This is a genomic window from Bradyrhizobium sp. Ec3.3 (assembly GCF_000472925.1).
Lineage (GTDB): Bacteria > Pseudomonadota > Alphaproteobacteria > Rhizobiales > Xanthobacteraceae > Bradyrhizobium.
Genome location: NZ_AXAS01000053.1, coordinates 1 through 56,379, shown reverse-complemented (window position 1 = coordinate 56,379; position 56,379 = coordinate 1). Strand labels below are relative to the sequence as shown.

Below are 56,379 nucleotides of genomic sequence, written 5' to 3'. Positions count from 1 at the left end.
GAAGCACAGCGTGAACTGGGCGCCGCCGCCGGGGAGATTTTCGACGGTGATGCTCGCCGCGTGATCCTCCGCGACGCCGCGCACGATCGACAGCCCAAGGCCCGCGCCGTCGCTGCGCTGGCGGTCGGCGCGCCAGAACCGCTGGAAGATCAGCTCGCGCTCGGCCTCCGCGATGCCGGGGCCGCAATCGCGCACCCGCACCACACCGTCGCCGCTGACCTCGACATCGACAGCGGTATGCTTCGCGGTGAACTTGATGGCGTTCTCCGCAAGATTAAAGATCGCCCGTTGCAGCATCTCGGAATTGCCGTGGATCAGGACCGGTGCGTCGGTGCCCCTCAGCGCGATGTCCTTGTTCTGGGCCAGCGCAAGCGGCGCGATCGAGCCGATCACCTCGGCGCAGACGGCACGCAGGTCCGCGGTCTCGCCGGGATCGAGCACCAGCGTATCGAGCTCGGCGATCTCCAGCAGCTGCGCGACGATCCGGCTCATGCCCTCGATGTCGGCGTGCAGCGCCTTTCTGGCCGCGCCATCGCCCAATGTCTCGATCCGGGTGCGCAGGATCGCGAGCGGCGTGCGCAGCTGATGCGCGGCGTCCGCGGTAAACTGCCGTTGCACGCGAAAACCGTCCTCGAGCCGGTCGAGCGCCTGGTTGACGGCGGTGACCAGCGGCAGGATCTCGCGCGGGATCTGCTCGGTCGGAAGGCGGATATCGGTGCGCGCCGGACCGATATTGCTCGCCTCCTCCGAAGCCTTCAGCAGCGGCGAGATGGCGCGGCGGAAAATGATGATGTCGGTGGCGAGCAGGACCAGGAGGATCGGAATCGTGATCCAGCCGACGCGCCGGAAGAAATTGGCGACGATGTCGTCGATGATGACGTCGCGGTGCGCGAGATCCTCGGCGACCTGGATGCGCACGGTCCTGTCGTCGATGGTGCGCGTGACGCCCGCGCCGGAAATGGTCTCCGAGGCTGCCGCGCCGGTCTTCTTGTGCGAGGAGAACAGCACCCTGCCGTCGGCATCGCTGATGTCATATTGGTAGCGGCCATAAGCCTCCGAATAGAGGCCCCGGAGGCTGTCAGGCAGGTTGAACGTGATCCTGCCATCCGGCTGCACGGCGATGCGCTCGGCGAGAACCTCGGCCTGCGCCCGCATGGCCGCGCGATGTAACTCGCCGATCTCCGAGTTCAACAGCCAGAACAGGACCAGCGGCAGGAAGATCGCCACCACGGCGATCGCGACGATATGCAGGAAGACGATGCGCCAGATCAGCGATTTGAACGTCGGTGACCTCAGGCGCGGCACGCTATTTCTCCTCGGCCATCAGATAGCCGACACCGCGGATGGTGTGGATCACGACCCTGGCGCCGTGCTCGGCGAGCTGCTTGCGCAGCCGCGAGACGTAGACTTCCACGGCGTTGGACGCGACCTCGCCCTCGAGCCCGAAAATGTGGTCCTCGACATTCTTCTTCGGCACCACCCGTCCCTGCCGCCGCAGCAGGATCTCCAGCACCGACGTCTCGCGCGCAGAAATGATCCGCGGCTTGTCGTCGACGAAGATCTGCCGGCTCTCGGTGTCATAGACGAGGTTGGCAAGCCGCAGCGAGCGGCCGAGCAACTGGCCGGGACGGCGCAGGATCGCCTCCAGCCGCGCCACCAGCTCCTCCAGCGCGAACGGCTTTGCGAGATAATCGTCGGCGCCGCTGCGCAGGCCGTTGACCCGGTCCTGCAAGCCCCCCCGCGCGGTCAACACCAGCACGGGCAACGGGTCCATGTGGCGGCGCAGCTCGCGCAGCACGGCCAGACCGTCCCCGTCGGGCAGGCCGAGATCGAGGATCATCGCGGCATAGCTGACGTTGCGCACCGCCTCGCGCGCCTCGGCCGCGCTGCTGACGATGTCGCTCTCATAGCCCGCCACCGTCAGGCCGTTCGCAACCAGCCGCGACAGCTCGACATTGTCCTCGACGATCAGAAGACGCATTGTAGTCCCGCCGGAAACCCGCGGCTCGTACCGCTTCGCAGATTTCTTCCACTATCCGCCGGGTTTCGGCCAGCAAAAAGGCGAGCGCCATCCGCCTTTTCGTCTCCTGTAAGCTTCACGTAAGCTTTGCGAATGAGCGTCCGTCGCTTGAGCAGAAATCGCTCACGCCTGCTGGTGCCCCGACGGCGTTCCGCAATATCATCTTCGCCAGACGATCAACGCGGGGACGCCGACCGTGATCGCAAAATCGGCCAGCGGCGTCGAGAAATCGGCTAGCCGATTTCCGGATCGGGCAAGAGGGCCCTGGCAAGATCGGGCAGATTGTCAGGCAGAAGGCCCTCTCCAGCGAGCACGAGCCCGTCCATGTCTCGCTTGACCACCGCCCCCTCCGCGTTTGAACGGCTGCACGCCCTCGATGCGGTGAGGGGGTTTGCCCCGCTGCTCGGCATTGCCCTGCACGCGACATTGTCATTTGTCCCTGCCCCGACCGGGTTCTGGTTCATCCAGGACACCCATCAAAGCGCGGCCCTGGGCCTGTTGTTCTTCGCCATCCACGTCTTCCGGATGACGACCTTCTTCCTGATGGCGGGCTTCTTCGCCCGCATGAGCTTTCATCGCCGGGGAGCCTGGGGCTTTGTAAGGGACAGGTTGCAGAGGATCGGGCTACCGCTCGTGATCGGCTGGCCGATCGTGTTTACGCCTATGGCGATGGTCGTGATCTGGGCATCCAGCTTTCCGAATGGCGGTCCGGTCCACGGCGCGCGTGGCTGGCCGCCGGTGCTGCCGAATTTCCCCCCCGCCCATCTCTGGTTTCTCTATGTGTTGCTGGAGCTCTATGTCGCCATGCTTTTGCTGCGCGGCGTCATCGTCCGGCTCGATGCGTCCGGCGCTCTGCGAACGGCCCTCGACCGGCTCTTCGCATGGACCATACGAAATCCGCTGGCTCACCTGGTTCTGGCGATCCCAATCGGCATCGACCTCAGCCTCGACCAGAAATGGATCAGCGTGATGGGGATCAGGACGCCAGATCAATCGCTCATCACCAACCTGCCGTCTTGGATCGGTTTCGGCACCGCATTCCGCATCGGCTGGCTGTTGCATCGGCAGCGCGACCTGCTGCGGATTCTGGAGCGACGCTGGCTGTCGCACCTAGTGCTGGCGCTCGGCCTGATCCTGATCTGTTTCGTCCTCGCCGGCGTGGTGACGTCCGCGCCGGGTGCGCCAAAGCTGCCGATCCGCTCCGACACGCTCAGGCTTGTCTCCGCCGTTCTCTATGCACCGGCAATATGGACCTCAACGTTCGCGGTCATCGGACTCGCGCTCCGCTTCATGTCCACGTTCAGTCCGACGCGCCGCTATCTCGCAGACGCATCCTACTGGCTCTATCTGATCCAAATGCCGATCGTGATGGCGTTGCAGGTCGCGGTGTCGCAACTCGACTGGCCCTGGCCAATCAAGTTCGCGACCATTCTCGGCGTCGCGCTTCCCCTGATGCTGGCGAGCTATCGCCTGCTGGTGCGCTTCACCATGATCGGCGTGGTGCTCAATGGCCGCCGCGCGCCACGCGAAGCGGCCCCCGCCGCCGCGGTCACCGGCTCCGCCGCGTCATGATGCCAGGCGCGTATTTGATCACCGCATTGGGCAGAGACTTCACGGCACAAGCGCGGCAGGCATGGGGCCCGTTGGCAGCGGGACAAAATGATGCTGCTGCCCCCGTGCCATCGCCCAGAGCGCCAAGACAATTGCAAGGGCAGCCAGGCATCTGACCATCACGCGCACTGCGTTCGTGTACGGACGAGACTTCAAATCGGTACCTATCTGGAGACGATGCCTTCAACAGGGAGACGCAGTCTCGCTCTGAGAATACAATGTTGGCACGATCATGGTCAGTACATACATGCAGAGGAAATCAGCACCGTGAACATGTCGACGTCAAATTCACTCTCCAGGCTCGTTCCGAACCGCCGCAGCCATTTGTCTTGAGCCATGTAGGCCAACTTCTCTCGCGCCATCGGGCATTCAAACTTCAACTTCGCAAGATTTTGAAGGTGATGGACCATCTCGTGAACCAGGACCGACTGGTCCGCTGGTGATTTTCCAATCCAGTCGTCCGGTAGGAAGATGGTTTTCGAATTGTTGTCATAAAGCGCGACAACCGTGCGCAGCGCTAATCGATCGATGCCCTCATCCCGCGCGAGACCCTGCCAATGCGCACGATCCGAAGCGCGCATAGTCGCAAGTCTTGCTTTCGAGGTAAATTCGATGGCTGGGCGATCCTTGATCGCGGGCAGATCGAAATTCGATGAGAGCCAACCCGCAACTTCATCCAACAGGTCTTCCGCGACTCGGGTTGCATCGAGTCGGGGCTGACCCGACCCGGCGGCGACGCCAGGCTCCAGATCATCGCGACAATCGGCTTTGGATGAGCCAAGTAACGCTAGAGCAGAAATGGCTACGGCCAAAAGGAATTGCTTGAACATGAGAACCTCCAAAGAGGTTGCTTATTCAATCCTGGAATGGAGATTGTTCAAAAAAGTCCCGGCAACTATCGAAAACGTAGCATGTCATTTCTGGCGCTGCTGTGAACCCGTTCACAGTCCAACTATTGCACGCCGCGATATAGGAACGCCTGTTGCAGCACCCAGAAGGAGACGTGGCAGATACGGCAGCTGTTCGCGCAAATCCTAAGCGTAAGCTGGTGGGCCGCCTTCATCGTGCTCGAATCACGGTCGTAAGTCATCTTGGTTTCGATCCTCGAAGCGAGGACAGCAATGGAGTCTGCAAAACCCCGCAAATGGGCCGACGAGGAGACCAAGCTGCTGATAGAACTCGCACACCGGAAGGAAAGTGTGCGAACGATAGCAAGGGAGCTTGGACGTCACATCGCCTCCGTCAAACGTCGGGCCCGCGAATTGGGCGTGCTTCTGCCGCAAGGCGAGGTCCGCTCGGGGTCACAAGTGGTGGTCGAGGGCAGCCCGAGCCAAGTGCGATCTACCCGTGACGGCGGGCAAGCGTGATTTTTCGAGTTTCTTCAGCTCTGGGTCGGCGATTAGCGGAATCCTGCGCATCACCCGCACCGCGACGCCCCTGCTCTCCCGAGCGAATTTTACCGCCAATGTGAGTACGTTTCGGCTGCAGCAGGGCCAACAGGCCACATTCAGCAAATCGCCTGTATCTCCTGATTGCCGGCACCGAAAATCCCGTCCCGCAACTGAGCGATCTCGCCGGCACTATGATGCCGCTGTGCCACTGGCCCGTGGCGTTGATGTGGATCAATGCGCTTGGAAATGACTAGTCGCGCAGGCTTTGGCCTACAATGCGAGGTCACGAAAGCCGACGCCACACTCTGACCACGCTACATCGCTCTTCGACAGTGGCAGTCACGAACGGCATGTAGTCCACTTCCGTGCGCTCAGTGTGTGATGTATCTTGCCAGGAGAGCCGCTACCGCGATGTGCCGAAATCTCGGTGGTGATTGGCGGCGTTTATGCCTACGGCGGGCATTGCACTTGCGACAGTTTCATTCGGACGTGGACGACCGTGACGACTCACTCGGAACGGGACGATAATTATTGCCACATTCTTTTTAGGGAGGACATTCCATGCATTTCTGTCTGACAGGACAATATACGCCACGTGCTCTCAATGCCATTTTGGAAAACCCGACGACTGATCGCCAGGAAGCGGCGAGAAAGCTTATCGAAGCGGCCGGCGGAAAGCTGGTGTCAATGTATAGCTCTGCATCGGACGGCCCGGGCGTTCTGGTGATCTTCGACGTGCCTGATCCGAGTGCGGCTCCAGCCATTTCCGGCCTGACCGTCACGGCCGGCACTCTTCAGAATGTGAAATTGACACGCCTGTTCACGCAGGACGAGATCAAGCAGGTTCGGCAGAACGCGGCCAAGTTGCGCTCCTCGTATAGCGCACCGGGCAGCTAAATATCCGAAACGCTGGAATGCGAACGCACGTCACGAGTGAAGTCGTCCGCCGGCTCGGCTAACTCCGAGCCGGTCTTTTGCTTATTCCGCCGAAAACCAGGCGCTGCCGCATCTCGCCGCGCTTGGCCCACAGCGCGCCCTCGCCCGTGACGGGCGACAATCTGTCATTCAGCGGCGCGCCTCCATTCACCTCGACACGAAGCAGAACCCGGTGCAAAAGGCGGATGATCACCGCTCGGAAATGAGCGGACGTTCAGCAACCACAGGGATCGATGGACCATGGGCCAGACTGCTCCGACGGCTTTCAGGGAGATTGCCGAAACAGATTTCGATGACATGGCCGATGTGCTGATCGAGATGCAAGCTCATTATCGCGCCCGCTGTCCCACACGGGACTCGATCATCGACGGGTTGAAGTCGAGGCCCGCGGGATCGCGCGTTCTGCTTGCTTGCGAGAACGATGGGATCGCTGGTTTCGCATGCTTTAGCGCCATCTATCCTGGGCCCGGTTTGACGTCGGGCTTTTTCTTGAAGGAGCTCTACGTTCGTCACGATCGACGCAGGAGTGGATTAGGGAAAAGGCTTATGGCGCAACTGGCCGCACTGGCTCGGCACGAAGGCCACGATCGCATCGATTGGACTGTCGATGCAGATGATCCAGGGCTCCAAGAGTTCTACGAGATGCTCGGCGGGCGGGCGCTGCCCGAAAAACGGTTCTTCCGCATGGCCGGCGCAAAGCTGACAGAGCTGGCCGAGAAGTAACACATTCGGCTTACAGTCTCCTCGCCAGCCGCCAAGACGGCGACCCGACTTCTCGAGATCGAGCCTGATTTCCGGATATCGACTTTGATGGCGCGTGGTCAACGGAGCCGAATGATCATCGAGGGGCTGCGCAAGGCGGGACTTCCGGAGTGAACCCCTCAGCCGCTGCGTGTTCGGCAAGCAGGGCCTTCGTGCGCCGCAGATCCGGTATGATGGTCTTCCCGTCAAAGCTGGTGTTGAGCGGAGCCAACAAGGCGCGCACTTCCGGGATCTTGCCCTGCGCACACCATAGCCCGGCAAGGGCATTCGAGGCGCGCAATTGCCAAAGCCACGCTCCCTGCCGCGCGGCAACAGCTATCGCCTTTTCGTAGCAGATTTCTGCCGCTGCCGGAGAGCCGCATCCACCGACCAGCAAGTCCCCCTTTAGCCGATGAAGCTCGGCCTCGTACCAGCGCCCGGTCGTTCCAGCTACGGTCAGCAACGTCTGATCAACGAGCTTCATGGCATCGGCGACCTGTTCTGATTTCGCGAGGGCCTGGGCCAGGAGATAGCGGGCGAACTGCACCCAGATCAGCGCACCAGTCGCTTCCAGCGCCCTTACGCTCTTGCGAAGCTCGGGAAGGCCCTCTTCCGCGTTCCCGAGATGACAACTTGCCCAACCTCGCAGCATCCGGCCACCAGCCAGCCAAAGCGGAAAGGCATATTCGGAGGCCAGCTCCACCGTTCGTTCGGCGATCGGATAACCTGCCGCGGGGTCGCCACACAGCACGTGGGCTCCCGCCAGAAACGCGAGCGCATTACAGAGGCTATGCGGATGCCGCTGCTTTTCGGCGATGCGTACCGCGTTTTGGCCAAATGCCAGCCCGCGATCGATGTCCCCGAGCAGCGTAGATGCAAGCGTCAAATAGGTTTGCGAGACAATCGGGGTAAGCGGTGCGTGGTGCGTTTCATCGTACAATCTGAGCGAGTCGCTCAGATGGTCCCGCGCGGAGGCCAGTTCGCCGATCAGAAACAGCGCCTGGCCGAGAGCACGATGACCGATCAGCTTGGGCATCGGATTGTCCTGCTGCTGGGCTCTCGCCAACAACTCTTCTGCCAATGTCCGAGACTGCTCGAAGTCGCCTCGCGTGACATGGAAGGCAATTATCCCGTTGAGCACCGCAAATCTCTGATCAGAACTCTTGGCGGTGCTGCACAGGTCAAGCGCCCGTTTATAGGCTTCAACGGTCTCTGTCGCGGCAAACCCCTTTGACGCCGCAAAGGCATTCCCCAGCGACAGCTGCAACTGCAACTCGAGATTATCGCGCTCCATGTCCGATGGAAACTCGGCCAGTCGCTTGAGAGCCAATTGAAGGTGAGTACAGGCTTCGACAAAGGCAGATCGTGCACTGGCTTGCCGAGCAGCCCTTATCCAATAATCAATCGCCAGTTTGGCTCTGCCAGCTTCGGCATAGTGCTGTGCAACGATTTCAGGAGCCGTATGAGCATCCTTCGGGAAGTCTCGGCACAAAATGTCGGCGATCCTTCCGTGAAGCTTTCGGCGCTGGTCGTTGAGTATGCTCGCATAGGCTTCGTCTCGAAGGAGTGCGTGCTTGAAGGAGAAGCTCTGATCGCTCAGGTGACCGGTTCGGAACACCAGACCTGATGCCAGCAAGCGATCGACGGCTGCCTGAACATCGCTTTCCGAGAACGGGGCCGTCGCCTTCAACAGCTCAAGGGAAAAGTCGCGACCGATCACGGACGCGATCTGAGCGACAGTTTTCGCTGGCGCGAGCAAGTCCAAGCGAGCCATTAGCGAATCATGCAATGTTTCTGGCACCAGCAGCGTAGAGTGTGCGCCAGAGCGATCTTCGCGCGATCCAACGCCTCCGCTTTCGAGGACTGCCTTCGTGATTTCCTCGACAAAGAGTGGCACGCCATCCGTCTTGGCCAGAATTTGATCGATTGCAGTCCGCGGCAAGTCCCTGCCCTTGGTCAGGGACTGGAGCATCGAAGACACCTGCTGCCGATCTAATCGATTGACCGTCAACGAGGTCACGTGCTGTTGTTCGGCCCAAGGCAGAGTAAGATCCGGACGATGCAGCAGCACAACCAACATCCGCCAGTTCTTTACGTTGTCGCGGATGCGCTGAAGTAGCTCCAGGGAGGTCGGATCCGCCCAATGTATGTCTTCGAATACGAGGACAACCGGTTGCTGCTCGGCACCGGCCCGCAGCAAAGCGAGGAGAGCACTGAAGGTTTGGCCCTTTAGCTGCTCGGGCGTGAGCTCTCGTTGGGGGGCGCGATCTCCGATTGAAATCGACAGCAACGCGGCCAACGGCGGAACGATTGATCTGGCTTGTTCGGTCGTCCGGCGTACCAGGTCCTCCAACTTGTTCAATCGAACCGCAGGCGAGGTATCGCGCGTTATATCCGCGGCATGCTCCAAGTAATGAATGACTGGATGCAGCGCGCTGCTCGTATGATACGACGAGCACTGAAATTGCAGGAAACCGTATCTCTCTTCGGCCAGTCGGTGTCGCAGGGCCAGGATGAGTCGAGACTTGCCTATTCCAGGCTCGCCAGAGATCAGGACCATCTGGCCCTTGCCCTGCTTCGCCTTGCTGTACTGTTTGTGCAACAGGCGCACCTCATCCTGCCGACCGATCAGGGGCGTCAGGTGCGAAGAGGTGCGCGCCTCAAAGCGGCTCGATAGCGACCCCGGCGCGACGACTCGCCACACACGAACCGGCCGCTCAACTCCCTTTAAATCGCGATCACCAAGGTCGGCAAATTCAAACAGCCCGCCAAGCAGGAGCCGAGTGCGTGGAGCGATCAATATCTGGCTGGGCTCGGCCAAGGCCTGCAAGCGCGACGCCAGGTTTGGTGCATCGCCGACGAGCGCGAACTCGCGCGAAGGCCCCTCTCCGATCAGATCACCGACAACCACCAGGCCACTTGCAATACCGATCCGGACCTCGAGCTTTCCGGCGATCGGTATGGCTACGGCTGGAACTGATTCAACTATCTCCAAAGCCGCCTTCACCGCACGTTCGGCATCATCCTCATGGGCCGATGGAAAGCCGAAATAGGCGAGAACTCCATCTCCCATAAGACGCGCTATGTGCCCGTCATAGCGACGAATGGCGTCACCACAACAGCGCTGGAAGTCAAAAAGGATCTTACGCATCTCCTCGGGATCGAGCTGCGAAGACAAGAAAGTCGAACCTACGAGGTCACAAAAGAGCACAGTGAGGTGGCGCCTCTCAGCACTCTGGGCTGTCGCCGGCGTCGACCGGGCATCAGTCGACCGGTTGGACACTTGCAACGAGTCGCAACGAGCCCGTACCGCCTTAACCAGTTTTTTCCGGTGCCCCAGAGAAACGCCGAGTTTTTCCAACTCGCTCTCGGTCAGATCCGGCAGGATTTCCCAATCAATGTCATTCCTGGCAAATAACTCGGAATATTGAGCCAGTCCAATCTCTTCCAGCCAGTGCTGTAGATCGGTCATCTTGGCATACAACCCGAACGCTTCAGGCGGCCGCGCCAAGATCCGCCGACCGGGCACGGCGAGACTGCGCGATTATCCTGCGCATGGATGTTCCCGTAGGCAAGCTAAAACTTCTGTTGCGATCGCAGGTACCGACGTACAGATCGCTCAAGGTCTTCTCGACTAGGATATCACTGGTATGTCGAACCAATTCGGTGAGACACTCCTAACCCATTGTGTCTCGCTCAAATCCATCGCCTACGTTGCCGCAGCGTCGGCTGCAGATGACATTACCCCTCTCGTTCCGAACCTTCTCAGAGAGCAAATTGATGCGATCAACGACGCACGGCAAATCGTGCCTGGGTGCGCCGTCCAGCAGGCAGATCTGCGCATCAACAACGACCGTCCGCCGTGGCTCGAAGAGCGAAGGCGGAAGCGAAAGCCATCGCGCGGTCAGACCCAGACGACGCTGGTTGTCACGCCGCTCGCTCCCCCGGGAGGGATGAATGGATTTCGCCCTACCCGTCCTACAGTTTAAAAAGCGAACCAGGCTTTGGCGACGATCGTCGCACCACACCAGTTCGAGACCAGGCCAGCGGGGTTGGTAATGGGATCAACGCGGCCACCCGCCCGCGCATTTGGATCGCCAGTAAAGACGAAGCAGTTTTCTTTCGACAGATTGGTGTCGTAGTAGCGCAGATCGAAGTTGACGGCCTTGTAGGTAAAGGTCACGCCCGCTTGCCAGTTGAGATAGGCAGGTAACGGGAAGCTGCCGAGTTGCGGAGCCTGATTGCCGAACCAGGAATAGCCGACAGCCGTCGTGAACGACACGCCCAGGTTCTTCGGAAGCTGGCGGGTTGGCACATCATAACCCAGCCCGGCTGCCACATATTGACTCCAGGCACCGGTGTTCGAGACGTTCGGAGAATAGGCGTAACCGGCGGCGATGCGAAAGGACTCGCCGATGCTTCTGTCGCCGCGAACCGCCGCTTCCCAATAATTGATGCCGTTCGTCACGCCGGGAAACTTTTCTCCGGGATAGGCGAAATAGGTCGCGCCGAGATCGAAATTGATATCTGCGATCTTCGGGCGGATACCGCCTGCCACCGTAAACTCTCCGACTGGTTCGGTGGGCAGCCTGACGGTGGCCATCGTGGCGCCGGCGTATAGAGAGCCAAACCTTGCCTCAAAGGCGGCTCCGGCCGCGGGCTCGCGACCGGACAGCGTCGTCCCGCGATAGACATAGTCGGATGCAACCCCCGCGCGGGCGCTGAATTCGAGCTCATTGACAGACGTTGCGTGACTCGTTTCGGCTGCGGACCAGCCGCGATTGCCAAGGCCGATCGCGCCGCTAGCGCTGGTCTCGGCGGTCTCGGCGCGCGCCACGTTGCCGGCCACCGGTGCCAGCCACAATCCAACGAACGCTGCAATCGAGACGCCGCCCAACTGCCAATCCGTTGCTGCGCCTCTTCGCCGCACCGTTGCCTATCCTCCGAGAGCTACCGCCACACTGACCAGTACACCACCCATGGCCACCATCGAAAGGCCGGCCGCCCAAGGCCGAAGTCCGCTACGATATCCGAACGCGTAACCACAACAAAACAGCATCACGATGGCAACGGCGTAGGAAACCCGCAGCGCCATTTTGGCGTCGCTCAGGAATATGAAAGGGATTACGATCGGAAAGGTGGAAGCGAAGCTCAGCAAGCAAAGAGCAAGTGCTCCGATCCAATCGTGTTTCGTCAACCTCGGACGTTCGGGCGGCTCGGGCAGCTGCCGCAACTGTTGCGGTGTCAGTTCCAGTTGCTCCAGAGGCAGGACCGACACCAATTCCGGTGGCAACGCGTCGGTGATGACGCGCCGCGCCGTTTCGGGATCCGGCGACTGCCGTAATGCGCGCATTGTCAGGATATTGATTCCCCGATCGTTGATGCGGGCCAACAGATAAAGACCTCCGTCAACGATGCCCCAAGCCAGGTTGCATCCGAGAGCGCCGACCAGCATCGTTTGACTCCTGATATCGTCCGCGGTCGCGACACCGAGGCTGCAGACGAAGGTGAGCACCATGATGAGACCGAACAAAGCCTCGGAGATCCGTTCCATCGGATCCAGCACGCGGCCAAAACGAATATCTGCTGACATCAGGGTCGACCTCACTGACTAGAGTAAGCAGACCTTTCTCGACATGATCGCAAAGCGAAGTATCGCGTGCACGATCGAAGCTCGTACGATCTGTAAGGCGAAGCGAAACTCATCGCGCGGTCGGACCCGGACGACGCTGGTCGTTGCGCGCTTGCTCACCCTGGGAGGGATGATGGGTTTCGCTTCGCTTGACCCATCCTGCAGTTCTGTTGCGCAACTGCCGGCGCGACGCTCGTCGATTTCGGATTATTCGATAATAATCTTTTGCCACTGGTTTGCCCGACGTGTCAAATGATTTCGCAAAATTCAGACGGGCACCATGCCGCAATCCTCTACTTTGCATGGGGTTGTTTTCGGGATTATTGATGGACGTCCGCTACGCGCGTCAGGCTGGTCTCTCCCAATGCAAAAACCCGGCCTCGCCATGCGAGACCGGGTTTTCGCTGTTTGATGGATGATCGCGCCTCAACGCGCGAGCGTGATCAGCCCTGCGCGTGACGCGCCATGAAGATGTCGTAGCCAACCTCGGCGACCTGGAACCAGGCATAGCCGTCGTTCGAGAACTTGGTCAGGGACTCGTAGACCTTCTTGAAGTTGGGGTTGGTCGCGCTGACCTCGGCGTGCAGCTCCTTCGCGGCCTTGAAGCAGGCGTCCATGATCGGCGGCGGGAAGGCGTGCAGCTTGGTGTTGTTGGCAAGCAGCTTGCGCAGCGCCATCGGATTGGCCTGGTCGTAGCGCGCCATCATGTAGTTGTTGGCGTAGTGGCCGGCCTGCTCCAGAACGCTCTGATAGTACTTCGGCAGCGCATTCCATTTGTCGAGGTTGACGAAGGCGAGCAGCATCGGGCCGCCTTCCCACCAGCCGGGATAGTAGTAGTGCGGCGCGATCTTGTAGAAGCCGAGCTTCTCGTCGTCGTAGGGACCGACCCATTCGGCGGCGTCGATGGTGCCCTTCTCCAGCGCCGGATAGATGTCGCCGCCGGCAAGCTGCTGCGGCACCACGCCGAGCTTCTGCAGCGCGCGGCCGGCAAAGCCGCCGATGCGGAATTTCATGCCCTTGAGGTCGTCGGGCGTGTTGACCTCTTTCCTGAACCAGCCGCCCATCTGGCAGCCGGTATTCCCCGCCAGCAGCGAGATCACGTTGTAGCTCTTGTAGAAGTCGTTCAGCACTTCACGGCCGCCACCCAGCATGTACCAGGCCTGGTTGATACGCATGTTGGGACCGAACGGCACCGACGAGCCGAAGGTGAAGGTCGGGTCCTTGCCGAAGTAATAGTAGGACGCGGTGTGGCCAATCTCGCAGGTCGCGTTCTGAACGGCGTCGAGCACCTGCAGGCCCGGCACGATCTCGCCGGCCGCGAAGATCTGGATCTGGAATTTGTTGTCGGTCGCCTCCGCGACCATCTTGCACATCATCTCGGCGCCGCCGTAGAGCGTATCGAGCGATTTCGGCCAGCTCGTCGGCATGCGCCATTTGATCTCCGGCATCGATTGCGCGATGGCGGGAGCGGCAAGCGTGGCGGCGCCGGCGGCGCCAAGTCCGGTGACCTTGATGAAGTCTCGTCTTTTCATGATTTCCTACCCTGACGGTTGTGACTGTGCGCGCCTTCTTGACGAGGCTTTCCGGCAAGCATGGAACAACCCGTTACCGATTTCCATACGCAAAAGCCCGGCCTCGCGAACGAGGCCGGGCTTCCCGACTAAGACTTAGGACTTAGGACTGGGCCCCGGGGGGGCCCTGCCCTGATCAGCCGCGGGTGCGCGAGCGGATCATGAAGCTGTCGTAGGTGTATTCGGCGACCTGCCACCACAGATATTCATCCGAGCGGTAGGCCTGCATGGCGTCGATCGACTTCTTGAAGTCGGGGTTCTTGGCCGAGATCTCGGCCCACAGCTCGTTGGTGGCCTTGAGGCAGGCCTCGAGCACCTCGTTGGTGAAGGGACGAAGCTGGGTGCCGCCGGCGACCAGGCGCTTCAACGCGGCCGGGTTCTGCATGTCGTAACGCGCAGCCATCCAGCTGTTGGCGTTCGCGGTCGCGTTGGTCAGGATCGCCTGGTAGCTCTTCGGCAGCGCATTCCACTTGTCCAGATTGGCGAAGGCATGAACCATCGGCCCGCCCTCCCAGAAGCCCGGATAGTAGTAGTACTTGGCGACCTTGGCGAAGCCGAGCTTCTCGTCGTCATAGGGGCCGACCCACTCGGCCGCGTCGATGGTGCCCTTCTCCAGCGCCGGATAGATGTCGCCGCCGGCGAGCTGCTGCGGCACCACGCCGACCTTCTGGAGCACCTGGCCGGCGATGCCGCCGATGCGGAATTTCAGGCCCGAGAGATCGGCGACCGTCTTGATCTCCTTGCGGAACCAGCCGCCCATCTGGGTGCCGGTGTTGCCGCAGGGGAAGCCGATCACGTTCGACTTCTTGAAGAACTCGTTGCCGAGCTCGGCGCCGCCGCCCTGGTACCACCAGGAGTTCTGCTGGCGCGCGTTCAGGCCGAACGGCACCGAGGCGTAGATCGCAAACGTCGGGTCCTTGCCGACGTAGTAGTAGGACACGGTGTGGCTCATCTCGACCGTGCCGTTGGAGGTCGCATCCAGCGCCTGCAGGCCCGGGACGACTTCGCCGGCCGCGAACACCTGGATCTGGAACTTGTTGTCGGTCATCTCGGCGACGTACTTCGCCACCTGCTCGGCGCCGCCATAGATGGTATCGAGCGATTTCGGAAAGCTCGACGTCAGGCGCCACTTCACCTCGGGCGAGGACTGCGCAATCGCCGGCGAGGCCACCGCAGTTGCCGCTGCCCCTGCTGCCGACACTTTCAAGAAATCACGACGCTTCATCTTCAGGTCTCTCCTTGCTGGGGCGTTTTCCCCGACGTCTCTTCTGCCGCCGCTAGTCTCGGCGATGCGTGATGGCCGCGTCGAACCGAAGGCGCTTGACTGCCGGGGCCTTTAGCACGGAAGCCCAGCTTTCGGAACGCGACAATGGCATGACGGAACTGTACGAAAGTCGCATGCCTTCCGCGGGAGGCTTCAGCCCGTGGAAATTACGGACTTGAGCTGGTCCCGGATCTGGCCCGCGATGGCGCGATAGATCGCCGCATGGGGCCCATTCGGCTCGCTGTCGACCACCGGTTTTCCGGCATCCGAGGTCTCGCGAATCGCCATGTGCAGCGGGATTTCGCCCAGGAACGGGACGGCGAGCTTCTCGGCCTCGTGTCGCGCTCCGCCATGGCCGAAAATGTCCGATTTCGTGCCGCACTGCGGGCATTGGAAATAGCTCATGTTCTCGACGATGCCGAGCACGGGGACGTTCACCTTCTTGAACATGGCAAGGCCCCGCCGCGCGTCGATCAGCGATAGGTCCTGCGGGGTCGACACGATGACGGCACCCTTCAGGGGCACGTTCTGCGCGAGCGTGAGCTGCGCATCGCCGGTGCCCGGCGGCATGTCGACGACCAGGACGTCGAGCTTGCCCCACTCGACGTCGCGCAGCATCTGCGTCACCGCCGACATCACCATCGGCCCGCGCCAGATCATTGCGGTCTCTTCCTCGACCAGGAATCCGATCGACATGATCGACAGACCAAAACGCTTCAGCGGAATCATCTTCCGCTCCGCGTTCAGCTCGGGCTTGTCGCGCAGGCCCGTCAGCCGGGGCACCGAGGGACCGTAGATATCGGCATCGAGCAGCCCGACCTTCAGGCCGAGATCGCGCAGGCCCAGCGCGAGGTTGAGCGCGGTGGTCGATTTGCCGACCCCGCCCTTGCCCGAGGCAACCGCGATGACGGCGGCGACACCGGGAATCTCGGACTGCCGCGACATCGGCGAGGTGCCGCCCTGCGGCGGCCGATGGGCATGGGCCTGCTGTACCCCCGGCGCGCCGCGGCTCGGCGGCGGTGGTGGTGCGCTGCCCGGCTTGCGCTCGGCGGTCAGCGCCACCATGGCGGTGGTGACGCCGGGAATGGCACGCACGGCCGCCTCGGCCTCGGCCCGGACCTGCTCCCAGGCCCGCGCCTCCGCGGCATCGACATTGATCGAAAAGAACACCTTGCCGTCACTGGCACTGATCGCGCTCAGCACATTGGCATTGGTGAGCGCGACCCCGCGCGGCGACTTGATCCGGCTGAGGCTGTCGAGAACCTGCTGCTGCGTCACGCTCAAAGCGCATCTCCTGAACGGAGCATGATCTGGAAAAGCGTGCAGCGGTTTCCGGTAAGATCATGCTCAACTATAAGACCCTAACGCGCGATCCTGATCGCGCCTCAGGGCGATGCGACCCATTAGAGCGGAAACGCCCAAAAGGCTACTGCCTGCCGATATCGCCGGCCGTCTCGACCGGGGCCGCTGCCCCCTGCTCCCTGGCCGCCTCGTTCAGCTCGATCATGACCCCGTTGGGGTCGTGCACGAAGATCTGCCAGAGGTCGCCGCCGGGCACCTGCCGGGAGTCGAATTTCATGCCCTTGCCGCTCAGCCGCTGCCTCATGCCGTCGAAACCGCGACTGACGAAGGCAACGTGATGGACAACGCCTGAATCGGGCTTTTGAGCCTCGTCCGTCACGGAAATATCGACGAGATGCACCACCGGCTTGCCCTCGCTGTACATCCAGGCACCCGGGAAAGCGAAATTGGGCCGCGGACCGTTCTCAAGGCCCAGCACGTCCTCATAGAAGCGGACGGTCTCGGCCAGTTTCCGGGTCCGGATGTTGAAATGATCGAGCACCCCGACGCTCACGGCCATGCCTTGCACTCCCTTTTTCTTTCTTGCGTCCTTGTTCGCTCATCATCCTAGCACAGGAGACCTTCAAACGAAGCCGTTGCCCTCCGGCCTCAAGGGTTTATGGTGCGCCTCCGATCCGCCCCTTTGGGGGCGGAACCGCCAAAACCTCTTCAGACCAAAACCTCTTGAAATTCTGACCCGGCCGCCTCAAAGGCCGGTCAAAACCGCAAGAACACCCCAAGCACAAGCAAGGTCACCCATATGGCTAAAGTCGCTTTCCTCGGTCTCGGCGTCATGGGCTTCCCCATGGCCGGCCACCTCGTCAAGAAGGGGGGCCATGAGGTCACCGTCTACAACCGCACCGCGGCCAAGGCGAAGGAATGGGCGGACAAGTTCGGCGGCAAGACCGCACCGACCCCGAAGGCGGCCGCGGAAGGCCAGGATTTCGTGATGTGCTGCGTCGGCAACGACAACGACCTGCGCGTGGTGACGATCGGTCCCGACGGCGCGTTTGCCGGCATGAAGAAGGGCGCAACCTTCGTCGACCACACCACCGCCTCCGCCGAAGTCGCGCGGGAGCTTGATGCGGCCGCCACAAAGGGCGGCTTCAAATTCGTCGACGCCCCCGTCTCGGGCGGACAGGCCGGCGCCGAGAACGGCGTCCTGACCGTGATGTGCGGCGGCGCCCAGGACGCCTATGCCGGCGCCGAGCCGATCATCGCGGCCTATGCGCGGATGTGCAAACTGCTGGGACCTGCGGGCTCCGGACAGCTCACCAAGATGGTCAACCAGATCTGCATCGCAGGCCTCGTCCAGGGCCTCTCCGAAGGCATTCACTTCGCCAAGAAGTCGGGCCTCGACGTTGCGGCGGTGATCGACACCATCTCCAAGGGCGCGGCGCAGTCCTGGCAGATGGAGAACCGCTACAAGACCATGAACGACGACAAGTACGATTTCGGCTTCGCCGTCGAATGGATGCGCAAGGACCTCTCGATCTGCATCGCGGAAGCCCGCCGCAACGGTGCCAACCTGCCGGTCACCGCGCTGGTCGACCAGTTCTATGCCGAAGTCGAGAAGATGGGCGGCAAGCGCTGGGATACGTCGAGCCTGCTCGCGCGGCTGCAACGCTGATGGCCGCTTAAACCCGGACCTGTCTTGCTGATCGCGATCGCCGCAATTTTCGTCGTTGCCTACGCGGCGATCGCGCTCGAACATCCGCTCGGCATCAACAAGAGCGCGACCGCGCTCGTCGGCGCCGGCCTGCTCTGGACCGCCTACGCGGCCATGACCGGCGATCAGGCGCTGATCAGCCGGCAACTCGACGAATCCGTCTCCTCCACCGCGCAGATCGTGTTTTTCCTGATCGGCGCGATGACGATCGTCGAGGTGATCGACGCCCATGACGGTTTCGAGGTCATCACCTCGCTGATCCGCACCACGAGCCAGGCACGCCTCATGTGGCTGGTCGGCTTCGTGACGTTTTTCCTCAGCGCGATCCTGGATAATCTGACGACCACCATCGTCATGATCTCGCTGATCCAGAAGCTGATAGGCCGGCGCGCCGACCGGCTGCTGTTCGCCTCCCTGATCGTCATTGCGGCCAATGCCGGCGGCGCCTGGACCGTGATCGGCGACGTCACGACCACAATGCTCTGGATCGGCGGCCAGGTTTCGCCGCTGAGCATCATGTGGGCGGTGTTTCCGGCGGCCCTCGTCAATCTCCTCGTTCCCCTGCTCATCATCAGCTTTGTAGTGCGCGGCAAGGTCATCGCCCCGCCGCCGCGGGAAGATCGGCTGCAAGGCGTCGAGTTGTTTGAACGAAACATGATGTTCTATCTCGGGCTCGGCACGCTGATCGCGGTGCCCGCATTCAAGGCGGCCACGCATCTTGCGCCCTTCATGGGCATCCTGTTCGGGCTCGGCATCCTCTGGATGGTCGGCGAGATCATCCACCGCCACAAGGACGAGCACGTGCGACGTCCCCTCACCCTGGTGCATGCACTGACCCGGATCGACATGGCCTCGGTCGTGTTCTTCGTCGGCATCCTGCTCGCGGTCGCCTGTCTCGAACATGCCGGCCTGCTGGCGACGCTCGCCCGATGGCTGGATACGACCATCGGCCGGCAGGACATCATCGTCGTCCTGCTCGGCCTGCTCAGCGCCATCATCGACAACGTGCCGCTCGTCGCCGCGACGATGGGCATGTACGGCCTCGCGCACTACCCGCCCGACAGCTTCATCTGGGAGTTCATCGCCTATTGCGCCGGCACCGGCGGCTCGATCCTGATCATCGGCTCGGCCGCCGGGGTTGCCGCCATGGGGCTCGAGAAGATCGAGTTCTTCTGGTACGCCCGCCGCATCGCGGGACCGGCGCTTGCCGGATATCTGGCCGGGGCCATGGTCTATATCGCGCAGCACGCGGTGGTGCACTGAGCCGGCCTTTCGCCGCACTTCGATACGCCGAATTAACTCTCCGTTAACGCAATTCTTTAGCTCCTTAAGTCAGCTCTTAAGGATTTATTGCCAGAGATAGAGAATGCAGAAGGCCCGCGTCGGCGTGGGCAGGAATTCGTGTTGCTTGATGAGTAACCCCGCTGAAAAGCCCGAGGTCGTGCAGCTTCCGGCCGAGCCGGCGAGCGTGCCATCGGCGAGCAGTCGCCGGGCTGCAGCGCAGCGGGTGCGCGAGGCGCGCGACAAGTTAACGTCGACCAGCGGAACAAGGCCCGCCTTCGACAGCGAAATGCTGCGCCAATATGCGCAGACGCGGCTGTCGGCATCTTACGTCGTGATGCTGCTAGTGGTCGCGACCGGCCTCTTGTTCGGGCTCTGGATGCAACCGGTTCCTGCGGCGCTCTGGACCGTCGGCATGCTCTGCATCCACGCCGCGATGATCCGGAGCTGCCGCCGCTATCTCGCCGAGCCGGCGTTGCCCGCCGTCACGCGCAAATGGCGCACGCGCTTCGTCGTGCTCGACCTCCTCTATGGCCTGTGCTGGATGGCGATCCTGATCCATCCCGTGCTCGACGTCGTCACGGAAACGCTGATGATGTTCCTGATGCTGCTGGTGATCGCAGTATCGAGCATGCTGGCGGCCAATCTGCCGATCGCCGCGCTTGCGGCCACCGCGCCCGTTGCGGTCGCGATGGCGCTGAGCTTTGCGATGAGCGGCTCGCTGGACAATTACATCCTGGCGGCGCTGTCGCTCGCCGCCGAAGGCTATTTCGTGCTTCTGGCGCACCGGCTGCACTCCTCGACCTTCGCAACGCTGGAGGCGCGCGCGGAGAAGGACGCGCTGATCGGCGAACTGGAACAGGCCAAGGCGATCTCGGACGAGGCGCGGCACCGCGCCGAATCCGCCAACGTCGCCAAATCGCGCTTCCTCGCGCAGATGAGCCACGAGCTGCGCACGCCGCTGAACGCGATCCTCGGTTTCTCCGAGGTGATGAAGAGCGAGATCTTTGGTGCGCACGCAGTGCCGGTCTACAAGGAGTATTCCGCCGACATCCATAATTCCGGCGTACATCTGCTAAATCTCATCAACGAGATCCTCGACCTGTCCCGGATCGAGGCCGGCCGTTACGAGCTGAACGAGGAAGCGGTGTCGCTGGTGGGCATCGTCGCCGACTGCCATCATCTGATGAAGCTGCGCGCCTCGAGCCGCGGCATCACCATCCACGAAGTCTATGAGCAGGCGATGCCGCGGCTGTGGGCCGACGAGCGCGCGATCCGCCAGGTCGTGCTCAATTTGTTGTCCAACTCCATCAAGTTCACCCCGCAGGGTGGCGATATCTGGTTGAAGGTCGGCTGGACCGCCTCGGGCGGGCAATATCTCTCGGTGAAGGACACCGGCTCGGGCATCCCCGAAGACGAGATCCCGGTCGTGCTCGCCTCCTTCGGCCAGGGCTCCAACTCGATCAAATCGGCCGAACAGGGCGCAGGCCTTGGCCTTCCCATCGCCAAAAACCTCATCGACCTGCACGGCGGCACGTTCACGCTGAAATCGAAACTGCGCATCGGCACCGAGGTGATCGTCACCTTCCCGCCGGAGCGCGTGATGAGCGCGCTTGCGCCCATGACGGAAGAAGCTCCGCCGCTGCAGCCCGATGGTGCCGCTGTCACGGACGAGAAACGCCGGCCGCGCCACAAGCCGATCATGAGCGCGGGCACGGGTTCCTGAGATGCTTGCAGAACTGCCCAGCGATCCTTCACTATGCGGGAATGAGCAAAGATACGCCGTGCGTCGCCGTCTGCATGATCGACCCCAAGACCAAGCTGTGCTTCGGCTGCGGCCGCACACTGCCGGAAATCGCGCGCTGGCACGCCATGGAGCGAGCCGAACGGCTCGCCCTCATGGCGCAGCTTCCGGCGCGCATGGCGGATGCAGGACTTTCGCCGATCAGTCCGGCATCGAAATCCGCCTGACGCTGACGAACGGAGGCGCGCGATGAGCCGCCTCTTCCTGGTGCTGTTACTGTTGACCGCGACCGCGGGCGCTGTGGTCGCTTACAGGGACCCCGAGCAGGTCGCTCGCGCCAGCGACACTGTCTCCGATCTCATGCGCCACCGCACCAGCCTGAAGACGCGCGCCGTGGAGGTCCAGCGCGGCCGCGGCGGTGAATTCGCGCTGCAGGCACGGATCAACGGCGTGCCCGCGCCCATGGTGGTCGACACCGGCGCGACCTCCGTCGTGCTCACCTATGAGACGGCCAAGGCAGCGGGCCTGCCGCTGGAGCTGCTTGACTATGACGTCGACGTCGAGACAGCCGGCGGCCGCACCAAGGCGGCGCGCCTGACGCTGGACCGGCTCGCGATCGGCAAGCTCGTCGAGCGCTCGGTGCCGGCGCTGGTGGTGCCGCACGGCACGATGAAGACCAACCTGCTCGGCATGAGCTTCCTCGACCGCCTCGAGCGCTGGGAAGTCCGCGCCGACCGCCTGATGCTGCACGGCTACCCCTAGACACGAGCGACATGGCCGGCGCCCCGAAAGATCGCCGGTGTGGCTTTCAATCCGCCGAACAACGAAGAGCCGGATCGCCGATCCGGCTCTTCGCTTTCAACATCCAGAGGTGTCGCTATTCCGCGGCTTCCGCCACCGCGCGATCGCTGACGCGCGCGATCGCATCGCGAAGAACATCGAGCCCGGCGCCTGGCCTTGTGCCATGCTCGGCAAGATGGCGGCGGAAGGCACGCGCGCCGGGCACGGCATGGAACGCGCCGACGAAATGCCTAGTGATGGCGTGCAGCCGCGTGCCGCGCGCAAGCTGCTCGGCAATGTAGGGCGTCATAGCTTCAAACGCGGCCTGCATCGTCGCATGCGGTGCGGCTTCACCGAAGAACTCCGGATCGACCGCGAGCAGCCGCCACGGATCGTGATAGGCCGCGCGCCCAAGCATCACGCCATCAACGTGGGCGAGATGGGCTTTCGCCTCCTCGATACCGGAGATCCCTCCGTTGATGATGATGGGCACGTCGGGCATCGCCCGCTTGAGCCGATAGACACGATCGTAATCGAGCGGCGGGATGTCGCGGTTCTCTTTCGGCGACAGGCCGTTCAGCCAGGCTTTTCGGGCATGCACGATCAGCACATCAGAGCCCGCCGCGACCACCGCGCGCGCCAGGGCATCGAGCGCGACTTCCGGATCCTGATCGTCGATGCCGATACGGCACTTCACCGTCACGGGCACGCGCACGGCGCGTTTCATCGCATCCACGCACGAGGCCACCAGCGCGGGCTCGGCCATCAGGCACGCACCGAAGCGGCCGTCCTGTACCCGGTCGGACGGGCAGCCGACATTGAGGTTGATCTCGTCATAGCCGAAATCGGCGCCGATCTGTGCCGCGAGCGCAAGCTCGCGCGGATCCGATCCGCCAAGCTGGAGCGCCACCGGATGCTCGCTAGCGTCGAAGCCAAGCAGCCGCGCCCGGTCGCCATGAATGACCGCGCCGGTCGTCACCATCTCCGTATAAAGCAGCGCATGCCGGGTCAGATGACGATGGAACACCCGGCAATGCCGGTCGGTCCAGTCCATCATGGGGGCGACAGAAAATTTCCAATCCATCTCAATTGCTTAACCGCAACACCAGCTCAATGCAACAATACGCTTTTGGACCCCGTCCGCGGAGGCATGTCCGATCCAACTAAAATATCGAAAACAACCCCATGCAAAGTAGCATCGCGATTGTGCGGACGCTTCCGGCGACCATGGCACGAGCCCGGGTCCCGCTTATCGCATTCCCGGAGTGCGGCCGATACGGACCTGCCGCTCGCCTCGAGCTCCCGCTACTGCTTCAACAATGCACACTTGCTTTCTGAAAGCGGAATCGCTGTTTGATCTCCAGGGATCGTTCGGACGATGCGATAGTAATCCCAATCGCCCGTGGACTCGGATGGAGATTTGACTTCCACCAGATACATATTCCGGATCACCCGTCCATCTTGCCGCACAAGGGCGTTCTTCGATACCGCATCCTGGACCGGAAGCTTGTGCATTTGGGCAGCGACGGCCTTGCCATCCTCAGTGCCCGCGACCTGCATGGACTTCAGATAGTGCAGTACTCCCGAGTAGACACCCGCTTGAATCATGCCTGGCTTCTTGCCAGTCCGAGCCTGGTACTTGCTCGCAAACTCTCGACTACTTTCGTCACGATCCCAGTAGTAAGCGGTCGTTACCAGGAGGCCCTTGGAACTGCTTAATCCAAGCGCCCTGATATCGCTTATCACCACAACGAGACCAACCAGCTTTTGTCCGCTCCCGGCGAGGTTGAACTCGGCCGCCTGCTTGATCGAATTGATCGTGTCGGCTCCCGCGTTTGCCAGCCCGACAATCTCAGCCTTGGATGCCTGAGCTTGAAGGAGGAAGGACGAGAAGTCACTGGTGCCGAGAGGGTGACGAACATTTCCAGTAACAATGCCGCCGTGGTCCTGCACAGCCCTGGATAGGTCTGCAGCCATCTGATGGCCGAAAGCGTAGTCTGCGGCCAGGATGAACCACTTCTTGCCGCCGTTCTCCAAAACCGCCCGGGCGGTGCCAGCCGCTTGGGAGTACGTGTCCCACATCCAGTGAAATCCTGTCGGCGAGCAATCTTCATTGGTGAGCCGCGTCGTTCCGGGACCAACGGCGATAGTTATCTTGCCGCGTTCTTTCGCCAAGTTCTGAACGCCGATTGCGATTGCCGAATTGGTCAAGTCAGTGATCATGTCGACGTTATCGGCATCAAACCATTTCCTTGCCGTCGAGAGCCCGATATCGGTCTTGTTTTGATGATCGGCTGCCACAATTTCGATCTTCTTTCCAAGCACTCGGCCACCGAATTCCTCGACAGCTAATTTCGCAGCTTCCACGGAGCCCAGACCACCGAATTCCGCGTAGAGGCCAGTCTGATCGTTCAGGACGCCGATCCGTATGACGTCGCCCGATGCGTATGTTGGGCTCGCAGAGATCATTGCTGTTGTTAGGAAGAGTGCCGATGCAAGCTTTGACATCTGTTGCCCCCTGGTTTGTTCTTGACGTTTGTATTCGCAACGATGCCGTGCGCTGCGTGATGCAGAGCTTGAAATCGTTGATCGGCCGTCTCCACGGTCAAAGATGAAAAACGATTTTGCAGTTCTGCTGGCAGCCATGGCCCGGTTCTGGAAGCCGGGGGATCCGAATGGCAAACTTGAGCGCAGGCCGCCTTTGGCGCCCGCGCTCGTTGCCCGTGACACGGTTCAAGAAAAAAACGCGCTCGACAACTGAGCGCGCCAGGACGCCACTACTTTGGCGCGCCTGCCGTAGCTGCGAGGATCACTTTTGCAATCTCGGCCGGCTGCGAAATCTGTGGCGTGTGCCCGGCTGGCAGGCTCACAACATGAGCCGAGATCTTCTCGGCCATCGCCTTCTGCAGGGCGGGCTGAAGCATGCGGTCTTGCTCGCTCACCACATACCACGACGGCCTAGTCTTCCAGGCAGCGGTGGTGACCTTCTCCTCGAAGTTCTTTCCACGCGTAGGGGTTTGCGTCGCGGCCATCAGCCGGGTTTGATCAGCCGGAACGTCTGGGGCGAGGTGTTTCGACACTCCCTCAAGGCTGAGCGTCAGGAATCCCTCCTTGTCTGCGAGAATGTGCGCGAAACCTGAGGGTGTCGGGTAATCCTTGGACACGTCCGCGACCGATTGCCCTTCGGATGGAGCGAATGCGGCGACGTAGACCAGCGCTTTGACGCGCTCGTGCTTGCCGGCTTCCGTGATGACGACGCCACCCCACGAGTGTCCCACCAGGACAACGGGGCCGGTCTGATTGTCGAGCATGCGCCGCGTGGTCGCAACGTCGTCGGCCAGCGAGGTCAGCGGGTTCTGCACGGACACGACCGTCAGCCCTTTCTCCTGGAGCAAGGGAATGACCTTGTTCCAGGCCGAACCGTCGGCAAACGCGCCGTGGACAAGCACCACCGTGGGCTTCTGCTTATCGGGCGTTTCAGCCGAGGCTCCCGTTGAGGCTAGTGCCGCGCCGCCCAAAGCGGCAGCAAAGACGGCTCTCTGTGTGAATGATCGCATTGGATTTTCTTCCAGGTTTGAGCTGGCCGGGGCCAGCAGATGGCGTAATGCCGATTGCAATGCCGCGACTGTAAGATATACAACAAATCTGGATAAATCGGCGAAATTGATCGATACAACAAACGGTTTGTTTCAAATGGATCGATTGGTATGCATGCGAGCTTTTGTAAGCGCGGTCGAGCTCGGCTCCATTTCTGCTGCCGCGGCCGAACTTGACCTGTCCTCGCAACTGGCGGGCAAGCAAATACGGACGCTAGAGCACGGCCTGGGAATCAAGCTGCTGAACCGCACGACCCGTCGGCAGAGCCTGACCGACGGCGGTCGCGTGTTCTACGAGCGGGCGAAGAACATCCTGGCGGAGATGGAGGCGGCCGAAGCGCTGATCGCGGAAACCCGCTCGACGCCGCGGGGGCGGCTAAGAATCAGCGCGCCCATTACCTTCGGAAGTCACGCGCTGGCACCTGAAATCCCGGCATACCTGAAGCAACATCCGGAGGTGTCCGTGGACATCAGTCTTACCAATCGGACGGTCGATCTGGTGGACGAGGGTTTCGATGTTGTTTTCCGCACTGGACCACTTTCGGACAGCGCATTGCTGGCGCGACATCTGGCCTCGCTTCGAATGGTTCTTTGCGCGGCGCCGGACTATCTCAAATCAGCGAAAAAACTGCGCAAACCAGAGGATCTGCAGCACCACGAATGCCTCGTATTCTCGCACACGTCGCTTCGCACGCAGTGGTCGTTCGAGGGACCGCACGGTCGGGAGACCGTCCCGATCACGGGCAGATTCTCCACTGATAGCGGCGAAGCGCTTCGTGCAGCTGCCGTGGCAGGTATGGGTGTGCTTCTGCAGCCGCACGAACTCGTGGCCGACGAGATCAAGACGGGGCGTCTCGTGAGGCTCTTGCCAAAATACGAACCCCCTGCCCGTCCGTTGCACGCACTGTACGCTCCCGACAAACGAATGACACCGAAGCTGCGGAGCTTCCTGGACTATGCAGTTCAGAGGTTCGGCGAGAAGCAGCGGAGTGCTGATGTGTAAGCAAATCGGACGAGGGCCAGAAATTGGGCCAGAATATTGTCTCCATGTCCTTCGGTTGCAATTGTTTTTGGCAGCCCAATCTTCCGAGACGGCTTTGCGGCTTCGCGATATGGTCGCGGCAAGCAGCGTCAGGCTTTGCTGCCGCGCATAACCCGCAGCCTGGGAGATAAGACAGAACCGCCCCTGCATGACGTCCAACAGGAGCCCAGCTTGGATTGGAACGATCTCCGATACTTTCTCGCGGTGGCGCGAGCGCACAGTCTAACGGAAGCTTCGAGGGAGTTGCGGGTGAGCCAAGCCACCGTCGCCCGGCGGATTGCCGCGCTCGAGAGCTCGCTCAAGACCACATTGTTCGCCAAACGCCCGGACGGATATGTGTTGTCGGAAGCCGGCGAAGCCTTCTTTCCTCCTGCAGAAGCGGCGGAGGCCCAACTGCTCTGGCTGGAGAGAGGCGCCACGGGGCCATCAGAACAATTGACGGGTATCGTCCGCCTGGCCATCCCCGAATTGCTGGGACAACACCTGATCATCCCAGGGCTTGCCGGATTTCAACAGCGGTATCCGCAAGTGCAGCTGGAGGTGATAGCCGACGTCCGACCGCTGCGGCTCTCGCAGCGTGAGGCCGACGTCCTGGTACGCCTGGTCCGGCCAACGCAAGGCGACTACCTGGTGCGCCGCATCGGAAGCATCGCGCTGGGATTGTATGGTTCGCGCGCCTACGTCGAAGCCCACGGGGTCCCCCGAACGGCAGCAGACCTCGAAAAGCATCGCTTGATCGGATGGGATCCTGTCCTGGCATTTCTCCCGCTGGCACGCTGGTTGTCGGACATCGCTCCTGAACCGAACTTCGTATTTCGTGCCCATACGATGGGCGCTCAACTGGTCGCAGCGGAAGCCAGCCTTGGTTTGGCCGTGTTGCCTGCCTTCATCGCCAATCGACTTGGCCTAGTACGTGTGCTTGAGAGTGAGCCGCCTTTCATTTCCGACATTTGGCTGCTGCAGCAATCGGAATCCCACGCTTTGACCCGCGTTCGCTCTCTCGCCGACCACGTCGCAGAGACGATCACCGATGCTGCGCCGCAATTAATGAACATAGCCGGGCCCGAGGCTCCTGTCAGTTCCGGCTAGGCCAACGGCCCTCCAATAAGGCCGGCAGGCAAATTTCCAATTGTGAAAAACCACTCTGCAATATTGGTGCTGGCTCTCCTTTGATGGGGTTTGGATAGAGTTCGCCGAACTCTCCTCTTCCAAATCAAAGGGAACTCGAATGCCAGTGACGGCACATGCACTGAAATTCTCGAAGGTTGGTTCTCCGGATGTTCTCGAATGGACGACGGAAGAACTTCAGCAACCGGCAGCCGATCAGATCCAGATCACTCAGCGCGCGATCGGCGTCAACTATATCGATATCTACCATCGGAGCGGTCTCTACCCGCTGCCCTTGCCGAGCGGTGTCGGCGTCGAAGGCGTTGGAATCGTCGAAGCTGTCGGCGAGAACGTCAAGAACTTCGTTCCTGGTGACCGCGTGGTCTATGTCGGCGGCCCCCCAGGCGGCTATGCCTCAGCCCGCAACGTTCCGGCCGCTCGCGCTCTCAAGCTGCCCGACGACATTCCGACCGAAGTCGCTGCGAGCCTCATTTTCAAGGGACTGACCGTCGAATATCTCATCCGCCGCTGTCACGAGGTGAAAAAAGGCGACGCCGTCCTCTTCCATGCCGCAGCAGGCGGGATCGGACTCATCGCGGGCCAATGGCTCAAGCATATCGGCGCAACGGTTATCGGGACCGTCAGCTCGGAAGAGAAGGCCAAGCTCGCACGCGCCAACGGATATGATCATACAATCATCTACACCAAGGAAAACTTCACGGAGAGAGTCCGCGACATCACTAGGGGTGAGGGAGTCTCAGCGGTATACGATTCTATCGGCAAGGATACCTTCGCAGGCTCCCTGGATACTCTCCGTCCCCGCGGCATCTTGATCAGCTTCGGAACGGCCTCTGGCCACGTCCCTCCACTTGATCTCGCTCAACTCGGCGCCAAAGGCTCACTCTTCGTCACCCGACCGTCAATCGCCCACTATACAGCCAAGCGCGAAGAACTCGAAGCCGCAGCGGACGCCCTCTTCGAGGCGATCCGCCTCGAACATTTAAAGGCAATCGAGACGAAGACCTATCCTCTTCGGGAAGCGGCGCAGGCCCACCGCGATCTCGAAGGCCGCAAGACTGCAGGCTCACTCATCCTCGTACCGTGAATCCGCCGTGACGGCGGGCTCTCCCGCCGTCACGGAGGTGTCAACGCTGAAAACTGCACAGCACCCAATGAGCCGGAGGAAACAGTTGGCCGAGAACAGCGGATTCTACGACTACATCATCGTCGGCGCGGGAACCGCTGGCTGTCTCCTTGCAAACCGACTTACCGCAAGCGGCAAGCACCGCGTTCTTCTGCTGGAGGCAGGAGGCAAAGACGACTACCTCTGGATCCACATCCCGGTCGGATATCTATATTGCATCGACAACCCGCGAACCGACTGGTGCTACAAGACGGACCCCGAAGCCGGCTTGGGCGGACGCCAGATCGGTTACGCGCGCGGCAAGGTGCTCGGTGGATGCTCATCAATCAATGCCATGGTCTACATGCGAGGACAGGCTCGGGACTACGACCTCTGGAGCGAGCTGGGAAACGCCGGCTGGAGTTGGAAAGACGTTCTGCCCTATTTCATGCGGCACGAGGATTTCGTTCACGGCGAGGACGATGAACATCATGCCGGCGGCGAGTGGCGCATCGAGGAGCAGCGCCTCCATTGGCCGATCCTTGACGTTTTCCGGGATGCCTGCGTCGAGGTTGGAATCCCCGCAACTGCTGATTTCAACAGGGGTAACAACTCGGGGGTCGGCTACTTTCAGGTCAATCAACGTCGCGGCGTTCGCGTCAACGCAAGCAAGGCCTTCCTCAGACCGGCGAGGAATCGATCGAACCTGACCGTCGTCACACACGCGCATGCGAAACGGATACTATTTCGATGCGGGCAAGCAACGGGCGTCGCTTTCGATCAATCCGATACCGATGTCATCGCGCACCTCAATGACGGCGGCGAGGTCATCCTTGCCGCGGGCGCGATTGGATCCCCCCAGCTTCTCGAGCTTTCGGGCGTGGGCCAAGGGGCCCGCCTCCAGAATTACGCGATCCCCGTTGTGCTCGATCGGCACGGCGTTGGCGAAAACCTTCAAGACCATCTTCAAGTGCGACTCACTTACAAGGTGAGTAATGCCCTGACCTTGAACCATTTAGCCTCGAAGCTAAGCGGCAAGGCGCGCATCGCGCTGCAGTATGCCTTTTTGCGGCGGGGTCCCATGAGCATGGCGCCAAGCCAGCTTGGTGCCTTTGCAAAGTCAGATCCGTCTCAGGAAATGCCGAATCTACAATACCATGCTCAGCCACTCTCCTTGGATCGCTTCGGAGAGCCCCTTCATCGCTACCCAGCCATTACCGCGAGCGTATGCAACCTGCGACCGGCAAGCAGGGGCTCGGTGCATCTCGTATCGCCAGACTTCCGAAATCATCCTTCGATTCGACCAAACTACCTCGATCATCCGCGTGACCGCCAGGTCGCCGTGGACGCCGTCCGACTTACTCGGCGGATCATGGCGACGAATGCCTTTAAGCCGTACATGCCGGAGGAGGTCTTGCCAGGCGCGCATCTCGATACCGACGAGGAACTCGCGCTTGCCGCTGGAAACATAGCAACAACAATTTTCCATCCGGTTGGCACAGCGCGAATGGGTCAGGACCGGAATTCGGTCGTGGACGAGCGCCTCCGTGTACACGGCATAGACGGCCTCAGAATTGTCGATGCTTCCGTCATGCCGACGATTACTTCGGGCAACACCAACGCCCCGACACTCATGATCGCTGAGAAAGGAGCTTCGATGATCCTCGATGACCGACGCTCGGCGATCTCGGTGTAGCGACTCGCCCTTCAGGTCCTACGCCACCACAAACAGAAAGGCCCACAGCGATGCTCTTCGCCATTCACTGCCTCGACTATCCCGACTCCGTCGACCGACGGCTCGCACTATACGACAAGCACAAGGCCTACCTACAAGCGAGCCCGATGAAGATCGTTATTGCGGGACCCATTTTGGCCGCGGACGGCGAAACGCGGATTGGAAGCATGCAGCTCGTCGAGGCCGACGACATCGAGATGGTCCGCCGGTTCAACCAAGGGGATCCGTTCTTCAAGGAAAAGGTGTGGAACGAGATCAGGATCAACGGCTTTCTAAAGCTCACTGACAACAGATGACCCGGGCACTGCCGCGCGCCAACCTATTGGCTGAACCATGCCGCAACAATTTTCAATTCTTGATTGGATCAACCATTGGCGAGCGCGCTGTCTGAAACGGCGCAAGCCCAGTGCCGAAGGCCTGCTCACATTAGCTGTCGCAAGATCTTCCTTGATCTCCCGGTGCACACGTCGTGCACACGCCGCCCTCTAACGCATTGAAAATCTTGAACTCTCGCTCCAGTCCATCATGGGAGCCACGGAAAAGCGATAGGCTTGCAATTTCAATGCATTGACCTCTGTCCGTACCATTCGATGATATCAAGATATTCGTAGGCGGCTGACCATTTGCAAAGGACTATTCCTTCGCCTGAACGTGCGTCCCATGCAAGTGGAACAAAAAAACCTGGGAGACATGAGAGAGCCATGCCGTTCACGTTTGCCACAACGAGAAGCATCTGGGTCCATCTTCCGCGGGGATGGGCCAAAACTTCAATAGACGGTGAACGGCCTGCTCAAAATCAGACAAATCTTCAGATTGAGACGACCCGCCACCAACGAGAACTGAATCGAAGAACGCCCGCGCCGGACTTGCCAGGGATGGTTGGTTAGGCTCCTTGGCGGCTTTCGGTCCGCAGAGTGGTCACGTTTTTCACCGCGTTTTCGGCGGGATCATCGGCTCCTGGGCGCCTCTGGAACAGCCTGCCTCGCCGCCGCCCGCGGCCATTGGGTGCTGTGTGGCTCTGCCGAGCGCATCGCCGACACGCTCCAGCTCTGGTTCGAGGAGCATGCCGCCGACGGCTTCAACGTGATGCCGCCTTACTTCCACGAGGGCTTCGAAGACTTTGTCCAACTCGTCGTGCCGGTCCTGCAGGAGCGCGGGCTGTTCCGTGCGGATTACGAGGGCACGACATTGCGCGATCATCTCGGCCTCGCGCGGCCGGCCAATCCGTTCTTCGCAGCTTAGAGCACGCCGGCGACGCACAGTGCCTGCTCAAGCGCCTTCAGCTCGCCCGACGTCGCCGGCGGCTGTGGCGGCCGCGCCACGTCGCATGAGAGGCGCCCGAGCAGCTTCAGGCAGGCCTTGAGCCGCACCGTCGCGCGTCCTCCCGGCGTGTCGCGGTAGATCGCGACCGCGAGGGGATAGAGCTTCTCGTGCGCGGCGCGCGCCCGCTCCCAATCGCCGGCCTCCGCCGCGGTCCAAAGGCCGACCACGAGCTCCGGCACAACGCAGGCAAGGCTGACCTGGCTGCCGGCGGAGCCCACGAGGTAGCTCGTCAGCAGATGCTCGTCGCCCGAGCCGAGCACGACGAAGTCCGGCCGCAGCTTGCGGATCAGCCTGAGATGCTGTTCGTAGGCCGCGACTTCCCAGCTGCCTTCCTTCACCGCAACGAAGCGCGGATCGGCGGCGAGCCGCGCAAGCAGCGGCGGGACGTAAGCCATCGCGCCCGCGCCGACGGGCGCGGCATAGAGCATCAGCGGCGCGGCCGTCGCATCGCGGATGCGGCGGTGATGCTCGATAACGCACTCATCGGCGTGGCCGAGCGCCCAGCTGTTGGGAGGAAACACCAAGAGCCCGTCCGCGCCGGCCTGCTCCAGCGCAGCCGCCTCGCGCGCGGCCTCCAGGCTCGATTCATGATTGACGCCGGAGACGATCAGGCAGTCCTTCGGCGCGTGCTGGCGCGCCAGCTCCACCACGCGCCGCTTCTCGGCCAGCGACAGCACGAAGTTCTCGCCGGCGTGGCCGTTGACGAGCAGCCCATTGATACCCGGTGTGGACACGACCGACGTGAGATGCACTGCGAGCTGCACCTCGTCGACCTCGAAATCGGGCGTCATCGGCACGATCGTCGCGGCATGAATGCCGCGCAGGCGGTCGCTGAATGTTCGCATCTTCGCCGACATCGCCAGCTAATGAATGATCTGGTCGAGGAACGTTCGCGCCCGCTCGGACTTCGGATGCTTGAAGAATTCTTCCGGCGCGGCCTGCTCGACCACCTTGCCCTCGTTCATGAACACGATGCGGTCGGCGACCTCGCGGGCAAAACCCATCTCGTGGGTCACGCACAGCATGGTCATGCCCTCTTCCGCGAGCTTCTTCATGGTCTCCAGCACCTCCTTGACCATTTCGGGGTCGAGCGCCGAGGTCGGCTCGTCGAACAGCATGATCTTGGGCCGCATGCACAGCGCCCGCGCGATCGCAACACGCTGCTGCTGACCGCCTGACAATTGCCCTGGAAACTTTTCGGCCTGGTCGGGAATCCGGACCTTGGTCAGGAAATGCATGGCAAGGTCCCTGGCCTTCGACTCCGACATGCCGTTCACGGTCATCGGCGCCAGGATGCAGTTCTCCAGCACCGTCATGTGCGGGAACAGATTGAAGCTCTGGAACACCATGCCGGTGTCGCGCCTGATCGCGTCGATGTTCTTGCGCTGCCGATCGAGCTCGATCCCGTTGACGCAGATCAGCCCCTCATCGTGCTTCTCGATGTGGTTGATGCAACGGATGAGCGTCGATTTGCCCGAGCCGGAGGGACCGCAGACCACGATCCTCTCGCCCTTGGCGACCTTGAGGTCGATCTGGTCGAGCGCGGTGAAGTCGCCATAGTGCTTGTAGACCGCCTCCATGCGAACCGCGGGAACCTCTCGCAACTGCGGCTGCGCCATCGCGCCTTCGACACCACTCGCCGTATTCATCGACATCTCGCTCATGCCCGGGCCTCCACGCTAGCCTGTGCGACCGGCGCCCTCGTCGCGACCTTCCTGGATTTCGCAACACTCGATCTACCGAAATGCTTTTCCAACCGTCGTTGCACCGCATCCCAGACCGAGGTGAGGATCAGGTAATACGCCGTTGCCGCCGCATAGACTTCGAGGATCTGGAAATGCTCCTGCATCAGCATGTCGCTGCGGCGCATGAGCTCCTCGACCGAGATCACGGAGGCGAGCGAGGTCGCCTTCAAGAGCGAGTTGATGGAGTTGCCGAGCGGCGGGATCATCAGCCGGAACGCCTGCGGCAGGGTCACGCGGCGAAACGTGACCCAGGGCGACAGGCTGAGCGCCCAGGCGGCTTCGCGCTGACCCGCCGATACCGCCATGAAGCCGCTGCGCACGATCTCGGCGAGATATGCCGCCTCGTTGAGGATGAGCCCGACGAGCGCGCAGGTGATCACGCTGAACTTGATCCCCAGCTGCGGCAAGCCGCTGTAGATCACGACGAGCTGGATCAGGAGCGGCGTGCCGCGGAAGAACCAGATATAGAAGCGGGCCGCGCCCGCGAGCACGGGGTTAGACGACATGCGCAGCAACGCGATGCCCATGCCGAGGATCAATCCGCCGACCACCGCCGCCACCGTCAGGCCGATGGTGACGAGCACTCCCTTCATCAGGAAGTAGTTGAAGAAGTAGCTGACGGCGGCCGTCGGACTGAAATGGCTCATCGGCTGGTCTCCGTAGGGTATCAGGCCGGACCGGGGCCGGCGATTGCGAGCGGCCGGTCGGCCGGCATGCTGGTCAGGCCGAACTTGTCGAACAGCGCCTGATAGCTGCCGTCGGCGCGCATCGCGTTGAGCGCCTTGACGACGGCGTCGACCACCGCCTTGTTGCGGAAACCCAGCGTCGTGCGCGCGGTGCCGAGACCGCTCAGCACTTCCTTCACGCGGCCGCGGCTGGTGAGATCGCGCGCCACGCTATCGACGAGCAAGGCATTGTCGACCTGTCCCGCAAGCAGAGCGCTGACTACGTTTGTCGCGGTGGGGAACGTCCGCATCTCGACGGCGGCTCCACCTTTCGCCACGCTGGCATCGCTGAGCTTCTTGAGCCAGTTCATCTGGTAGCTGCTGACCTCGACGGCGGACGATTTTCCGATCAGATCGTTTTCGGTAGCAATTTTTGTGCCGTTGTCGGGAGCCACCACGACTGAAATGGCCTGAATGGCGTAAGGCACCATGTACATCAGCTTGGAGCGCTCCTCGGTCCAGAACATGCCGGTGTCGATGCCGTCGATGCGTGCCGCGTTGAGCGCGGGAATCATTGCGGGAAAGTCCATCCGGACGAGTTCGACCGGAAGACACAACCGCTTGCCGAGCTCGGCGGCGAGCTCGACGTTGAGGCCCTGCAACTGGCCGTCCTTGTCGACGAATTGCTGCGGCGGATTGGTCGGGTTGATGGAAAGCTGCAATTTCCCGGGCGCGATCAGATTGTCGTCAGTGATCGCTGGCGTACAGGCGGCATGCACCGCCGTGGATGCGAGAACGAGCGCAATAGCGGCAATCAAGCGAAGCAGTGTCGAGAACATTTTGAACCTCCAGTAAGACGCCAAAAACCAGATCCTCGCCGGCCTTCCCCTCAACGTTCTTGGATGCGGCCAACCGGATCTTTTCGACACGGCCGGCTGCATCATCAGCGATCCCCTCAAGCCGGTCCAGGCATCGGCCTGAGCTGGATGCGCATGAAATTCTTCACCAGGGATTCGAACGGACCAAAACCCTTCACCTTCAGGAACTCCGGCGTCTCGAATGCCCATCGCCCCGCGACTTCGTACATCGCGGCATATTTCGGCCCATCGCCAATCGAGACGAAGCGCTTTGCCGAGAGCCAGCCGGGACAGGCGAGCAGATCGGGAAAATGCTTCTGCTCGTACCAGGCGTTGAACGCAGCCTCGTGCTCGGGATCGATGTCGACCCGCACGATATGGATGAAGGCTTCGTCCCGCATCGGCACGTCCCTCATGCCAGACGGATGTCGCCGGTCGCGCGCGCGGCGCCGACCGTCGTTGCGATGGCGTCGCATAGCGCGGGCAGAACCGGCAGCAACGGCGGCCGCGGATCGGCGTTGCGGATCAGGCCGAGCGCCTTCAGCCCCACCTTCATGCGCGTGTGCATGTCCATGATCGGCGCAGGCCCGTAGATGGCGCGGACGATCGGATAGAGCCGCTCGTTGACGGCGCGCATCGCCTTGAGGTCGTCGGCGAGCGAGGCCTGCCACAGCGCGACGAACAGATGCGGCGCGAGGCTGACGAGGCCGGAGAGAATACCGTCGCCGCCGACGGCGAGCTGCGGCAGGAACCAGTTGAAGTTCGACGGCAGGATCGCGACGGAAGCGTCGGCCTGCTTCACCGCCCGCCGGTTCTCGTCATAGGCGAAGATAGTGTCGCTGCCCTCCTTGATGGCGATGACGTTGTCGAGCGCGGCGATCTTGGCCAGCGTCTCCGGCGAGTAGCCAAATCCGGATGCCAGCGGATACTGGAAGATCGACACGGGAATTCCGATCGCGGAGCTGACTGCCTGCACGAAAGCCACCGGCGCGCGCGAGGTCGCCGAGGCACCGCCGCCGAGCGGCGCGGGCGGGAACAACACGGCGCAATCGGCGCCGGCCGCTTCCGCGAGCTGGGCCTGATGGATTGCCTCCGCGGTGGAATGCGCGATGATGCCTGATAGCAGCGGCTTGCCGCCGATCTGCTGGCGTGTCCGCTCGATCACCGCCTGACGTTCGTCGTCCGAGAGCGACCCGCCCTCGCCGGCATGGCCGTTGACGAACACCGCCGCGATGCCGTCCGGACACGCGCAATAGTCCAGCACGCGGGCGTAGCCGTCCCAGTCGATCGAGCTGTCGTCCCTGAAGGGCAGCACGGTCGCGACCGTGACGCCGCGCAAGCCTGGTTTCTTCATTGCCTTGCTCATGACGGTTTCCGCCGTGGAAATTTCAGGCTCGCGCGTGCCTTCAGCACTTCGAGGCCGCCCTCGTTGCGCGCGCTGGCTTCCCAGATGATCGTGCGGGTCTCGTCGTGCTGCTCGGCGATCCAGACGTCGAAGGTGAGCGTGTCGCCGTAGAACACGGGACCGGTGAACCAGAAGCGGTCTTCCACCGACACGCCGATGGTGCCGACCAGCTCGCTGGTGAGGATGCTGGTGCAGAGGCCCGCGACCATGATCCCCGGCGCCAGCCTACGGCCAAAGCGGGTCGCGCCGGCATAGACCTCGTCGACATGAACGGGGCCGAAATCGCCGGTCGCGGCGATATAGAGCGCGCCATCGGCCTCGGTGATGGTCTTGCTCAGGCTGACCCTGTCATTCACCTTGAGATCGTCGAAGGACTTTGGCTCGTACATCACTCAGGCCTTCGCGAAGGGAACCAGCGTCGCGGTGCCCTCCACCACGGTCGCGCCCGAGGGCGACAGCGTGCAGGTGACACGGCAGACTGCGTCGTCGCCGGCGACCGAAACGATCTCCGCCCTGGCCTCGACGGATTCGCCGACGATCACGGGCGCCGCGAAATTCAGCGCGATGCTGCCGATCCGTCGCGTCGGTCCGCCGAGCTGGCTGAGGCAGGTGGTGGCAAGACCGCCCACGGCAAGCTCAAAGGCCACCATGTTGGAGGCGCCCGCCTTTTTGGCGCGGACGGCATCGACATAGAGCCCGCCGAGATTGCCGCTGATGCCGGTGAACATCGCCTGCTCGGCCACCGTCATGGTCTTGCGAAATGCGAAGGCAGCGCCGGGCTTGAGAGGTGCGTGAGACATGATCTCTTCCTAGAGCTGCAAGCCGTTCTTGATGGTGCTGCGCGCAACCAGCATGCGGTGGATTTCGGAGGTGCCATCATAAATGCGGGTGACGCGCGCGTCGCGATACATCCGCTCCAGCGGCAGGTCCTTGCTGAAGCCCATGCCGCCGAACACCTGGATGGCGCGGTCGACCACGCGGCCCTGCATCTCGGACGCCGCGACCTTGATCATCGAGACCTTGTCGCGCGCATCCTTGCCCTGGTCGATGTCCCAGGCGGCGTTCATCACCATCATCTTCACGCCAAAAATCTCGGCGGCGGAATCGGCGATCAGCTTCTGCACCATCTGGAATTCGCCGATGAGCTGGCCGAACTGGCGCCGCTCGCCGGCATGCCTGCGCATCATCTCCAACGCGCGCTGCGCCATGCCCACGGCGCGCGCGCCGATATGGGCGAGGCGGATCTGCAGCACGCTCTGCATGATCAGCTTGAAGCCGCCGCCGACCTCGCCGAGCACGGCAGCTTTGGGGATGCGGCAGTCCTCGAAATTCAGCTCGGCATGGCCGTAGCCGCGATGGCCCATCATCGGCTGGGTCCGCGCGACCTTGAAGCCTGGCGTGCCACGATCGACCAGGAACAGCGTGATCCCGCCGCGGGCACGCTTGTCCTTGTCGGTCAGCGCCATCAGGATCACATAGTCGGCGATGTCGCCGTCGCTGATGAAATGCTTGGTGCCGTTGAGCACCCACACATCGCCATCTAGATGGGCCGTAGTGCTAATCGACGCCGCGTCGGAGCCGGCGCCCGGCTCGGTGATCGCCATGGCGCAGATCTTGTCGCCTTTCACCGTCGGCAGCAGGTACCGTTCGACCTGATCGCCCTTGCAGGCCATCAGCATCGGATAGACCTGGCCGAACACACGGCGGATCAGCGCGTCCGACGTCTTGCCGAATTCTTCCTCGACCAGGCAATGCTCCACGCAGGACAGCCCGCCGCCGCCGACATCAGCCGGCATGTTCATGGCGTAGAGGCCGAGCTTCTGCGCCTTGGCCTTGGTGATCGCCAGCGCATCCGCCGGCACCGTAGCCGTCTGCTCCACAACGTCTTCGAGCGGCTGCACCTCCGTCTCGACGAAACGGCGGACGGTGTCGACCAGCAGGCGTGTCTCCTCGGGGACAGAGAAATCGATCATCGCGCCGCTCCCACGGCCTTGCCAGCGACCATCGCGTCGATCTCCGCGGCGCGGTAGCCGATCTCGCCGAGCACCTCCCTCGTCTGCGCACCCAGCCGCTGCGGCACTAGCCGCACCTCGGGCGTCCGGCCGTCATAGCGCGCGGGGTGCGCGACCATGCGGATCGGCGCGCCCCCTGCACTCTCGGCGCTCTTGAACACGCCAAGGTGGTTGAGCTGGGGATCGGTCTCGAGGTCGCGATAATCCTGCACCGGCGCGTGCCAGACCCGCGCGGCTTCCAGCGCGGGCAGCCATTCCGCCGTCGGCTTCTGCCTCAGCCGCGCCGCCACGATACGCGTGATCTCTTCGCGCTTCGAGAAGCTGTCGGTATCGCCGAACTGCTCGAGCGCTTCGCTGTCGAGCGCGACCGCGAGCGCCTTGGGCGACGCCATGGAAATCGCGAGATGACCGTCGGCCGTCGCGTGAATGCCGTAAGGTCCGGGGCTGAACCACGCCGCGATGCCGGCCGGACCGCGCGAGGTCGGCGACGGCGCGCCGTTCAGCCAGGCGGTCAGCGGCTCGACCTGGAGATCGAGGGCGGCCTGATAAAGGTTGACCTCAACGAGTTGGCCCTTCCCGGTCTTGGTTCTTGCAAACAACGCCGCGAGGATGCTCATGGCATAGAGCGAGGCGGCGTGCTGATCGACGATGACGGCGCCGACCGCCGTCGGTTCGCCGTCCGCCCGCCCCGTCCGCATCGCAAGACCCGACATCGCCTGGAGCAGCAGATCCTGGCCGGGGCGATCCTTGTACGGCCCCTCCGATCCGAAGCCGGTTGCCACGGCATAGATTAGGCCGGGATTGATCGCCTTCAGCGTGTCGTAGCCGAGACCGAGCTTGGCCATGGTTCCGGGACGGAAATTCTCCATCACGACGTCGGCGGTCGCGACCAGCTTCTTCACCGCAGCGATGCCGTCGGGATGCTTGAGATCGACGGCGAGGCTTCGCTTGTTCCGCCCCGTGGCCAGATGATTGACGCTGTCACCTGCGACGAAGTGGTTGGCGACCGCCCAGTTGCGCTGAAACGCCCCTTCGATCGGCTCGACCGCGATGACGTCGGCGCCGAGATCGGCCAGCGTCTGCGCGGCCAGCGGGCCCGCGAGGTAATGATTGAAGCTGAGGATCTTGACGCCGTCGAGCAGGTTCATCCGTTCACACCTCAGTTCAGGCAGCCGCAATTGGCGCGCTGCGCCACGCGAGATCGAACGTCTTGACCAGGGCACGCGCGGCAGCGTCCTGTGCTGCCGGCAGCGGCAGGCGCGGCGGGCGCGGATTGCCGGCTGCAAAACCCATATGACCGAGCAGCGCTTTGCTGCCGGCGACATAGGCCTGGCCGCCGACGAATTCGATCACCGGCAGGTATTTGAGATAGAGCTCGCGCGCTTCCTTGATCCCGCCGTGGTCGGCGACAAGGCTGAAGATGCGCGCCATCTCGGACGGCACGACATTGGAGGCCACGGCTACCCAGCCCTGTGCTCCCTCGACGAAGGACTCGAAGCCGAGGATGCCGCCGAACACCGTCATCCTGTCGCCGCAGAGGCGGATGATGTCGCGCACGCGCGTCACCTCCAGCGTCGACTCCTTGATATAGAGACAGTTGTCGATCTCGGCGATCCTCGCCACGAGAGGCGGCTTGAGATCGACATTGGCGGTTGCCGGATTGTTGTAGACCATGATCGGCAGCGCGATCGCGTCGGCCACCGTCTTGTAGTGATGGACGAGCTCGTCGTCGGTCGGCGTCGAATAAAACGGCGGGATGATCATCACGCCGTCGGCGCCCAGTTTTTCGGCACGACGGCTGAGGCGCACCACCTCACGCGTATCTTCCGCCCCGGTACCGATCAGCACGGGCACGCGCCCCGCAGCCTGGGTGATGACGACCTCCGCAACCAGCGCCTTCTCGTCATCGTCCATGGAGAGGAACTCGCCGGTCGAGCCAAGCGGGATCAACCCATGAATGCCCTCCGCGATCTGCCAGTCGACGAAGGCGCGCAATGCCGCGACATCGATCTCGCCCGCTGCCGCGAACGGGGTGATCATGACAGTGTAGGTGCCGCGGAACGTCTTCATCAGGGAACTGCCGGGTGCTCGGGTGAATTCAGGCGACGAGTGCCGTCTGCGGAATATCCGCATGATTTATGCAATCGTTTGCACAAATGGCTCTGCATTGGGCAACACCATCCATTTTTTGAGCTTGATCCGCGTGGAATAAGCTCATAGCGTTTCTGCAATCGTTTGCAGTCTATCGGCAGGTTGGATGAGCGTCACGCTCAAAGATGTGGCACAGGCGGCCCGCGTTTCGGTCAGCACTGCTTCCCGGGCGCTGACGGGAACCGGCCTGACCAGCGAGCGCACGCAGCAGCGCCTGGTGCGCATCGCGCGCAGGCTCGGCTATCGGCCGAACCCGATCGCACGGGGCCTCAAGACCGGGCAGTCGCGCCTCGTGGCGCTTCTCGTCCACAATCTCACCAACGCCTCGTTCCAGGTGATGGCCGAAGTGGTGCAGGCGCGCCTGAAGGCGCTGGGTTATCAGATGCTTCTGTGCATCGGCGGCGACGATCCGCAGCAGGAGAGCGACACGCTCACCACGCTGGTCGATCACCGCATCGACGGGCTGATCGTGGTGCCGACAGGCAAGAACGGCGCGCAGCTCAAGGCGCTGGCCAAGGACGTGCCCATCGTCTGCCTGGTGCGGCGCGATGACGCAACCGATCTCGAGACCGTGCTCGCGGACGATCCGCAAGGCGCTTATCTGGGCACGCGCCACCTGATCGAGCTCGGCCACAAGCGCATCGGGCTGATCGTCGGCCGCCAGGACACGACGTCCGGCCGCGAACGTTTGTCCGGCTATGTCCGCGCGCTGCGTGAGGCCGGCATCGCCAGGGACGACACATTGATTCATGCCGGCCATTTCGTGCCCGAGACCGGCGCGACGTGCGCCCGCAGGCTGCTCGACCTTCCCCGCCCGCCGAGCGCGATCTTCGTCGCCAATCACGAGGCAACGCTCGGTGTGCTGCGCGTCACCGCGGAACGGAACATCGCCATTCCCGCCGATATCTCGCTGCTCTGCTACGAGGACATGCCCTGGTTCGAATGGCATCGCCCGGCCATCAGCATCGTCGACAACGGCGCACGTGATCTCGCCAATCTCGCCGTCGACCGGCTGCTGCATCGCATGGACGCCAAAGGCAACGGCCGTGAGGGTGTTCGCGAATATCGCGTCGGCGCCCGGCTGATCAAGCGCGACTCCTGCCGCCAGATCGACGCCCCGGTCCCGGGGAAATCCGCGAAGTCCAGATCGTCTTCATCCAAATCGTCTGCGGCCAGGTCCGCGAAGGTCTGATCGATGCCCTATGTCGAAGTGCTCGCCCCGCAAGTCCCAAACCAGCGCAAGGCCGCGCTGGCGCGGTCCGTGACCGACGGCCTGATGTCGGCGTTCGGCGTCACCGCTGATACGGTGACCCTCTATTTCCTGCCCATTGCGCCGGACGACTACGCGCATGCCGGCGTCTTTGGCGCGCAAGCCACCGGCCAACGCATCCTGCTCAAGGTCCACGCGTTCCGCCGCAGCGAGGCCGAACGCCGCGCCGCCGCCATGGCGCTGACCCGTGGCGTCTGCAGCGCCTATGGCGTGCCCGGCGACGACGTCGCGGTCTATTTCCTCGATCGTGATCGCAGCGAAGTCTCCCACGATTCCAAGCTCGCCAGCGACTGACGGGAGCACGCCATGGACCGCTTTTACAGCCAAGACCAGAAAGCCCTGCGCGAGACCGCCCGCCGCTTCGCCGAAGCGGAGATCCTGCCGCGCGCCGCCGCGATCGACCGCGAGGACCGTTTCGACCGCACGCTCTACAAGGGCATGGCCGATCTCGGCCTGTTCGGCATCTGCCTGCGCGAAGGCGCCGGCGGCGCCGGCCTCGATGCGGTTGCGGCCTGCATCGCGATAGAAGAACTGGCGCGCTGCTCCGGCGCGGTCGCCAACGCATTCGCGATCCCCGTTGAGGCCGTACTGTTCTTCGACCATCACGGCACCGACGCGCACAAGGAATTGATCCCGAAGATCCTGAGCGGCGACATCATTCCCGCCACCGCGGTCTCGGAGCCCGACCACGGCTCCGACGTCGCCAGCATCCGCACAAATGCGGTGCGCGAAGGCAATGGCTGGCGGCTCAACGGCACCAAGGCCTGGGTGACGCTCGGCGGCGTCGCCGACCGCATCATGGTATTCGCGCGCACCGGCAGCGAGGCGGGCCACCGTTCCATCTCCTGCCTTCTTGTCGACGGCGCCCTGCCCGGCATCGCCCGCGGCAAGAACGAGGAGCTGCTCGGCATGCATGGCCTCGACGACTGCCAGATCACGTTCTCCGACGTGCGCCTGCCGGCCGACAGCGTGATGGGGCCGGAGAACCAGGCCTTCAAGATGGCCATGAGCAATTTCAATTTCAGCCGACTGATGATGGCCTCGATGGCGCTCGGCATGGCGCAGGCCGCGTTCGAGGATGCCACCGCCTATGCCAAGGACCGCAAGCAGTTCGGCCAGGCCATCATCGGCTTCCAGGCGGTGCAATTCATGCTCGCGGACATGTCGACCGACATCGCAGCCGCGCGCCTCCTGATCCACCACGCCGCACGCCTGCACGATGCCGGCGAGGCGATCGCCAAGGAAGCGGCGCAGGCCAAGCTGTTCACCACCGACATGGCGATGAAGCATGTCTCCAACGCGCTGCAGATCCACGGCGGCAACGGCTATTCGCGCGAGTACCGCATCGAGCGCATCTTCCGCGACGTCCGCCTCGCGCAGATCTACGAGGGCACCAACCAGATCCAGCGGCTGATCATCGCCCGCCAGGTCGAGAAGGAGGCCGCGTGATGCGGGACGCGCACTCATGCTGAGCATCATCACGGCGGAGCAAGCCGCCGGCCTCATTCGCGACACCGACACGCTGATCGTCGGCGGCAATGGCGGCACGGGCGCGGCCGAAGCCATCCTCGACGCGCTGGAGCAACGCTTCCTCGGCGGCCACGGCCCGCACAATCTGACGCTGATCAACATCACCGGCGTCGGCGCCGTGACCGAGAAGGGCCTCTGCCATCTCGCCCATGAAGGCCTGATCGCGCGCGTGATCGGCGGCAATTTCGGACTCCAGGTGCCGTTCATGCGCCTCGTCCGCGACGAGCTGATCGACGCCTATAATTTCCCGCAAGGCGTGATGAGCCAACTCTGCCGCGCCATGGCAGCAAGGCATCCCGGCGTGCTCACCCATGTGGGCCTCAACACCTACATGGACCCGCGCCAGGACGGCGGCCGCATGAACAAACGCACCACCGCGCCGCTGGTGGACCTGCTTGAGTTGCACGGCCAGTCCTGGCTGCTCTATCGCGTCCCCGCCCCGCCCGACGTCGCCATCATCCGCGGCACCTCGGCCGACGAGGACGGCTATATCAGCATGGAGCACGAGGGCACGACGCGGGAAGATCTCTCGATCGCGCAAGCCGTGCACAATGCCGGCGGTACCGTGATCTGCCAGGTCAAGCGCATCGTGAAGCGCGGCTCGATCCATCCGCAGATGGTGAAGATCCCGGGCTTCCTGATCGACCACGTCGTGCTCGAGCCCGGGCAGATGCAGACCTACGGCACGACTTACGATCCCGCGCGCTGCGGCGAGACGCGCGTGCCGGTGGCGATGATCACGCCAGATCCGCTGACCGAGCGCCGGGTGATCGCCCGCCGTGCCGCCTTCGAATTGCGCCCGCGCGACGTCGTCAATCTCGGCGTCGGCATCTCCGCGATGATCCCCAATGTCGCGGCCGAGGAAGGCATTTCCGACCTGATCACGCTGACGGTGGAGTCCGGCGTGGTCGGCGGCGTGCCCGGCCACGCCCGCGAATTCGGCACCGCCATCAATCCGCGCGTCATTCTCGACCAGGCCTACCAGTTCGACTTCTACGACGGCGGCGGCCTCTCCTGCGCCTTCCTCTCCTTCGCGGAGGTGGACGAAGCCGGCAACGTCAACGTCACCCGTTTCGGCGAGCGCCGCGACGGCTCCGGCGGCTTCATCGACATCACCCAGAACGCCAAGCGGCTGATCTTCAGCGGCACCATGACCGGCGGCAAGTTCGACATCGGTGTCGAGAACGGCCGCCTCGCGATCCGGCGCGACGGCGCCTTCCGCAAATTCGTTCCGCAAGTCGGCCAGGTCAGCTTCAGCGCCTCGCTCGCCGCGCAGCGCGGCCAGCACGTCAGCTACGTTACCGAGCGCGCGGTATTCGAACTCGAGAACGGCGGCGTGACGCTGACCGAGATCGCGCGGGGCGTTCGGCTAGAAGAGGACATTCTCGCCCATATGGGTTTCAGGCCACGCATCAGCCCACAACTGAAAGACATGGACCCGCGCATCTTCCGCTCCGGGCCGATGGGGATCGCGCTGAGCTTTAGAGCCCTGCCGGCGCGGCCCCGCAAAGTCGCCTGAGGGATCCGCATGACCACGAGCGTTCCCGTCAATCTCCGCTATGAGGACATCGCGCTCGGCGCGGAGTTCGAGACCGCTGCACACGTGGTGACGGCGGCCGACATCGCAGTCTTTGCCGATGTCACGCGCGATCATCACCCGCTTCATGTCGATGCCGCCTATGCCAAGTCGCGCGGCTTTCCCGCCGTGATTGGCCACGGGCTGTTCGGCCTGTCGCTGATGGAGGGGCTGAAGTCGGAGTTGAAACTCTACGAGGAGACCTCGGTCGCCTCGCTCGGCTGGGACGACGTGAAGTTCAAGGGGCCCATCGTCGCCGGTGACGCCTTGCGCGTCCGCTTCCGCTTCGTCGAGAAGCGGCCGACCAAGAATCCCGGACGCGGCATCGTCATCGAGATGCTCGATCTCCTCAACCAGCGCGACGAGGTCGTGACGGCCGCCCGCCACATTTCGCTGATCCTGACCCGGCAGGCCGATCGCGATGCGGCGGCCGCCGGATGACGCGAACAATGAAGAAGAATCCGGACCGGAGAACGGCTCCTCTGCCACCCATGATTTGACAGGAGTATTCAGATGCGATTTCCAAAAACCTTCTCCGCCCTCGCCCTTCTGGTCGGCCTGACCCAGGCGGCCGGCGCACAGACCTGCACGCCGAAGGTGCCGGCATCGAGCCTGATCGAAGCTCCGAAATGGCAGATGTCGATCAACCCGACGCTGCCGCCGCAGCAGTTCGTCGACGACAAGGGCGAGTTGCAGGGGCTCAATGTCGAGCTCGCCCGCGAGATCGCCAAGCGCATCTGCGTCGAGGCGGTGTTCCTGCGCATGGATTTCCCACCGATGATCCCGGCGCTGCGCTCCGGCCGCTTCGATGCCATCAATACCGGCCTGTTCTGGACCGAGGAGCGCTCGAAGATGCTCTATCTCGTGCCCTACGCTCAGCAGGCCATCAGCATCTACACCGATCCCTCCTCCAGCCTGAAGCTCGAAAAATTCGAGGATCTCGCCGGCCGCGTGGTGGGCGTGGAATCGGCGACCTACACCGAGCGCAAGGCGCGCGAGTTCAGCACGGCGATGGAGGCCAAGGGCCTCAAGCCGATCGAGCTGCGCACCTTTACCACCGTCACCGCCACCTCGGCGGCGCTGCGCGCCGGGCAGCTCGAGGCCGCGCTCAACATCAACGAGACCGCGAACTCACTCGAACAGAAGGGCATCGCCAAGATCTGGGTCCGCGACATCGCCGGCACCGACATCACTTTCGCCTTCCGCGACAAGCAACTCGCCCAGGCCGTCGCAGATGCGCTCACCGCGATCCGTGCCGACGGCACATACGATAAGCTGTTCGACAAGTTCGGTATGACTAAGCTGAAGGCTACGACGTTCGCCATTCGCGGCGACGGGCCGACGAATTGACAGCTTGCGGTGCCTCATGTGTGGCAGCGCACATACGACCGACCCTATCAACAACTGCCGCTGATGGGAGCACAGGAGCATCCGCCCGCTATACTCGTTGGTCGCGGGGAACGCGACCAACCCACAACCTAGGAGCGGTTTGATCTCGGGTGGATCAGCACGCCCACGCGATTACGTGGCGATTGAGTGACAATTTTCATCTTCGAGAACTGAGGTCGCTCGTCAGCCTCGCACAGTCTGCCGTAACTCTCGAAATCCTGCGTTGCACTTGCACCACTGAAGGCCGCCCCGTCCGCTTCAGAAAGTGCTCCTCCTTGGCTGTCGCAAGATTTTTCTTGATCTCCCGGTGCACGCGTCGCGCACACGAGGCATCCTAACCAGTTGAAAACCCTGAACTCTCGCTCCAATCCATCATGGGCCAATTTGAGCAAACTACAGCCAGTGAAAAGCATCTCAATCAAGTGGCGTCTGCCTTGCGCACAACAGCGACCCTGAACGGGTATGAGCCGAAGTCGCCAAACTGCTCCCCAGGTTGATCAACAATGTTCCGCTTTGCGTCAGAAGCTGCCGTTCGCGTGAAGTCGCTTTTCGCTCACCTTCTTAGTGGCCCCAGCTGACTTCGGCGGCTCGGTTAGGTACTTATCGGCACGCCGGAGTCTGGGACTAGATCGGGCGCCGTTCGCCGAAACAATTCAAAGAAACGACGACGCCAGAGCCGGCGTTTCGACGAGCGCGTGAGCAGTGTACTCGAGCGCACCTCTAATCTGCGTTCGCGTCGAAGGACCGCCGATGCAGATTCTCACTGCTTCTGGTGGCGGATCACTCACGACAAAGGCATCGCTTGCGACGACACCGATGCCGGTCTGCCGCATATGCTCCACGAAAGCCGACCGGTTCCATGGTTCGGGCAGCGCAACCCACAGGTTGAAGCTCAGGGGATCGCCACGATAGGACCCCTTGGGCAGGATTTCGGCGGCGAGCTTCTGTCGCGCCGAGGTCTCGGCGCGGATGAACCGCAACATCGTGTCCGCAGTGCCGTCCTCGATCCAGCGCGTGGCGATCGCCACGGTGAGCGGCGATGCCATCACCGTCGCCGATCTCAGCGCAGAAGCAAACGGCCAGGCCGAGCGCGTATCGGGCACGACGACGTACGCGGCTCGCAAGCCCGCTCCGATGCATTTTGCCAGTCCCGCGACATGCCATGTCAGATCGGGCGCGATCGCCGCAAAGGGCGCGTGGCCGTGACCGTGCTCGGGAATGAAGCCGTAGGCGTCATCTTCGATGATCGGCAACTTGAACCGCCGCGCGATCGCGACGATCTCGCGTCGTCGCGGGTCCGGAATCGTCAGGGTCGTGGGGTTCTGGAGCGTCGGATTGAGGTAGATGGCCTTGGGCTTGAGCTTCTTGCAGGCGTTGGTCAGCGCCTCCGGATCGATGCCATCAGGATCCATCGGCAGGCCCACAAGGGCAATGCCGAGCTGCGCGGCGATGGATCGGATTCCTGGATACGTGATGGCCTCGCACAACACCACCTCGCCCGCTTTCGCCAGGATCGAGAGGATGCCGAGCAGCGCCGGATGCGCGCCCGGCGAAACGAAGATGCGGCTCTGTGCCGGCACCAGCGCACGGCGTCCGAGCCAGCTCGATGCGGCATCCTTGTCGGCCTGCGAGCCGCCAAAACCCTGGTAGCGCAGCAGCGATACGATGTCGCGCAGCACATGTTCCGCGCCGGCCTGCATGCGCTCGATCAGTTCCGGATCGTCAGGCTCGGGCGGCAGATTCATCGACAGGTCGACGGGACGGGGCGGGAAGCTCGCCGCCGCGCGCCGCGGACGCGGCTTGTCGCGAACGAAGGTGCCCTGACCGACCTTCGATTCGATCAGCCCGCGCTTCTGGGCCTCGACATAGCCGCGCGCAACGGTCGTGAAATCGACATCGAGACGCTTGGCCAGTTTCCGTTGCGGCGGCAAGCGATCGCCGATCACAAGTCGTCCGGCGGCGATATCGTCAGCGATTGCGTCTGCGATTGCGAGATAGCGAGGCTTGTCGCTGTTCGATAGGTCGGGTCGCCAGTCGGCCATTGCTCAGTCCCGGGAGATAACGTCAGCAGAATTGACTGTATATTGTTGCAAGCATAAACGCAATCGCATCGCACTTTATTGGTGCCCTGGAGAGGCGGCCTGTCTGAGCGGGTTGCACAACGATCGAGCGCGCTGCTCAGCATTTTCAGGCAGGATTTTTCAAACATAGCGCAAGCATATTCAAATCCAGTCAGGTCTCCAGTCAACAATGACTGCATAATTGAATGCAAATTGTATGTTGTGATGATTTGTAGTGCAGAACACCGCTTGGCACGTTGATTGCAAAACCTGATCTCGATCCGGGAGGCCCGGACGTGAACAGGAGGTGTCTATGCCAGCAGTGAACATGCCCGCGCGTCAGAAGGGCGACTTTCTTGTCGACTATGAAGAGAAGGTTTTCGAGGACGTCAAAGCAAAGCCGGGTGAGAAGGCGCTGGTCACCTTCCACACCGTCGCGTTCGAGGGCTCCATCGGCCTCGTCAACATTCTTCAGGCACTGCGCCTCAAGCGGAAGGGTTTTGAGACGTCGGTCCTGCTTTACGGGCCCGGCGTCACGCTCGGCATTCAGCGCGGCTTCCCGAAGATCGGCGACGAAGCGTTCCCCGGCGCGCAGAACTTCAACAACCAGCTCGCAAAATTCATGGATGAAGGCGGCAAGGTCTATGCCTGCCGGTTCGCGCTGCAAGCGCTCTACGGCCATGGCGAGCCGTCGCTCATTCCCGGAATCCGGCCGATCAATCCGCTCGATGTGCTCGATCTCATCCTGCTTCACCGCCGGGACGACGCGTTCATGATCCACACCTGGACCGTCTGACCTCGGTTGGCTCGCGCGACGGACGAGGGAGGAGCACAGTGACAGCGAAGCGCACGATCAGAGCCGGCGCGATTCAGATCGCGCCGGATCTGGACACGCCGACCGGAACGGTCGACCGGATTCTGGCGGCCATCGTGGAGGCGGCCGGCAAGGGAGTCCAGTTCGCCGTTTTTCCGGAGACGTTCGTTCCCTGGTACCCCTATTTCTCCTTTGTCCGTCCGCCGGTTCTGAGCGGCGCCGAGCACATCCAGCTCTACGACAATGCCGTCGTCGTGCCCGGCCCCGTCACCGACGCGATCGCGCAGGCGGCCAAGCGTCATGCCATGGTGATCGTGCTCGGCGTCAACGAGCGCGATCACGGTTCGCTCTACAACACACAGCTCGTGTTCGACGCCAACGGCGCGCTTGTGCTGAAGCGCCGCAAGATCACACCGACATTCCACGAGCGCATGATCTGGGGCCAGGGTGATGGCGCCGGTTTGAAGGTGGTGGAGACCGCGGTCGGCCGGGTCGGCGCGCTGGCCTGCTGGGAGCACTACAACCCGCTCGCCCGCTACGCGTTGATGGCCCAGCATGAAGAAATCCATGCGGCCCAGTTTCCGGGATCGCTGGTCGGACAGATCTTTGCCGACCAGATCGAGGTGACGATCCGGCATCATGCGCTGGAAAGCGGTTGCTTCGTCGTCAACGCCACCGGCTGGCTGACCGAGGAGCAGATTGCCAAGATCTCGCCCGAGGAAGGCCTGCGCAAAGGCCTGCGCGGCGGCTGCATGACCGCGATCGTATCGCCGGAAGGCAACCATTTGGTGCCGCCCTTGACCAGCGGCGAGGGAATCCTCGTCGCCGATCTCGACCTCGCACTGATCACCAAGCGCAAGCGGATGATGGACTCGGTCGGCCACTACGCCCGGCCGGAGCTGCTTTCGCTGGTGCTGAACGACCGACCCGCGCGCCCCATACACGGCTTTCACCCGAACCGCCTCATGCCCATTCCGGGAGACCAATCAGATGAGACCGCAGATGCCGCAATTCAAGGCGATGCCGACCGAGCAACTGATCAACGAGTTGCAGTCCTTCGGGGTTCGGCTCGCTGATCCCAAGACCGGGGCGACAGGCCGCCGCGGCGGTGCTGGGCCGTCGGATCACACGCCATTCACGATCGACGGCGCGACCGTGATGATTCCGGTCCACAATGCGCCGGCCTTCGAGAGTCCCTATCTCGTCGAGCGGCCGGACGAGGTTGGGCGCAGCCGCATCTCGCGCGATGGCGTCGTGCTCGCCGACGTCTCGTTCCCGCTGCGGCCCAAATTCTACGACCGCACGACCGGGGACGGCGTTCCCTATTGGAAGATTGCCACCCTGCACGGGCGCGACGTCCTCGCAACCACCGTGCTCCAGACCTGCATTCGCTACCAGAGCCGCACCAAGACCTGCCAGTTCTGCGCCATCGGGCAGTCGCTCGCGGCGGGACGTACGGTCGAGCGCAAGACGCCGGCGCAGCTTGCCGAAGTCGCCAAGGCGGCTGCCGAGCTTGACGGCGTGCGCCACATGGTGATGACGACGGGCACGCCGCATACGTCCGACCGCGGCGCCAGCATCCTTGCGGAGAGTGCGCAGGCCGTCAAAGCCGCCATCGACCTGCCGATCCAGGCGCAATGCGAACCGCCGGATGATTTCGCCTGGTTCCGGCGCATGAAGGAGGCAGGCGTCGACGCACTCGGCATGCATCTGGAAGTCATCGGGCCCGCCGTGCGCCAAAGGATCATGCCGGGCAAGGCGCAGGTGTCGATCGAGGCCTATATGGACGCTTTCTCTGCTGCCGTCCCGGTCTTCGGCCGTGGCCAGGTCTCGACCTACATCCTTGCCGGGCTTGGCGATGAGCCTTCCGAGATTCTCTCGATATCCCGCCGGCTCATCGATATCGGCGTCTATCCCTTCGTCGTGCCGTTCGTGCCGATCGCCGGCACGCCGCTGGAGAGCCATCCGACGCCGTCTCCGGCGTTCATGCACGAGATCCTGCGTCCGCTCGCCGACATGCTTCGCGCTGGCGGCTTGCGCGCAACCGACATCAAGGCAGGCTGCGGCAAATGCGGCGCCTGCTCGGCCCTCTCCACCTATGAGCGCGGAGCAAGCGCATGATGTTCGAGCCGTTCAAACCGTTCGTCGCGCCCGAATTCCAGGTCAAATTCGCAACCGAAGCGTGGGAACGAGCTGCCGCAACCGCTTTGCGGCGCAAGGTCTTCTGCGAGGAGCAGCACGTGTTCGCGGGCGATGATCGCGACCCAGTCGACGACGTCGCCATTCCGCTCGTGGCGGTGTCACTGCTTGGTGTGGTCGAGGACGATGTCGTCGGCACCGTGCGCATTCACGCCGATGAGCACGAGGCGGATGTCTGGTGGGGCTCTCGCCTTGCCGTTGAAAAGAGCTATCGCCGGCTCAGCGCCGTTGGCGCAGGCCTGATCCGGCTTGCCGTCTCCTCCGCCCATGCGCGCGGCTGCCGCCGCTTCCTCGCCAACGTGCAGAGCCAGAATGCTCTCCTGTTCCAGCACATGCATTGGCGCTCGCTCGGTGAATTCGAGCTTCATGGCCGGCCGCACCATCGCATGGAGGCCGACCTTGATCACTACCCGCCGTTCCGGACGCCCGAAACCGGCTTCCTGTCGCTCGCAAAGCTGGCGGCCTGATCATGCTGACGGACGCCGCACTCACAAGCCTCGCTGAAAGGCTCCGCCAAAGCCGCGGCATCGCCGCCAAGGCCGACATCGCGGCTGTTGCGGCCGCGCTCGACCTGTCGGGCAGCGACGCCATCTCGGTGGGCGATGATTGCGCGGCGATCCCGGATGGCGACGGCTATACTCTGTTCGCCATCGAAGGCTTCATGAACGAATTCGTCGCCGCCGACCCCTGGTTTGCCGGCTGGTGCGGCGCCATGGTCAACATCTCCGACGTCGCCGCGATGGGTGGGCGGCCGACCGCCATCGTCAATGCGATCTGGTCCAATGGTGCGGACAACGCCGCGCCCATTCTCGAAGGATTGAAGGCCGCCGCAAAGACCTTCGGTGTGCCTGTCATCGGTGGGCATACCAACGTTCGAAGCAGCCAAAGCCAGTTTGCCGTCGCGATCCTCGGCCGCGCCAGGCGGCTTCTCACCAGCTTCGACGCCAGGCCCGGCGACAAGCTCATCGCGGCGATCGATCTGCGCGGCCGCTACCGCGAGCCGTTCGCGAACTGGGAGGCCGCCACCGACGCGCCGGCGGAACGATTGCGGGGCGATCTGGAGATCCTGCCATCCATCGCCGAGGACGGGCTTGCGCTTGCCGCCAAGGACATCAGCCAGGGCGGTGTCGTCGGGACTGCCGCGATGCTCGCCGAGTGCTCGCAGGTTGCCATCACGCTGGATGTCGATGCGATTCCGATTCCCGCCGGTGCACCGCTCGAACGCTGGCTGCTTACGTTCCCGAGCTTCGGCTATCTCCTGTCGGTGAAGCCCGAATACGTCGATGAGACCCTTTCGCGCTTTCAGCGGCGCGGCATCGCGGCAGCGGACATCGGGGAGGTTGCCACTGGAGCGACCGTCGACATTCGCACAGCTTCTGGCCGCGCAACGGTCTGGGATTTTTCGGAGCAGCCGCTGATCGGCTGTGCGCCTCGCCAGAGCAGCCCGCAACGGAGCGTGGCATGAGCGGTGGTTCGTCCCGGCTTCGCATCGCGATCCTCACGCACTCGACCAATCCACGGGGGGGCGTGGTCCACGCGCTCGGGCTTGCGGACGCTCTGGCGCGCCTCGGCCATAGGCCGGTCGTGCATGCGCCCGACCCTGCAGGCAAAGGCTTCTTCCGCCGCACCGTTGCCTCGACGCGCTCGGTGCCTGCATCGCTCGCCTCGGGCGACGTCGTTGCGATGGTCGAAACGCGCATTGCCGACTATGTCAGGCATTTCGAGAATCTGGCGCATCGGCAGTACGACGTCTTCCACGCCCAGGACGGAATTTCCGGCAATGCACTTGCGACGCTGAAGCAGCGCGGCCTGATTCAGCGCTATGTCCGTACCGTTCATCACATCGATGCATTCAGGGACGAGCGGCTCTGCGAGCTCGACCGTCGCGCGATCGTCCATGCCGACGGCCTGTTCGTCGTCAGCCGGTTCTGGCAGGAGCAACTGAAGGTGGAGATGTCCCGCGCGGCGGCGCTGGTCGGCAATGGCGTCGATACGGCGCGCTATTCGGCCGTCTCGACACCCTCCGACCAGGTGCTGCGCGCCCGGCTCGGCCTTCGCACAGGCCCGATCCTGCTCTCGATCGGCGGCGTCGAGCAGCGCAAGAATACACTCGGCATTCTCGATGCCTTCCGGCAGGTGCACGCCATGCACCGGTCCGCGCAGCTCGTCATCGCTGGCGGTGCTTCGCTCCTCGACCACGACCTCTACAGGCAGCAGTTCAAGTCACGGCTCCGGGATGCCGGACTGCCAGCTGATGCGGTGATCGAGACCGGTCCGCTGGTGGATGCCGAAATGCCGTCGCTTTATCGCCTGGCCGATGCACTGGTGTTCCCGTCCTTGCGCGAAGGCTTTGGCCTTGCCGTGCTGGAAGCGATGGCCAGCGGCGTGCCGGCGGTGGTGTCGCACATCGCACCTTTCACGGAATATCTCGGCCCCGGCGATGTTGCTTGGTGCGATCCGCATCACGCGGGCTCGATCGCGGATGCCGTCCTCGGCGCGCTTGCCGAACCGCTGCGTTCGCGCCTGATCGCGAATGGTGCCAGGGTTGCCCGGCGTCATGACTGGAGTCGCACCGCCAAGGCTCACATGGCGACCTATCAGGACATGCGCGAGGTGCACTATGCCTGAGATGCACTTCAACGTGCGCTGGCCCGATGAGCGGATCGAGGCTTGCTATTCGCCCTCGCTCGTCATCAAGGATCATTTCGTCGCCGGCGCGACCTATTCGCTCACCGAATTCCGCGGACGGAGCCGCACCGCGCTGACCATCGCGGCCGAGCGTGTTCGCGAAAAATACGGATTTCTCTGCTCGCGCGCGCTCGGGCAGCTCGCCCGGATCGAAGCAACGGCAGCCCAATTCGAGGCCACGCCTAGCGCATCCGTCACCATCGTCTCGTTTGAAGAATAGCAGGAGCTGATCATGTCTGATCTCCACACCCACTATCCGGTCGTCGTGATCGGCGGCGGCCAGGCCGGCCTTGCGATGAGCGCGCAGCTCAAGAAGCATGGCATCGGGCATGTCGTGCTGGAAAAGAACACCATCGCCCATTCCTGGAAGACGCAGCGCTGGGACGCGTTCTGCCTGGTCACGCCGAACTGGCAGTGCCAGCTTCCAGGCTTTCCCTATGCCGGCAAGGACCAGCACGGCTTCATGCTGCGCGACGAGATCGTCTCCTATATCGAGGATTTTGCCAGGCACACCTGTGCGCCGGTTCGCGAAGGTGTCGCCGTCACGCGTCTCAGGCAATCCGGTCGCGGCTTCATGCTCGAGACGACAGCCGGCGAGATCGCCGCGGATCGCGTCGTGCTGGCCGTCAGCGGCTATCACGTCCCGAAAGTACCGCCGTTTGCGGAGCGGCTCGATTCCGCGATCACCCAGATCCACTCCTCGGCCTACCGCAATCCGGATCAGTTGCCGCCCGGCGAGATCCTCGTGGTGGGCAGCGGACAGTCGGGCTGTCAGATCGCCGAAGATCTGCATCTGGCAGGCCGCAAGGTGCATCTCGCCGTCGGCAGCGCGCCGCGGTGCCCGCGCTTCTATCGGGGCCGGGACGCGGTCGACTGGCTCGACGATCTCGGCCAGTATGACCTGCCGGTCGAGCAGCACTCGCTCAAGGAAGGTGTTCGCAGGAACGCCAACCACTACCTGACCGGCCGGGACGGCGGCCGCGACGTCGACCTGCGCAAGTTCGCCCTCGAAGGCATGAAGCTCTACGGCCGCCTCAGGGATGGCCGCGGAACCAGATTGCAGCTTGGCGATGATCTTCAGACCAATCTCGACAATGCCGATCGGGTCTATAATGGCATCTGCCGACTGATAGACGAGCACATCGCAAAGAATGGAATCGCGGCGCCTGTGACGCCTCACTATGAACCGGTGTGGACTCCCACTGCGGCACCGACGGAGCTCGATCTCGCAGCGAGCGGCATCACCAGCATCATCTGGACGACCGGCTTCCGGTCCGACTGGTCCTGGGTCGACCTGCCGATGTTTGACGGTACGGGTTATCCAACCCACAAGCGAGGCATCACGTCGGTCGACGGCGCTTATGTGATTGGACTGCCGTGGCTCTACACTTGGGGCTCGGGCCGGTTTGTTGGCATCGGGCGAGATGCAGAGTTTGTTGCAAATCACATCAAAGAGCGATCGAACGAATCGCACGCCGACACGCATCAAGCCGGCCGGCGCGAGGTCTCGCAATATGCAGCGAGGGTAGCCGTGTAGCCCCGCTTGCGCGAATACTGGCCGTCAACAGTCACGGACAAGATGAATGGCGAGGAGAACAGCCGTCTCCTCGCAACCCCAACCCGCGTCTAACAGGAGACCTGCAATGAACGATGGTTACTTCGCGCTCGATACCAACAAGATCGCCTGGGATATTCTGGATGTCCCGGAGATCAACGGCAAGCTCCCGCTTAAGACTTGCAAGGTCGATGAAAAGACAGGTGTGGCGATCTGGAAGATCAAATACCCCGCCGGTTACACCACCATATCGCACTGGCACAGTTGCTTACACGGAATCTACGTTCTCGATGGAGTGCTCCGTACGCATGCTGGCGAATATGGTCGTAAGTCTGGGTGCCTCACGTATGGTGGGGTCGAGGCGGGCGTTGCGAGGTTTATGGGAGGTCTCAGCGACCGTCGGGATCTCGCACCCCGCCTTGATTGATTGAAGGGCCGGACACCCGGACGGTAGCAAGTGCTGGCCGCACGTTTGACGATCCAGGCGCCGGCCCTGCCTCGTGAACAAGGCAGGAGCAGCATGACAGCCTCACACTTTGCAGACAATAGCTTCGTC

54 protein-coding genes and 1 pseudogene (1 of these 55 only partly in view) are annotated in these 56,379 nt (G+C 62.6%); 30 read left to right on the top strand and 25 right to left on the bottom strand.

Annotated elements, in window-relative coordinates; genetic code table 11:
- Both YUU_RS0135485 and YUU_RS0135480 read right to left on the bottom strand, forming a co-directional pair.
- Positions 1-1,305, bottom strand: the 5' portion of a protein-coding gene (locus YUU_RS0135485; protein WP_027526617.1) for an ATP-binding protein. It extends 51 nt beyond the left edge of the window; 1,305 of the gene's 1,356 nt are visible here — the first part of the coding sequence; it begins with the start codon at positions 1,303-1,305; the stop codon falls past the left edge of the window.
- Position 1,306: 1 nt separating this feature from the next.
- A complete protein-coding gene (locus YUU_RS0135480) occupies positions 1,307-1,981 on the bottom strand; it encodes a response regulator transcription factor (RefSeq protein ID WP_027526616.1) in 675 nt (224 codons plus the stop codon).
- Positions 1,982-2,344: 363 nt separating this feature from the next.
- Here YUU_RS0135480 and YUU_RS0135470 point away from each other — a divergent pair, with 363 nt between their 5' ends.
- A complete protein-coding gene (locus tag YUU_RS0135470; protein WP_027526615.1) occupies positions 2,345-3,592 on the top strand; it encodes an acyltransferase family protein in 1,248 nt (415 codons plus the stop codon).
- 275 nt (positions 3,593-3,867) lie between these two features.
- On the opposite strand, the gene YUU_RS52690 is transcribed toward YUU_RS0135470, so the two are convergent.
- Positions 3,868-4,461: a DUF6647 family protein gene (locus YUU_RS52690; protein ID WP_027526614.1), complete on the bottom strand. Its 594-nt coding sequence runs from the start codon at positions 4,459-4,461 to the stop codon at positions 3,868-3,870.
- Between the two features lie 1,122 nt (positions 4,462-5,583).
- On the opposite strand from YUU_RS52690, the gene YUU_RS0135450 reads away from it, so the two are divergent.
- Together YUU_RS0135450 and YUU_RS0135440 are read left to right on the top strand one after the other, a co-directional pair.
- Complete coding sequence (locus tag YUU_RS0135450; protein ID WP_027526612.1) at positions 5,584-5,919, top strand: GYD domain-containing protein; 336 nt, start codon at positions 5,584-5,586, stop codon at positions 5,917-5,919.
- Positions 5,920-6,198: 279 nt separating this feature from the next.
- Positions 6,199-6,681 carry a GNAT family N-acetyltransferase gene (locus YUU_RS0135440; RefSeq protein ID WP_245288186.1) on the top strand — a complete coding sequence of 161 codons (483 nt, stop codon included), beginning with the start codon at positions 6,199-6,201 and terminating at the stop codon, positions 6,679-6,681.
- A gap of 115 nt (positions 6,682-6,796) precedes the next feature.
- Here the strand turns inward: YUU_RS0135440 and YUU_RS52685 are convergent, their stop codons facing one another.
- The 7 genes from YUU_RS52685 to YUU_RS0135400 form a co-directional block, all read right to left on the bottom strand.
- Positions 6,797-10,171: an AAA family ATPase gene (locus tag YUU_RS52685; RefSeq protein WP_063621780.1), complete on the bottom strand. Its 3,375-nt coding sequence runs from the start codon at positions 10,169-10,171 to the stop codon at positions 6,797-6,799.
- A gap of 513 nt (positions 10,172-10,684) precedes the next feature.
- The gene (locus tag YUU_RS0135425) at positions 10,685-11,536 is read right to left on the bottom strand and encodes a TorF family putative porin (RefSeq protein ID WP_198031878.1); all 852 of its coding nucleotides are present in this window, start codon (positions 11,534-11,536) and stop codon (positions 10,685-10,687) included.
- A 99-nt stretch (positions 11,537-11,635) separates the two neighbouring features.
- A complete protein-coding gene (locus YUU_RS0135420) occupies positions 11,636-12,292 on the bottom strand; it encodes a VIT1/CCC1 transporter family protein (RefSeq protein WP_027526608.1) in 657 nt (218 codons plus the stop codon).
- Between the two features lie 482 nt (positions 12,293-12,774).
- Positions 12,775-13,863 carry a TRAP transporter substrate-binding protein gene (locus YUU_RS0135415; protein WP_027526607.1) on the bottom strand — a complete coding sequence of 363 codons (1,089 nt, stop codon included), beginning with the start codon at positions 13,861-13,863 and terminating at the stop codon, positions 12,775-12,777.
- A gap of 175 nt (positions 13,864-14,038) precedes the next feature.
- A complete protein-coding gene (locus YUU_RS0135410; protein ID WP_027526606.1) occupies positions 14,039-15,127 on the bottom strand; it encodes a TRAP transporter substrate-binding protein in 1,089 nt (362 codons plus the stop codon).
- A gap of 192 nt (positions 15,128-15,319) precedes the next feature.
- Entirely contained in the window at positions 15,320-16,450 is a 1,131-nt protein-coding gene (locus YUU_RS0135405) for an Mrp/NBP35 family ATP-binding protein (protein ID WP_027526605.1), read from the bottom strand.
- Positions 16,451-16,592: 142 nt separating this feature from the next.
- Positions 16,593-17,027, bottom strand: a complete 435-nt coding sequence (locus YUU_RS0135400) for a VOC family protein (protein ID WP_027526604.1) — start codon at positions 17,025-17,027, stop codon at positions 16,593-16,595.
- A 240-nt stretch (positions 17,028-17,267) separates the two neighbouring features.
- On the opposite strand from YUU_RS0135400, the gene YUU_RS0135395 reads away from it, so the two are divergent.
- From YUU_RS0135395 to YUU_RS0135375, 5 genes are all read left to right on the top strand, one after another.
- Complete coding sequence (locus YUU_RS0135395) at positions 17,268-18,137, top strand: NAD(P)-dependent oxidoreductase (protein ID WP_027526603.1); 870 nt, start codon at positions 17,268-17,270, stop codon at positions 18,135-18,137.
- 24 nt (positions 18,138-18,161) lie between these two features.
- Positions 18,162-19,439 carry a sodium:proton antiporter NhaD gene (gene nhaD, locus YUU_RS0135390; RefSeq protein WP_027526602.1) on the top strand — a complete coding sequence of 426 codons (1,278 nt, stop codon included), beginning with the start codon at positions 18,162-18,164 and terminating at the stop codon, positions 19,437-19,439.
- Between the two features lie 148 nt (positions 19,440-19,587).
- Positions 19,588-21,183 carry a HAMP domain-containing sensor histidine kinase gene (locus YUU_RS0135385; protein WP_027526601.1) on the top strand — a complete coding sequence of 532 codons (1,596 nt, stop codon included), beginning with the start codon at positions 19,588-19,590 and terminating at the stop codon, positions 21,181-21,183.
- 41 nt (positions 21,184-21,224) lie between these two features.
- Entirely contained in the window at positions 21,225-21,428 is a 204-nt protein-coding gene (locus YUU_RS0135380; RefSeq protein ID WP_027526600.1) for a DUF1289 domain-containing protein, read from the top strand.
- A gap of 22 nt (positions 21,429-21,450) precedes the next feature.
- Entirely contained in the window at positions 21,451-21,963 is a 513-nt protein-coding gene (locus YUU_RS0135375; RefSeq protein WP_027526599.1) for a TIGR02281 family clan AA aspartic protease, read from the top strand.
- 115 nt (positions 21,964-22,078) lie between these two features.
- Here the strand turns inward: YUU_RS0135375 and dusA are convergent, their stop codons facing one another.
- A complete protein-coding gene (gene dusA, locus YUU_RS0135370) occupies positions 22,079-23,065 on the bottom strand; it encodes a tRNA dihydrouridine(20/20a) synthase DusA (RefSeq protein ID WP_084801685.1) in 987 nt (328 codons plus the stop codon).
- A gap of 221 nt (positions 23,066-23,286) precedes the next feature.
- Positions 23,287-24,489, bottom strand: a complete 1,203-nt coding sequence (locus YUU_RS0135365) for an ABC transporter substrate-binding protein (protein WP_027526597.1) — start codon at positions 24,487-24,489, stop codon at positions 23,287-23,289.
- A gap of 103 nt (positions 24,490-24,592) precedes the next feature.
- On the opposite strand from YUU_RS0135365, the gene YUU_RS59190 reads away from it, so the two are divergent.
- Entirely contained in the window at positions 24,593-24,742 is a 150-nt protein-coding gene (locus tag YUU_RS59190) for a hypothetical protein (RefSeq protein WP_156944681.1), read from the top strand.
- Positions 24,743-24,758: 16 nt separating this feature from the next.
- Here YUU_RS59190 and YUU_RS0135355 read toward each other — a convergent pair whose 3' ends face one another.
- Positions 24,759-25,433 carry an alpha/beta fold hydrolase gene (locus YUU_RS0135355; RefSeq protein ID WP_245288185.1) on the bottom strand — a complete coding sequence of 225 codons (675 nt, stop codon included), beginning with the start codon at positions 25,431-25,433 and terminating at the stop codon, positions 24,759-24,761.
- On the opposite strand from YUU_RS0135355, the gene YUU_RS0135350 reads away from it, so the two are divergent.
- The 6 genes and pseudogenes from YUU_RS0135350 to YUU_RS0135325 form a co-directional block, all read left to right on the top strand.
- On the top strand, positions 25,381-26,580 hold the full coding sequence (locus tag YUU_RS0135350; protein WP_245288184.1) for a LysR substrate-binding domain-containing protein: 1,200 nt from the start codon (positions 25,381-25,383) through the stop codon (positions 26,578-26,580). The two genes, YUU_RS0135355 and YUU_RS0135350, sit on opposite strands and share 53 nt — an antisense overlap.
- 210 nt (positions 26,581-26,790) lie before the next feature.
- On the top strand, positions 26,791-27,708 hold the full coding sequence (locus YUU_RS52680) for a LysR family transcriptional regulator (protein WP_063621778.1): 918 nt from the start codon (positions 26,791-26,793) through the stop codon (positions 27,706-27,708).
- A gap of 139 nt (positions 27,709-27,847) precedes the next feature.
- Positions 27,848-28,831 carry a quinone oxidoreductase gene (locus YUU_RS0135340; RefSeq protein WP_027526594.1) on the top strand — a complete coding sequence of 328 codons (984 nt, stop codon included), beginning with the start codon at positions 27,848-27,850 and terminating at the stop codon, positions 28,829-28,831.
- A 67-nt stretch (positions 28,832-28,898) separates the two neighbouring features.
- Positions 28,899-30,545: a GMC family oxidoreductase N-terminal domain-containing protein gene (locus YUU_RS0135335; protein ID WP_035664242.1), complete on the top strand. Its 1,647-nt coding sequence runs from the start codon at positions 28,899-28,901 to the stop codon at positions 30,543-30,545.
- A gap of 50 nt (positions 30,546-30,595) precedes the next feature.
- Positions 30,596-30,880: a YciI family protein gene (locus YUU_RS0135330; protein ID WP_027526592.1), complete on the top strand. Its 285-nt coding sequence runs from the start codon at positions 30,596-30,598 to the stop codon at positions 30,878-30,880.
- A 685-nt stretch (positions 30,881-31,565) separates the two neighbouring features.
- Positions 31,566-31,826: pseudogene (locus YUU_RS0135325) on the top strand (nitrilotriacetate monooxygenase); the annotation flags it as partial.
- On the opposite strand, the gene YUU_RS0135320 reads toward YUU_RS0135325, so the two are convergent.
- The 11 genes from YUU_RS0135320 to dapA form a co-directional block, all read right to left on the bottom strand.
- Positions 31,823-32,752: a dihydrodipicolinate synthase family protein gene (locus tag YUU_RS0135320; protein WP_027526590.1), complete on the bottom strand. Its 930-nt coding sequence runs from the start codon at positions 32,750-32,752 to the stop codon at positions 31,823-31,825. The pseudogene YUU_RS0135325 and the gene YUU_RS0135320 sit on opposite strands and share 4 nt — an antisense overlap.
- 18 nt (positions 32,753-32,770) lie before the next feature.
- Entirely contained in the window at positions 32,771-33,571 is an 801-nt protein-coding gene (locus tag YUU_RS0135315) for an amino acid ABC transporter ATP-binding protein (protein WP_027526589.1), read from the bottom strand.
- Positions 33,568-34,299, bottom strand: a complete 732-nt coding sequence (locus YUU_RS0135310; protein WP_027526588.1) for an amino acid ABC transporter permease — start codon at positions 34,297-34,299, stop codon at positions 33,568-33,570. Before YUU_RS0135310 ends, YUU_RS0135315 begins: the two co-directional genes overlap by 4 nt.
- A gap of 20 nt (positions 34,300-34,319) precedes the next feature.
- Positions 34,320-35,156: an ABC transporter substrate-binding protein gene (locus tag YUU_RS0135305; RefSeq protein WP_027526587.1), complete on the bottom strand. Its 837-nt coding sequence runs from the start codon at positions 35,154-35,156 to the stop codon at positions 34,320-34,322.
- A gap of 116 nt (positions 35,157-35,272) precedes the next feature.
- Positions 35,273-35,575, bottom strand: a complete 303-nt coding sequence (locus tag YUU_RS0135300; RefSeq protein ID WP_245288183.1) for a DUF4286 family protein — start codon at positions 35,573-35,575, stop codon at positions 35,273-35,275.
- Between the two features lie 11 nt (positions 35,576-35,586).
- Positions 35,587-36,540, bottom strand: a complete 954-nt coding sequence (locus tag YUU_RS0135295) for a dihydrodipicolinate synthase family protein (protein ID WP_027526585.1) — start codon at positions 36,538-36,540, stop codon at positions 35,587-35,589.
- A complete protein-coding gene (locus YUU_RS0135290; protein WP_011086090.1) occupies positions 36,537-36,968 on the bottom strand; it encodes a MaoC/PaaZ C-terminal domain-containing protein in 432 nt (143 codons plus the stop codon). Before YUU_RS0135290 ends, YUU_RS0135295 begins: the two co-directional genes overlap by 4 nt.
- Before the next feature lie 3 nt (positions 36,969-36,971).
- Positions 36,972-37,379, bottom strand: a complete 408-nt coding sequence (locus YUU_RS0135285; protein WP_027526584.1) for a MaoC/PaaZ C-terminal domain-containing protein — start codon at positions 37,377-37,379, stop codon at positions 36,972-36,974.
- 9 nt (positions 37,380-37,388) lie between these two features.
- A complete protein-coding gene (locus YUU_RS0135280) occupies positions 37,389-38,552 on the bottom strand; it encodes an acyl-CoA dehydrogenase family protein (protein WP_035664238.1) in 1,164 nt (387 codons plus the stop codon).
- Positions 38,549-39,739 carry a CaiB/BaiF CoA-transferase family protein gene (locus YUU_RS0135275; RefSeq protein ID WP_027526582.1) on the bottom strand — a complete coding sequence of 397 codons (1,191 nt, stop codon included), beginning with the start codon at positions 39,737-39,739 and terminating at the stop codon, positions 38,549-38,551. The genes YUU_RS0135280 and YUU_RS0135275 overlap by 4 nt, the downstream gene beginning before the upstream one ends.
- A 16-nt stretch (positions 39,740-39,755) precedes the next feature.
- The gene (gene dapA, locus YUU_RS0135270; RefSeq protein WP_027526581.1) at positions 39,756-40,664 is read right to left on the bottom strand and encodes a 4-hydroxy-tetrahydrodipicolinate synthase; all 909 of its coding nucleotides are present in this window, start codon (positions 40,662-40,664) and stop codon (positions 39,756-39,758) included.
- A gap of 184 nt (positions 40,665-40,848) precedes the next feature.
- On the opposite strand from dapA, the gene YUU_RS0135265 reads away from it, so the two are divergent.
- The 6 genes from YUU_RS0135265 to YUU_RS0135240 all read left to right on the top strand — a co-directional run bounded on the left by YUU_RS0135265 (position 40,849) and on the right by YUU_RS0135240 (position 46,468).
- The gene (locus tag YUU_RS0135265; protein ID WP_027526580.1) at positions 40,849-41,934 is read left to right on the top strand and encodes a LacI family DNA-binding transcriptional regulator; all 1,086 of its coding nucleotides are present in this window, start codon (positions 40,849-40,851) and stop codon (positions 41,932-41,934) included.
- Positions 41,935-41,937: 3 nt separating this feature from the next.
- The gene (locus tag YUU_RS0135260; RefSeq protein WP_027526579.1) at positions 41,938-42,306 is read left to right on the top strand and encodes a tautomerase family protein; all 369 of its coding nucleotides are present in this window, start codon (positions 41,938-41,940) and stop codon (positions 42,304-42,306) included.
- Positions 42,307-42,318: 12 nt separating this feature from the next.
- Positions 42,319-43,461 (top strand): acyl-CoA dehydrogenase family protein, encoded by a 1,143-nt coding sequence (locus tag YUU_RS0135255; protein WP_027526578.1) that lies wholly within the window; start codon positions 42,319-42,321, stop codon positions 43,459-43,461.
- Between the two features lie 16 nt (positions 43,462-43,477).
- Positions 43,478-45,061 carry an acyl CoA:acetate/3-ketoacid CoA transferase gene (locus YUU_RS0135250; protein WP_027526577.1) on the top strand — a complete coding sequence of 528 codons (1,584 nt, stop codon included), beginning with the start codon at positions 43,478-43,480 and terminating at the stop codon, positions 45,059-45,061.
- Positions 45,062-45,070: 9 nt separating this feature from the next.
- A complete protein-coding gene (locus tag YUU_RS0135245; RefSeq protein ID WP_027526576.1) occupies positions 45,071-45,559 on the top strand; it encodes a MaoC family dehydratase in 489 nt (162 codons plus the stop codon).
- Positions 45,560-45,631: 72 nt separating this feature from the next.
- Positions 45,632-46,468, top strand: a complete 837-nt coding sequence (locus YUU_RS0135240; RefSeq protein WP_027526575.1) for an ABC transporter substrate-binding protein — start codon at positions 45,632-45,634, stop codon at positions 46,466-46,468.
- Between the two features lie 692 nt (positions 46,469-47,160).
- Here the strand turns inward: YUU_RS0135240 and YUU_RS0135235 are convergent.
- Complete coding sequence (locus YUU_RS0135235) at positions 47,161-48,549, bottom strand: PLP-dependent aminotransferase family protein (protein WP_027526574.1); 1,389 nt, start codon at positions 48,547-48,549, stop codon at positions 47,161-47,163.
- Positions 48,550-48,880: 331 nt separating this feature from the next.
- Between YUU_RS0135235 and YUU_RS0135230 the strand changes: the two genes are divergently transcribed.
- The 9 genes from YUU_RS0135230 (at position 48,881) to YUU_RS52675 (ending at position 56,250) form a co-directional block, all read left to right on the top strand.
- On the top strand, positions 48,881-49,363 hold the full coding sequence (locus YUU_RS0135230; protein ID WP_027526573.1) for an MSMEG_0572/Sll0783 family nitrogen starvation response protein: 483 nt from the start codon (positions 48,881-48,883) through the stop codon (positions 49,361-49,363).
- Between the two features lie 38 nt (positions 49,364-49,401).
- Positions 49,402-50,457: a Nit6803 family nitrilase gene (locus YUU_RS0135225; protein WP_027526572.1), complete on the top strand. Its 1,056-nt coding sequence runs from the start codon at positions 49,402-49,404 to the stop codon at positions 50,455-50,457.
- Positions 50,372-51,502 (top strand): MSMEG_0568 family radical SAM protein, encoded by a 1,131-nt coding sequence (locus YUU_RS0135220; RefSeq protein WP_371260535.1) that lies wholly within the window; start codon positions 50,372-50,374, stop codon positions 51,500-51,502. The genes YUU_RS0135225 and YUU_RS0135220 overlap by 86 nt, the downstream gene beginning before the upstream one ends.
- The gene (locus tag YUU_RS0135215; RefSeq protein ID WP_027526570.1) at positions 51,499-52,047 is read left to right on the top strand and encodes an MSMEG_0567/Sll0786 family nitrogen starvation N-acetyltransferase; all 549 of its coding nucleotides are present in this window, start codon (positions 51,499-51,501) and stop codon (positions 52,045-52,047) included. Before YUU_RS0135220 ends, YUU_RS0135215 begins: the two co-directional genes overlap by 4 nt.
- 2 nt (positions 52,048-52,049) lie before the next feature.
- A complete protein-coding gene (locus YUU_RS0135210; protein WP_027526569.1) occupies positions 52,050-53,045 on the top strand; it encodes a sll0787 family AIR synthase-like protein in 996 nt (331 codons plus the stop codon).
- A complete protein-coding gene (locus YUU_RS0135205; protein WP_027526568.1) occupies positions 53,042-54,208 on the top strand; it encodes an MSMEG_0565 family glycosyltransferase in 1,167 nt (388 codons plus the stop codon). Before YUU_RS0135210 ends, YUU_RS0135205 begins: the two co-directional genes overlap by 4 nt.
- Complete coding sequence (locus YUU_RS0135200; RefSeq protein ID WP_027526567.1) at positions 54,201-54,488, top strand: MSMEG_0570 family nitrogen starvation response protein; 288 nt, start codon at positions 54,201-54,203, stop codon at positions 54,486-54,488. Before YUU_RS0135205 ends, YUU_RS0135200 begins: the two co-directional genes overlap by 8 nt.
- Positions 54,489-54,500: 12 nt before the next feature.
- Positions 54,501-55,805, top strand: a complete 1,305-nt coding sequence (locus YUU_RS0135195; protein WP_027526566.1) for an MSMEG_0569 family flavin-dependent oxidoreductase — start codon at positions 54,501-54,503, stop codon at positions 55,803-55,805.
- A gap of 106 nt (positions 55,806-55,911) precedes the next feature.
- Complete coding sequence (locus YUU_RS52675) at positions 55,912-56,250, top strand: hypothetical protein (protein WP_051390049.1); 339 nt, start codon at positions 55,912-55,914, stop codon at positions 56,248-56,250.
- Positions 56,251-56,379: the final 129 nt, after the last annotated feature.

What these genes read in the sequence shown, in the direction of transcription:
- YUU_RS0135410 (WP_027526606.1), bottom strand. Translation starts at nt 15,127, where the DNA reads ATGAAGCGTCGTGATTTCTTGAAAGTGTCGGCAGCAGGGGCAGCGGCA.
- YUU_RS0135395 (WP_027526603.1), top strand. Translation starts at nt 17,268, where the DNA reads ATGGCTAAAGTCGCTTTCCTCGGTCTCGGCGTCATGGGCTTCCCCATG.
- YUU_RS0135285 (WP_027526584.1), bottom strand. Translation starts at nt 37,379, where the DNA reads ATGTCTCACGCACCTCTCAAGCCCGGCGCTGCCTTCGCATTTCGCAAG.
- YUU_RS0135480 (WP_027526616.1), bottom strand. Translation starts at nt 1,981, where the DNA reads ATGCGTCTTCTGATCGTCGAGGACAATGTCGAGCTGTCGCGGCTGGTT.
- YUU_RS0135380 (WP_027526600.1), top strand. Translation starts at nt 21,225, where the DNA reads ATGAGCAAAGATACGCCGTGCGTCGCCGTCTGCATGATCGACCCCAAG.
- YUU_RS0135210 (WP_027526569.1), top strand. Translation starts at nt 52,050, where the DNA reads ATGCTGACGGACGCCGCACTCACAAGCCTCGCTGAAAGGCTCCGCCAA.
- YUU_RS0135335 (WP_035664242.1), top strand. Translation starts at nt 28,899, where the DNA reads ATGAGCCGGAGGAAACAGTTGGCCGAGAACAGCGGATTCTACGACTAC.
- YUU_RS0135200 (WP_027526567.1), top strand. Translation starts at nt 54,201, where the DNA reads ATGCCTGAGATGCACTTCAACGTGCGCTGGCCCGATGAGCGGATCGAG.
- YUU_RS0135280 (WP_035664238.1), bottom strand. Translation starts at nt 38,552, where the DNA reads ATGATCGATTTCTCTGTCCCCGAGGAGACACGCCTGCTGGTCGACACC.
- YUU_RS0135235 (WP_027526574.1), bottom strand. Translation starts at nt 48,549, where the DNA reads ATGGCCGACTGGCGACCCGACCTATCGAACAGCGACAAGCCTCGCTAT.
- YUU_RS0135365 (WP_027526597.1), bottom strand. Translation starts at nt 24,489, where the DNA reads ATGTCAAAGCTTGCATCGGCACTCTTCCTAACAACAGCAATGATCTCT.
- YUU_RS0135470 (WP_027526615.1), top strand. Translation starts at nt 2,345, where the DNA reads ATGTCTCGCTTGACCACCGCCCCCTCCGCGTTTGAACGGCTGCACGCC.
- YUU_RS0135375 (WP_027526599.1), top strand. Translation starts at nt 21,451, where the DNA reads ATGAGCCGCCTCTTCCTGGTGCTGTTACTGTTGACCGCGACCGCGGGC.
- YUU_RS0135230 (WP_027526573.1), top strand. Translation starts at nt 48,881, where the DNA reads ATGCCAGCAGTGAACATGCCCGCGCGTCAGAAGGGCGACTTTCTTGTC.
- YUU_RS0135440 (WP_245288186.1), top strand. Translation starts at nt 6,199, where the DNA reads ATGGGCCAGACTGCTCCGACGGCTTTCAGGGAGATTGCCGAAACAGAT.
- YUU_RS0135295 (WP_027526585.1), bottom strand. Translation starts at nt 36,540, where the DNA reads ATGAGCAAGGCAATGAAGAAACCAGGCTTGCGCGGCGTCACGGTCGCG.
- YUU_RS0135420 (WP_027526608.1), bottom strand. Translation starts at nt 12,292, where the DNA reads ATGTCAGCAGATATTCGTTTTGGCCGCGTGCTGGATCCGATGGAACGG.
- YUU_RS0135415 (WP_027526607.1), bottom strand. Translation starts at nt 13,863, where the DNA reads ATGAAAAGACGAGACTTCATCAAGGTCACCGGACTTGGCGCCGCCGGC.
- YUU_RS0135260 (WP_027526579.1), top strand. Translation starts at nt 41,938, where the DNA reads ATGCCCTATGTCGAAGTGCTCGCCCCGCAAGTCCCAAACCAGCGCAAG.
- YUU_RS0135290 (WP_011086090.1), bottom strand. Translation starts at nt 36,968, where the DNA reads ATGTACGAGCCAAAGTCCTTCGACGATCTCAAGGTGAATGACAGGGTC.
- YUU_RS0135305 (WP_027526587.1), bottom strand. Translation starts at nt 35,156, where the DNA reads ATGTTCTCGACACTGCTTCGCTTGATTGCCGCTATTGCGCTCGTTCTC.
- YUU_RS0135265 (WP_027526580.1), top strand. Translation starts at nt 40,849, where the DNA reads ATGAGCGTCACGCTCAAAGATGTGGCACAGGCGGCCCGCGTTTCGGTC.
- YUU_RS0135450 (WP_027526612.1), top strand. Translation starts at nt 5,584, where the DNA reads ATGCATTTCTGTCTGACAGGACAATATACGCCACGTGCTCTCAATGCC.
- YUU_RS0135340 (WP_027526594.1), top strand. Translation starts at nt 27,848, where the DNA reads ATGCCAGTGACGGCACATGCACTGAAATTCTCGAAGGTTGGTTCTCCG.
- YUU_RS0135250 (WP_027526577.1), top strand. Translation starts at nt 43,478, where the DNA reads ATGCTGAGCATCATCACGGCGGAGCAAGCCGCCGGCCTCATTCGCGAC.
- YUU_RS52675 (WP_051390049.1), top strand. Translation starts at nt 55,912, where the DNA reads ATGAACGATGGTTACTTCGCGCTCGATACCAACAAGATCGCCTGGGAT.
- YUU_RS0135255 (WP_027526578.1), top strand. Translation starts at nt 42,319, where the DNA reads ATGGACCGCTTTTACAGCCAAGACCAGAAAGCCCTGCGCGAGACCGCC.
- YUU_RS59190 (WP_156944681.1), top strand. Translation starts at nt 24,593, where the DNA reads ATGAAAAACGATTTTGCAGTTCTGCTGGCAGCCATGGCCCGGTTCTGG.
- YUU_RS0135400 (WP_027526604.1), bottom strand. Translation starts at nt 17,027, where the DNA reads ATGGCCGTGAGCGTCGGGGTGCTCGATCATTTCAACATCCGGACCCGG.
- YUU_RS0135240 (WP_027526575.1), top strand. Translation starts at nt 45,632, where the DNA reads ATGCGATTTCCAAAAACCTTCTCCGCCCTCGCCCTTCTGGTCGGCCTG.
- YUU_RS0135195 (WP_027526566.1), top strand. Translation starts at nt 54,501, where the DNA reads ATGTCTGATCTCCACACCCACTATCCGGTCGTCGTGATCGGCGGCGGC.
- YUU_RS0135275 (WP_027526582.1), bottom strand. Translation starts at nt 39,739, where the DNA reads ATGAACCTGCTCGACGGCGTCAAGATCCTCAGCTTCAATCATTACCTC.
- YUU_RS0135220 (WP_371260535.1), top strand. Translation starts at nt 50,372, where the DNA reads ATGAGACCGCAGATGCCGCAATTCAAGGCGATGCCGACCGAGCAACTG.
- YUU_RS0135205 (WP_027526568.1), top strand. Translation starts at nt 53,042, where the DNA reads ATGAGCGGTGGTTCGTCCCGGCTTCGCATCGCGATCCTCACGCACTCG.
- YUU_RS52685 (WP_063621780.1), bottom strand. Translation starts at nt 10,171, where the DNA reads ATGACCGATCTACAGCACTGGCTGGAAGAGATTGGACTGGCTCAATAT.
- dusA (WP_084801685.1), bottom strand. Translation starts at nt 23,065, where the DNA reads ATGGATTGGAAATTTTCTGTCGCCCCCATGATGGACTGGACCGACCGG.
- YUU_RS0135215 (WP_027526570.1), top strand. Translation starts at nt 51,499, where the DNA reads ATGATGTTCGAGCCGTTCAAACCGTTCGTCGCGCCCGAATTCCAGGTC.
- YUU_RS0135315 (WP_027526589.1), bottom strand. Translation starts at nt 33,571, where the DNA reads ATGAGCGAGATGTCGATGAATACGGCGAGTGGTGTCGAAGGCGCGATG.
- YUU_RS0135300 (WP_245288183.1), bottom strand. Translation starts at nt 35,575, where the DNA reads ATGCGGGACGAAGCCTTCATCCATATCGTGCGGGTCGACATCGATCCC.
- YUU_RS0135330 (WP_027526592.1), top strand. Translation starts at nt 30,596, where the DNA reads ATGCTCTTCGCCATTCACTGCCTCGACTATCCCGACTCCGTCGACCGA.
- YUU_RS0135385 (WP_027526601.1), top strand. Translation starts at nt 19,588, where the DNA reads ATGAGTAACCCCGCTGAAAAGCCCGAGGTCGTGCAGCTTCCGGCCGAG.
- YUU_RS0135320 (WP_027526590.1), bottom strand. Translation starts at nt 32,752, where the DNA reads ATGCGAACATTCAGCGACCGCCTGCGCGGCATTCATGCCGCGACGATC.
- YUU_RS0135350 (WP_245288184.1), top strand. Translation starts at nt 25,381, where the DNA reads ATGACCTTGTTCCAGGCCGAACCGTCGGCAAACGCGCCGTGGACAAGC.
- YUU_RS0135245 (WP_027526576.1), top strand. Translation starts at nt 45,071, where the DNA reads ATGACCACGAGCGTTCCCGTCAATCTCCGCTATGAGGACATCGCGCTC.
- YUU_RS0135310 (WP_027526588.1), bottom strand. Translation starts at nt 34,299, where the DNA reads ATGAGCCATTTCAGTCCGACGGCCGCCGTCAGCTACTTCTTCAACTAC.
- YUU_RS52690 (WP_027526614.1), bottom strand. Translation starts at nt 4,461, where the DNA reads ATGTTCAAGCAATTCCTTTTGGCCGTAGCCATTTCTGCTCTAGCGTTA.